Raw genomic sequence first — 54,364 nt, forward strand, 5'->3', positions numbered from 1 at the left:
CGGTCTGACCCCGGCACAAGTTGCGGGCCTAAACCTTTCTGCCAGAAGCAAACGCAAGCTTTTCCTCGTCGCTTGAAGCAATTGGCTGATTTCCCTTCTTAATCTTTCATGTTTACTTTACAAAGCCATGTTATTCGGCTTGCACAATACTCCCATTATAGCCGCGAAATCGATTTTGCACAAGAAAATCTTGCAAAACTTGCATATCGTACAGGGCACAAAGTCGCTTAAGTCTCTTTTTTATGGAATACTATAAAATTTCTCTCTCTTTTTCGTTCTATTCCCCACATTCTTCTTGCAGGTGCGGAGCTTACCGTTTTTCATGGCGGATCATGACGGAATATGGTATACTATTGTAAAAAACAGGGAGGAAAACCGGTGAAACTGATTTCTTGGAATGTCAACGGCCTGCGCGCTTGTCTGAATAAGGGGTTTCTTGATTTTTTTAACCGGGCCGACGCAGATGTTTTCTGTATTCAGGAAACAAAAATGCAGCCCGAACAGGCGGAACTGATTCTGACGGGATATCGCCAATACTGGAATTCGGCACAGAAAAAGGGATATTCCGGTACGGCGGTTTTTTCCCGGCTGGAACCGCTTTCTGTGCATTACGGAATCGGTGTGCCGGAGCATGACACCGAAGGCCGTTGCATTACGCTGGAATTTCCGGATTTTTATCTTGTTACGGTGTATACGCCGAATTCCCAGCGGGAACTGACCAGGCTTTTCTACCGCATGCAGTGGGAAGACGCGTTCTGTGACTATCTGACCTGTCTGAATGGGGAAAAGCCTGTGATTGTCTGCGGGGACATGAATGTGGCCCATGAGGAAATCGATCTCAAAAATCCGAAAAGCAATCAGCGAAACGCGGGTTTCACCGCGGAGGAACGGGAGAAGATGACCCGACTGCTCGGATGCGGATTTACGGACAGCTTCCGCTGGCTTTATCCGGACCGGGTCGCTTATTCCTGGTGGTCTTACATGTTTCACGCCAGAGAAAAAAACGCCGGCTGGCGTATTGACTATTTTCTGGTTTCCGACCTGCTGCGGGGCAGAATTGAAGACAGCGGAATTCTGACGGAAGTGATGGGAAGCGATCACTGCCCGGTTGAATTGATTCTCCGGGAAGGGACCAAATTGGACGAGGAAAGAGAGGATAACAAATGCAGCTGATTTTTTACGGAGCGGACAAAGAAGTGACGGGGAGCTGCCATTGCCTGGAGGCCTGCGGAAAACGGATTCTGATTGACTGCGGGCTTTTGCAGGGTGCGGACGGCGGCGACAATAGGGAGTTTCCCTTTTCCGCGCAGCAGATTGATTCTGTCATCGTGACACACGCGCATATCGACCACAGCGGACGTCTTCCGCTTTTGGTGAAAAACGGATACCGGGGCAAAATCCATGCGACGGGCGCCACCTGCGATTTGCTTTCCATTATGCTGCGGGACAGCGCTCACATTCAGGAAATGGATGCAATGAACGAAAACAGGAAGGGAAAGCGGGCCGGGAAAAATCCGGAGGAACCGCTTTACACGGTTGAGGATGCTCAGGACACGATCGAGCGCCTGGAACCCTGTGTTTACGGGGACATGGTGCAGGTCTGCGAGGGGGTCCGGTTCCGGATGGTGGACGCCGGACATCTGCTTGGCTCCGCCTCGGTGGAGCTGTGGGCGGAAGAAAACGGCGAAGTGAAAAAAATTGTGTTCTCCGGCGATATCGGCAATCTGAATCAGCCCATTATCCGCGACCCGCAGTATATTAAGGAAGCGGATTATGTGGTGATGGAATCCACGTACGGCAACCGGGAGCATGATCCGATCGCCAACTATATTCCGGACCTTGCAAAGGTATTTGACCAGACGCTGGCGGCGGGAGGCAATGTAGTCATCCCCAGTTTTGCGGTGGGCCGCACACAGGAGCTGCTCTATTTTATCCGGGAAATGAAAGCGAGAGGGCTGGTCAAAAGCGTGCCTGATTTTCCGGTTTATGTGGACAGCCCCCTTGCGGCCGAAGCGACGGAAATTTACAGCGGCGACCTGACCGGCTACGCGGATCAGGATACCGTCCGCGTTCTCCGTGAGGGCTTCCGACCTCTCCGTTTTTCCAATCTGCATCTCTGTGAAAGTGTGGAAGAATCCAGGAGCTTAAACATGGACGGGGTTCCCAAAGTGATTATTTCCTCAAGCGGAATGTGTGAAGCGGGCCGCATCCGCCATCATTTAAAGCACAATCTGTGGCGGAGCGAGTGCGCCGTCGTATTTGTCGGGTATCAGGCTAACGGCACGCTCGGCCGGATTCTGGTCGACGGGGCAAAACAGGTGAAGCTGTTCGGCGAGGAGATTGCCGTCAAGGCACAGATTCATAATTTTAAAGCTCTTTCCGGCCACGCGGACCACAACGGACTTCTGCGTTGGATCGGCGCGTTTACGCAGAAACCCAGACGCGTGTTCGTCGTGCACGGCGAGCAGGAGATCTGCCGCGAATTTACGGAAAACCTCAACGCCCTCGGCTACCAGGCCTATGCCCCGAATTTCCAGGCCGTTGCGGATCTTTTGAGCAATTCGATTGTGAATGAGGGCGTCGAACCCATGCATGCGAAGGCAAAGGCCAGAAGGGTTCAGGCCGCGTTCGCGCGTCTGGTGGAGGCTGGACGCCGTCTGACGCGCGTGATCCAGGAAAACGAGGGGGGCGCAAACAAGGACCTCGCAAAATTTGCGGATCAGATCAATTCGCTCTGTGACAAGTGGAGCCGCTGAAAGATAACGGAAAATGGCCCGCGCAGTGCGCGGGCCATTTTCTCTGCAGCCTATGTAGCCGGATTTTGAATCATTTGCATCTTAGAAGAAACGTCCTTCTGATTTTCCGCCGTGTTTCCGACATAAATATGGTACTGGTTTTTACCGTGGGCTTTTGAATAATACAGTGCGTGATCTGCTTTTTTGTATAGTTCCCGATATTCCGCTCCGTCTTCCGGATACAGGGATACGCCGACACTGCCGCTGACTCGGTACGAAGAGTCCTCAAGGCGGATTTCGCCGAACAGATTTTTGACCGCGTTCAGTTTTTCCGTTAGGGTGTCGGAGGAGGAATAGTCCTTCATAAACACAAAAAATTCATCGCCGCCGATTCTGCCCACGATATCGGAGCAGCGAAACAGCCCGGACAATTTCAGCGCAACCTGTGAAAGAGCCGTATCCCCCTGAATGTGCCCCAGCGTATCGTTGATCCGCTTGAAATTGTCAATGTCGATCATGATGGCGGCGTGGCGGCCGCTCTTTCCCGTCCCCGCCAGAAAATCCTCAATCAGAGTTTGGGTGAAGCTCTTGTTGTAAATGCCTGTCAAACCGTCTTTGCGCGATTGCTTTAAAATTTCCAGCTCCTGTTTTTTACGCTCGTCAATATTCTTGACGTAACCGATCACTTTCAGCCCGTCACCGGAATTCCCGCTCCGGATGACGGAAGAAGAAACCCATTTTAATGTGCCGGATGGCAGCCGCTGGCGGTATTCAAGGGTGATCTCGGGGATTTGCGAAGCACGGAAAGTTTCCAGCAGGTTTCGCCGGTCGAAGGTTTGAAAAAATTTCTCTTGATCTTCTTCATAAACGGCATGATCCGCAATGCTGTGAATCATATCGTCAAACATTTCGGTGTTTAAGAATGAAAAAGCTCTTTGATAACCCTCAAGCCCGTAAATCAGACGGTTATGGGTCAAGTCCGCCTCAAAGATGCGTTCGCAGGTTAATTCAAGCGCGGACCTGTATATCTTTTCATTTTCATACAGCTGAATTTGCAGTCTTCGGCTTTCTTTCAATTCTTCCGTTTGATTTTCAACGCAGGTCATCAGACGGTTGAAAGAAACGGACAACCGATGAAAATTATCGTTTTCATCATAACAGGAAAATCGGGCGCGAAAATCACCCCTCATCGCCCGGTTGATCGCATCCAGAAAATCAGAGGTTGGTTTGTCTACATAACGGTACCAGATCGCCAAAAGAAGGACGAGTGAAACCAATGAGGAGAGGATCACGGATTCCGCCGTAATTCTATGGAATCCGTCTGTCAGTAACGCGGTCAGAATTTCGGACAATGAAAAACCTAAAATCAAAAACCAGAACGATTTCCCTTTCACGGAATGACTCCTCCAATCCATCACCGCATGAGAATTTGCGGTGAAAAGTGCAACCGGCTGGCATGCCCTGTCGGGTTTAGCCCCTTGGCTTTGCGTCTCCGTCTTTCGGCGGATTTGCCATTTTACTTATTGGCAGGAACTATTGCATAAGAAAAGTATAAATCACAAAAAGAATCTATGCAATATGTTTTTATCCGGAAAAGATAATTCTGGAGAAATAAACAAATATTTATTTATTCTGTTGGTTAATATTTCCTTTCTGATTTGGAAGTTTTTCTCTTGCCACGGCCAGCATCAGCTTGATCCTGTTTTCCTGGTTGACTCTGGTCGCGCTGGGGTCGTAATCGATTGGAACGATGTTGGAGCGCTCGTCAACGGCTTTGATTTTGTGGATCATACCCTTGCCGCAGATATGGTTCGGCAGACAGCCGAACGGCTGCGCGCAGACGATGTTTTCATAGCCCTGTTCGGTCAGCTCCATCATTTCGGCCGTCAGCAGCCAGCCTTCTCCCATTTTATCACCGTAACCGATAATGTCCTTGACAAGGCTTTTGGTGTGAGTATAAGGAGTCGGCGCCAGAAACTTTGGTTCGGTTTTGACTGCGTCAATCAGAATGTCCTGCATTTTCGTCAGGTAGTTCATCAGTTTTTGCACCACAAATTTTTTCGCCGGTCTTCCCCCGTACAGGCGGATGTCCTCCAGACGGTTGTCCACCTTGAACAGCGCGAAGCCCATAATACCGGGAACGTTGATTTCACAGTCCTGCCCGCGCAGAAATTCCTCCAGATTGTTGTTCCCCAGCGCAGCGTATTTCACATAGATTTCGCCGACGATACCGACTTTGACCTTTGGCGTTTTCCGAACCGGAACGGCGGCGAAATCTTGAACGATCGCGTTCAGGTTTTTCCTTTGTTCTTTCAGAGACAGGCCGCGGCCCCGGTTAAACTGCTCCGAAAGGACCGCAATCCATTTTTCGACCTTCTGTCCGCTGTTACCCTTGTTGATTTCGTAAGCTTCCGTCTGATTGTGCAGCAGCATCAGCGCGTCGCCGTAAACGACGCCTGCGACAAATTTCCGCACCATGGAAAGCGTGATTTGAAAGCCCGGGTTCCGTTCCAGAAACGACAGATTAAGAGAAATCACGGGAACCTGTTCCAGGCCGGCTTTCTTCAGCGCCTTGCGCAGCAGATGGATGTAGTTGGAGGCGCGGCAACCGCCGCCGGTCTGGGTTATAATCAGCGCGGTCTTGTTTAGGTCGTATTTTCCGGAATGCAGCGCGTCAATAAATTGCCCGATGACAAGAAGAGCAGGGTAACAGGTGTCGTTATGAACGTATTTGAGCCCCTCCTGTACGATGTTGGGACCGGTTGTGCTCAGCAGTTCAAAATGATAGCCGCAGTTTTTCATAACATTGACAATCAGCCGGAAGTGAATCGGCGCCATCATCGGACACAGGATGGTGTAATCCTTTTTCATTTCCTTTGTAAACAGAAGACGCCCCTGCTTGTTGTATTTCAGCTTTGCCATAGTCGCACCCCTCACGGTTCCAGAGCGGCGAACAGGCTGCGCAGCCTGATTTTCACCGCGCCAAGGTTTGTGATCTCATCAATTTTGATCTGCGTGTAGATTTTATCGCCCTCTTCCAGAATCCTTCGGACTTCATCGGTTGTAATCGCGTCGACTCCGCAGCCGAACGAAACCAGCTGAACCAGATTCATATCCGGTCTGGAACAGACGTATTTTGCCGCGGCGTACAGTCTTGCGTGATATGTCCACTGGTTTAAAACATCCGTATGGACTTTGCCGACTCTTCGGCTGACGATGTCCTCCGTAATGACGGCGGCGCCCAGACTGACGATCAGCTTGTCGATGCCGTGGTTGATTTCCGGGTCCAAATGATAAGGCCGGCCGCTTAGAATAATGATCGGAAGCTTTTCCCGCTCCGCCTGCGCGATCATCTCGTCGCCCCTTTGCCGGACCTGTTCCATGTACCGGTCGTATTCGCCGTATGCCGCTTTCGCAGCGCGCTTCACTTCTCGCACGGTGATGTCAGGAAAGCTTTTTTGCAGAATGGCGTGCATTTTGACCGGGAAGTCGCGCTTGCGGTGAATGCCGACGTAATCGTGAATCAGGTTGCGGCCCTCGAGAGTGCTCATGTTGGCGGCGATCACTTCCGGATAATAGGCGACAACCGGGCAGTTGTAATGGTTGTCGGAGATTCCTTCGTCGAAGTTGTACGACATGCAGGGGTAAAAGATATTCTGAATCCCTTCGTCGATCAGCGCCTGCACATGGCCGTGCATCAGCTTCGCGGGGAAGCAGACGGTGTCGGACGGGATGGTGCTCTGCCCGTTCAGGTACAGTTCGCGGTCCGACATCGGGGAGACCACCACTTCAAACCCGAGGGAGGTAAAAAAGCTATGCCAGAACGGGAGCAGCTCGTACAGGTTGAGTCCCATGGGAATCCCGATTTTTCCTCTTGGCCCCGGTTCGGATTTGCGGTAGGAAGCCAGAAGATCCATTTTGTAGGCGACCATGTTCAGCTCGCTTTTCGAGTTGCGCTTGGTTACGGGCTTTTCGCAGCGGTTCCCGCCGATAAAGCGCCGGTTCCCGCCGAAAATATTGATGGTCAGCCTGCAGTGATTGCTGCACAAACCGCAGTTGGTTACTTTTACTTCGTGCTTGAAATTTTCGAGTTCTTCCGGCCCTATCAGCGTGGTTTGCGCCGCCGGTTTGCCCATGGCGTAAAGCGCCGCGCCGTAGGCGCCCATCAGACCGGAGATGTCGGGTCTGGTGACCTCCACGCCGAGCTCCTTTTCAAAAACGCGCAGTACCGCGTCGTTCAGAAAGGTTCCACCCTGAACGACGATATTTCTCCCGAGTTCTTCGGCGTTCGGTACGCGGATGACCTTGTAGATCGCGTTTTTCACCACGCTGACCGAAAGGCCGGCGGAAATATCCTCCGTGGTCGCGCCGTCCTTCTGCGCCTGCTTGACCTGGGAATTCATAAACACGGTGCAGCGGGAGCCCAGGTCCACGGGATGCTCCGCGAACAGCCCGAGCTTGGCGAATTCCGGAATTTCGTAGCCGAGCGTGTTGGCAAACGTCTGCAGAAACGAACCGCAGCCGGAAGAGCAGGCTTCGTTCAAAAAAATATTGTCCACGGCGCCATTGCGAATTTTAAAGCATTTCATGTCCTGCCCGCCGATGTCGATGACAAAATCGACGTTTGGGCGGAAGTGTTTGGCGGCGGTAAAATGCGCGACGGTTTCCACAATTCCGTAGTCGATTCCGAACGCGTTTTTCAGAAGCTCTTCTCCGTAGCCTGTGACCGCGCTCTTTGAAATACGGAGGCTTGGGTATTTTTGATCAATACCGAGCAGATATTCCCGGATGATGGGGACCGGGTTGCCGGAATTGCTCTTGTAGATGGAGTCCAAAATTTCCGCGTCCCTGCCGAGCAGTACCGCTTTGACGGTGGTGGAACCCGCGTCGACGCCCAGAAAGGCGTCACCGCTGTATTTACCGATGTCGCCGCGCGGAGCTTTGCACTGCGCATGCCTTTGGCAGAATTCTTCATATTCCGCCGCATTCCGAAACAGAGGAGGAATGGAGAGAAAGCTGCCGGTGGAACCGTATTTCCGGATGCTTTCCAGAGCTTCCACAAGCTTTGTCTCAACCGCTCCGCAGTAGGCCGCACCGATGGCGACATAATAGAGGGAGTTCTCCGGGCAGACGCCGGTTACCTTCAGCGCGCGGTCGAAGCTGTCGCGCAGCTGCGGCAGAAAAGTCAGCGGCCCGCCCAGATAAACCACCTTGCCGCGGATTGGCCGGCCCTGAGCAAGACCGGCAATCGTCTGGTTTGCGACGGCGGCGAAAATACTGGCGGAGATGTCCGTTGCCCTTGCGCCCTGGTTCAGCAGCGGCTGAACGTCCGACTTCGCAAAGACCCCGCAGCGTGAAGCGATGGTGTAAATTTTCTCATACCGGGCTGCGAGGCTGTCCATTTCCTCCAACGAAACATTCAAAAGGGTAGCCATCTGATCGATAAAGGCGCCGGTTCCGCCCGCACAGGAACCGTTCATGCGCACTTCCAGTCCGCCGGAAAGAAATAGAATTTTTGCGTCTTCTCCGCCGAGCTCTATAATCACGTCCGCGTCGGGGATCAGTTTTCCGACCGCGATGCGGGTCGCGTAAACCTCCTGAACAAAGGGAAGGCCGCAGGTCTGGGAGATTCCCATTCCGGCGGAGCCTGAAACAGTCAGCTTTGCCGTCTCGTCCAGACTGAATTCACGGCGGACTTTTTCCAGAAGTTCCGTCATTTTTTCAGTGATTTTGGAGTAATGCCGTTCATAGGAACGATACAAAATATTGCCTGTTTCATCCATGACGACGCATTTTATTGTGGTGGAGCCAACATCCAATCCAATTTTCATCGCAATGCCCTGCCATTTCTTCAGTCGTTTATATGTTAACAACTCATTCTAATTCAATCATAGCAAATCTGTCAAGGGATTCTTTTTTAAAATTGAAAGTCCGTCTTGTACTTTTGCCGCCGCGATGTTAAAATATTACTCGAAATCAATAGAGAAAGTACGGGGTGAACCTGATGCAGCTTTATGACATGATAGATCTGGACCAGCTTTCCGTAGAAGAAATCATGGATTTGATCGCGCTTTCCGACAGTATCCGCAAGAACCCCTGGGCCTATCGGGAGTCGTGCCGCGGCAAAATAATGGCGACGCTGTTCTACGAGCCTTCCACGCGCACAAAAATGTCGTTTCAGACGGCAATGTACCGTCTTGGCGGCGAAGTGATCGGTTTTGACAATCCGGAAAATACGTCGGTTTCCAAGGGGGAAAGCCTGAAGGATACCATCACGGTTGTCAGCGGGTATGCGGATGTGATTGTGATGCGGAATCCCCGGGAAGGTGCCGCGGCCGCGGCTTCGCTTTATTCAAAGTCTCCCATTATCAACGCGGGGGACGGCGGGCATCTGCATCCCACGCAGACGCTGACGGACCTTGTGACCTTATATAATGAAAAGGGAAGGCTGGATCATTTGAGGATCGGCCTGTGCGGGGACCTGAAAAACGGAAGGACCGTCCATTCGCTGATTCGGACGATGACCCGTTTTCCAGGTTCCTCTTTTGTTCTGATTTCCACCCCGGAGCTGGCGCTGCCGAAATATGTGCGGGACGTCATGGACGCCGCGGGCTGCTGCTACACCGAGGCGGCAAGCCTTGAGCGGGCTCTTCCGGAGCTTGATGTGCTGTACATGACCCGGATTCAGCAGGAGCGTTTTGCAAGTCTTGAGGAATACGAGCGGCAAAAGGGCGTCTTTGTTCTGGACGGCGTAAAACTCAGAAGCGCCGGACCGGATCTGAAAATACTGCATCCGCTGCCCCGCGTGGACGAAATCACGGTCGATGTGGACAACGACCCGCGCGCTTCTTATTTTGACCAGACGGTCTACGGCATGTATGCCAGAATGGCCCTGATTCTGACCATTCTGCAGAGCCGGGACAGGCCGAAAAAAAGAAAAATTCCGCGTTCCACGCATCCGCACCGCTGCTCCAACCCCAAATGTATCACACAGACGGAACATTATTTGCCGGGCCTGTTTACGGAGGCCGGGGACATGCTTCTGTGTTCTTACTGCGACGAAGGCACCCTGATCTAGAGGGTCCCCGGCCCTGCTTGCCATTTCCGGAAAACTGTGCTATGATGAAAAACAAGTGCTATTTAAAGTTTGGAGGACTTTTTTTATGTCGGGCCATTCAAAATGGAATAATATTAAGCGGAAAAAAGAAAAAACAGACGGAGCCAAGGCGAAGGTCTTTACAAAAATCGGGCGCGAACTGGCCGTGGCGGTGAAACAGGGCGGCGGACCGGACCCGAATGCAAATTCCCGCTTAAGGGACTGCATTGCAAAGGCAAAAGCTGCCAATGTTCCTAACGACAATATTGAGCGCATCATCAAGAAAGCTGCGGGCGAAGGGGACGAAAATAAATACGAGACCATCCAGTACGAGGGCTATGGCCCGAGCGGAATTGCCGTCATTGTGGAAACTCTGACGGATAACCGCAACCGCACCGCCGGCGATATCAGGCATTATTTTGACAAGTTCGGCGGAAACCTCGGCCAAAACGGCTGCGTTTCCTTCCTTTTTGAACGCAAGGGCGTTATTTTAATTGAAAAAGAAGGCCTTTCGGAAGACAAGGTGATGGAGGACGGACTGGAAGCAGGCGCGTCCGATTTCCAGTCGGATGACGACGTCTTTGAAATTGACACGGAGCCGGATGATTTCAGCGGCGTTCTGAACGATCTTGAAAAGAAAGGCTATGAATTCGTATCTGCCGAAGTCGAAATGGTCCCCAGTACGACTGTGAAACTGGAAGAATCAGATGCGGCTTTGAAAATGCAGCGTTTGCTCGACACTCTGGAAGACAACGACGACGTGCAGAACGTATGGCACAACTGGGATAATTCGGACCAGGATGAAGAAAACTAAACAAACTCGGCAAAGATCGTGATGAATGGTTCGGAGGCGGCAATATGACTGATCCGGCAAATCTGTGTATGAACTGCATGTCCGAAAAAACAGAAGAAGGGGCTTGTCCGCACTGCGGGTGCCGCGGGGATGAGCCTCAGATGAAGCATGCCCTTCCGCTGAAAACGATGCTGCAAAATCGGTATCTGGTCGGCGCGGTCCAAACAAGCAACGGAGAGGGAATCACTTACATCGGATATGACACCGTCCTGAACATTCCGATCGAGCTGCATGAATTTTTTCCTCAGACACTCAGCGAAAGAGCCGCCAACGGAGCGGATGTGCGGGTCATCGGCGGCAGTGAAATTATTTTCAACGAGTCCTTTGCTCATTTCTTAAGCTATTCAAGAGAAATTGCCCATATGCGGGAGCTTTCCGCAATTTTGCAGATTTATGATATCTTCGAAGAAAACCACACGGCGTATACCGTTTCGGAGTGGAACGACAGCATTACGCTGCGTTATTTTGTAGAAAGAAGCGGAGGAAGGCTCAGCTGGAATACCGCAAGGCAGCTTTTTATGCCTGTCCTTTCGGCGCTGAGCGTCCTTCACACCCATTCCATCGGGCATCTTGGAATTTCCCCGGATACGCTTTCCATCATGGAGGACGGCCGCATGAAGCTCGGCGGGTTTTCCATCGGGGCCGTCCGGCAGATGGACACCGACCTGCCGCCGGATATGATTCCCGGCTGCGCGGCAATCGAGCAGTATATCATGGACTATAAACCGGACGAGGCGACAGATGTATACGGCTTTGCCGCATCTCTGTTTTTTGCGCTGACCGGAACTCTTCCGCCCGACGCGTTAAAGAGAAGGAACGACTCTCGTCTTTATATTCCCACGGCTGTGCTTCATACTTTGCCGCCCCATTTGGTTACCGCGCTGGCCAATGCGCTTCAGGTATCCCCGGACCGCCGGACGCCGACCTTCGAACGCCTGCGGACAGAGCTTTCTCTTGCACCCGCGGTAACCGCCGCGCTGGAGGAAACCAGACGGATCGGCCAGGTTCAGACAAACGCCGAATCCCGTCAGCAGAAGAGCGAGAAAAAGAAGAAGCGTGAATTGCCGGGGTTTGTCTGGGTTCTTGCCTCATGCACCGTGATGCTGGTCGTTTTTACGGCAATCGGGGTCTTCTGGATCAGCCGGACTCCTGCCGACAGCCGTGATCTGGCGACCGGAACCACGGCGGAGACTTCGTCGGCTGCATCCTCGGAATCTTCGGGGCAGCAGTACTCCGCGAAAATGATGACGCAGGATTCTTCCGCTGAAGAACAGATCACCGTTCCGAATCTGGTGGGACAAAATTATGACCAGCTGGTTGCCGCCGTATCGTCCAACACTCAAACAGAGTACCAGGTTCTTCTTTCTTCCAGGCAGTTTTCCGATACGGTTCCGGAGGGATGCATTATCTCGCAGCAGCCGGCGGCAGACGGTAAGATGGCGAAGGGAACGGCCATTGTGGTGGTCGTCAGCGAAGGGACGGCTGTGAGGACTCTCCCTGAGATCGCGGGGGAGACTCTGCCGGATGCTTCTGAAGATGTGACTTCGGCGGGATTTGTTCCGACCAAAGCGGAAGCGTACAGCAGGACGGTCCCGTCCGGCCTTGTCATCGGTTATCAGGACGCAAAAGAAGGCAGTCAGATGGCATACGGGTCCAAAGTTGTTATTGTCGTCAGTAAAGGACCGAACCCCTCCAGTTCGTCAGGTGCCTCTTCCGGCGGCTAAAAATAAGGATGCACAAGGCCGGGGCAAAAGCCCCGGCCTTAAATTTGGTGAACCACTGACCATATAAAAGAAAAACTGTCCCGGCACCGGCTTCGCCGAATTCCAGGACAGCATTTTAACTTGTCCGGCTCAGTCGCTGCTGAACGGAAGCAGAGCAAGGTGACGCGCACGCTTGATTGCTACGGTCAGTTCGCGCTGGTGATGAGCGCAGGTGCCGGTAACTCTGCGGGGAAGAATTTTAGCCCGCTCAGAGACAAAGCGGCGAAGCTTTGCGACATCTTTATAATCAATGGTATCGACTTTATCCACGCAGAAGCTGCAGACCTTTTTACGGCCTTTGCGGCCGCCTCTGCGCTCCCTTACGGGTCTGTCCTGATTGTCAGCCATGAGAAACCTCCTTATTTATTTACACACTAAATGGTTGGTCAGAAGGGAAGATCGTCGTCGGACGGGATTTCCTCGAAATCATCTGTATCGCCGTTTGCATACGCGGGCGCCGGCTGCTCACTGCGATCATTCGTCGGATTCCCGGTCCGGGCGGAATAATTGCCGGAAGAAGTTGTTCCTTCACGCTTTGGTTCTGCAAAATGGACGTTGTCGGCAATAATTTCAACTGCCTTGCGCTTATTTCCGTCCTTGTCGGTGTAAGACCGGGTCTGAATGGAACCCTGAACGGCGGCCAGCTGGCCTTTGCGGAAATATTTGCAGACAAATTCAGCGGTGTTGCGCCATGCCACGACATCAATAAAGTCCGTCTGACGATCGGCGCCGGCTTTTACATAGGATCGATCCACGGCAATGGTAAAACTGGTTACGGAGATTCCGTTCGGCGTATGCCGAAGTTCGGGGTCCGCGACGAGTCTTCCCATTAAAACAGCGACATTCAGCATTTCAGGTCACGCTTCCTTTTTCTCTTCCGTCTTGTCCGTTTCCGGTTTCTTTTCCGGAGCTTCCTTCTTTACGGTCAGGGAACGGAGTACGCCGTCGGTAATGTTGTAAATACGGTCCAGTTCCGCAGTGAAGTCCGGAGAACTGGTAAAGGCGATCAGCGTGTAATAGCCCTCTTCTTCCTTGTGGATCGGGTAAGCCAGTCTGCGCTTGCCCCATTCGTCAACATTGTCGATGGTGCCGTTTTCCGCGATCAGATCCTTGAACTTCTGAACGGTGGAAGTAATCCCTTCTTCTCCCAGCTTAGTGGAAAGAATAAATACGGTTTCATAGGAAATTTTTACATCTGCCATTGTTAAAACACCTCCTTCTGGACTTATGGCCCCGGAACAGAGCCCGGAGCAAGGATAAAAGCCGCGAAAGCGGCTTATCAAGCTTTATTATATCAGCCGGCGCGGAATCCGTCAATAGAAAATTTGTCCCGCGCGCTACAGCGATTTGCAGATTTCTTTCAGATACTCACGGAATTCCGGCCCGATTTCCGGATGGTTCAGGCCCACCTCAACCTGAGCTTTCATGATTCCCAGTTTGTTGCCCATGTCATAGCGCGTTCCGGTGTAATCGACCGCGACCATGCCGTCACGCCGCGCGAGGGTGCGCATGGCGTCGGTCAGCTGAATCTCTCCGCCCGCGCCGGGGTCCGTATGGTCCAGAATGTCAAAAATTTCGGGGGTCAGAACGCAGCGGCCCAAGATGGAGTAGAGGGAAAGCACCTTGTCCGGCGTCGGTTTTTCAACCATGTCGGTGCAGGAAAACCAGTTGTCCTTCAATGGCTCAACCTTCAGCGAGCTATATTTCCCGATTGCTTCTTTTGAAACCTTTTTCACGCCCAGAACGCCTTTGCCGTATTCTTCATAGGCCCGGATCAGCTGGGCGCAGGCGGGGTCTTCTCCGATGATGACGTCGTCTCCGTAGAGAACGGCAAACGGCTCGTCTCCGACGAAGGATCGCGCACAGCCGACGGCGTGGCCCAGCCCCCGGGTTTCTTTTTGACGGACAAAGTAGAAATTGGCTTTGTGGGCGATACCGACGATCTCCTTTAGAATTTCTTCCTTATCCGCGCCGCTTTTGTTCAGTCTTGCCTCAAGCTCCGGCACGCGGTCAAAATGATCTTCGATCAGGCCCTTGCCCCGGTTTGTAATAATCAGAATATCCGTTATGCCGGAACGGACCGCCTCTTCCACAATATACTGTATGGCCGGCTTGTCCACAATCGGGAGCATTTCTTTCGGCATGGATTTGGTGGCGGGCAGGACTCTGGTTCCGAGCCCCGCCGCCGGAATAACGGCTTTTGTAACTTTCATATCTGAATTCTCCTAATAAAAGATGGATGGGATGTAAGAAAGAATTAAATAGCATATTCCAAGACAGATTGCGAAGGAGATGTTAACGCCGCCCTCTTCCTGCATCCGGACGGCGCTTTCCGAGGGACGGGCGGTTTCTTGCCGAATCGCGCCGATTTTGCCGATGCAGTGTTTTAAATACATACGGTTTCCGGAAAAACCGAAAATAAACATCAGGATCAACTGGGCGAAAAATACAAGAGCCGGCACCATCATCAAATAGAGCTGATAAGTGGGAAGTTGTGCGATTAATCCCATCAGCTTTTCAATCTGCTCGTTGCTTGGGGTCAGCGTGTCGCCGGCAATGCCGGTTTGAAGGAACAGGGACTGGTAAATCGGGTTTAGAAAATGCTCGGATACCCAGGCGGACGCTATGTACAGGCCGAACATAACCGCCGTAACGATGGAACCGACTTTGTACATTTTCCGGTAAAGCATCCATGCTCCGGGAAAAAGAAAGGCGCAGAAATTAAACCTGTTTTTCCCAAATTTTTTCAGGTTCATAAAAACAGGCAGGTAGTACTGCGAGTTGCTCTGGACAAAACGCGCGACGTCGCCAACCGGAATATCGTCAATCGGTTCGTTGGGATTCGGAATGTCGACGGAAGGGTAATACGGCGGCGGGCCACCGGGGAAGCCGGTCTGCCCGTAATTTCCATATGGCGGCGGTGGATTGTTTCCCTGCCCGCCAAACGGTGCGTTGTTCGGCGTCCGGTTGGGCGGGGGCGGTGTAACGCCCGGGTATTCCGGGCGGTCAGAGGACAGAGACTGGCCGCAGTGCTCACAGAACAGGGCCTGGTCGGAGTTAAAAGAACCGCAGCGCGGGCACCGCTTCGTCCTACCCTGAGTTCCGTCCTCATTATGCTGTCTGGGCGGCGCCCAGGCGTCCGGCGTGCCGTGCTTGTCTTCGTAGACACATTTTCCGGCTTTCGCGTAGCAGTCCCGATGATACGGCGCCCCGCATTGGGGGCAGACTACAATATCGTCCTCGGCCGTGAATGTCTTGCCGCAGACCGGACATTTCAAACCGACATAATTCGTCATACTGGAACCTCCTTCAATGTTTCCATTGTATAAAAAATTCGGGAAAACTTCAATGTTTTGCCTCATAAGTTTTCAACTAATTCATAAATTTGGATCATTCAGACAAAATCAGCGCCTGCTTGATCCTGATTTGGAAAAAGGACGCAGCGGGTTCACAAAGTATTTTTTGACTTTAACCTTAAAATAATCTATAATTAAACGGATAGATTTTATTCTGAAGGATGATAGGATGCTGCAATATGAAGAACTTCGGCTTTCGCTGCAGGGCCTGGAGCCGGAGCTGAAGGAACTGGCCGACGCGCTCGGCCTTGACGGCATGCGCAAGGAAATTGCCGAGCTGGACCAGAAGGCGACTGCGCCGGATTTTTGGGATAACATGGAAAAATCGCAGAAAATTCTTCAAAGGTCCAGCTCACTCAAAAATAAAATAGAATCTTATGAACGCCTGAAATCCGCTTATGAAGACCTGATGGCCTTGATTGAACTGGCGGATGAAGAAAGCGATCTTTCTCTGCTGCCGCAGGCACAGCAAGAGCTGAACGAGTTCCGCGAGGGGCTTGATTCCATGCGGCTGACAACGCTCTTGACCGGCGAGTACGACGCGAAAAACGCGATTCTGACGTTTCACGCGGGCGCGGGCGGCACGGAGGCTCAGGATTGGGCAGAGATGCTGTACCGCATGTACTGCCGCTGGGGCGAGCGCCACGGATTTACCGTGCAGACGCTCGATTATCTGGACGGCGAAGAAGCGGGCTTGAAAAGCGCCAGCATCCTCGTCAGCGGAGAAAACGCATACGGCTTTCTGCGGGGCGAGTCGGGTGTCCACCGACTGGTCCGCATCTCACCGTTCGACGCTTCCGGACGCAGGCATACTTCGTTTGCTTCGCTGGAGGTAATGCCGGAAATCGACGACACGATCGAAGTGGAAATCAACCCCGACGATATTAAAATCGACTATTACCGCGCGAGCGGCGCCGGCGGGCAGAAGGTCAACAAGACCTCCTCCGCCGTCCGGCTGACGCATATTCCAACGGGGATCGTCGTTGCCTGCCAGGTGGAACGCAGCCAGTACCAGAACCGCGACGTCGCCATGAGAATGCTCAAATCCAAGCTGATGGAAATCAAGGAGCGCGAGCACCTGGAACGCATTGACGATATCAAGGGCGTGCAGAAGGAAATCGCGTGGGGCTCCCAGATTCGCTCTTATGTGTTTATGCCCTACACAATGGCGAAAGATCATCGGACCGGCTTTGAATCAGGCAACATCGACGCCGTGATGGACGGCGATCTGGACGGGTTTATCAATGCCTATCTAAAATCCAGAAGCCAGGAGAAACTTGCCTCCGGCGAATGACCAAAATCGAAATGAGACCGCCGGGCGGTCTCATTTTTTTGTGTGCTGGTATAAAAGCTTCTGCATGCGGTTATCGTGGCCGAGGAACATCAGCCTGACGTAATTTCCCGCGATTCGCGAGGCGAACCGGTCGGAATAGCGGTCCTGAAGCTCCCGCATGGATAAGTTGGTGCTGATAATAGTGGGGCGGCGCAGCAGCAGCCGCGTGTTGACAATATTGTAGATGGCCGCAACGGAAAACGAGCTGCGGAATTCCGTCCCCAGGTCGTCGAGGATCAGCAGATCGCACGATTCCAGCAGACTTCCGGTGTCTCCGGTTTCTTCCCGGCCGAAGTGCTCGTTTTCCAGACGGGAAATCAGGTTGTTTACGGAGCAGTAAACAACGCCGTATCCTTTTCGCAGCACTTCGTTCGCAACGGCGAGCGACAGGTGGGTCTTGCCCAGCCCGGTTGCGCCCTGCATAATCAGGTTCTGGGAGGAAGCAATCGAAAAAGTTTCTGCGTATTTTCTGCAGTTTTGCAGAATCTCGCGCATCGCGCTTCTGGGGGACCGTCCGGAACCGTGCTCCGGCTGATCCGGATAGTAGTCCAGAGAAAATCCCTCGAAGGTGGAAAGGGAAAGGGGAGTCAGGGCGTTAAGCCTGTTGTAGGCTTCTTCTTTCAACAGAGTTTTCAGGCAGGAACACATCCGGCCGTCCACGTAACCCGTATCCCTGCACTTTTCGCAGTGATAAATCGGCTCCAGATCTTCCGCTTTCATGTTTACCGACCGGAGCAGATCGGAAATCCGGGACCGAAGCGAACGGTTTTCCTCATGAAGGCGTTCCAGCTGATCTTTCGCATTCTTGCCGCTCAAAACGGCCTTGGCGGCGAGGACCGCCGTTTTTGCAAGGCGGCGCTCCAGTTCTTCTGCCTCCGGGCAGACGCTGTAAAAAACGGCCCTGCGTTTCTCGGCCTGAGATTCGGCGGTCCGGCGGCGTTCCCGCAGAACCCGACCGGCGGCTTCGTATACTTCCCGATCATATCCCGTCAGAATCACTTCCTGTCAAAATTGTCAAATACGCCCGAACGTTCAAAGTCATCCAGATCCTGGGAGAGGGAGCTGCTCTTGCCGCCCTTTCGTGCAGCCGCCCGCTCCATTTTTTCGCGTTCCGCCTGCAGCACGGTGGAAATATTGGTCTTTTTCCAGCGTTCCAGAATCCGGTTCATATAGCTCGCGCTGAATTTTCCGGTCGCGTCCACGGCCCTGTCGTAGGCCTCACGGATCATGTCGGCGCTGAACTTCCACTGCGTAACCCAGAGGTCCGCAAACGCTTCTTCCTTTGTGGAAGGCGCGCGGTGGGGTATCCCGACGGCCTGCTCGACTTTCCGCCAGGCCTGGCGGCATTCGGTCAGCCGGCGGAGCTTTTCCTCCGCCTTTTCATGGGTGTTGATTTCTTCATCGGCCCAGTTCATCGCCATTTTTTCTATGTACCGCATGTTCGCTTTGCTGATGCTCGCGGTGTATTGCAGCAGCATGATAATCACATCGCTGGGCAGGCCGAACTCGTCGTGAATCATCAGAAGCGTCGCGGATTCCCCGCCGGAAATCAGACGCCCCAGAACCTGCTGGGCAGACTGCATCAGGCACGAAATCTCCGTGGACTCTTCGACCCGTTTTGCGACGAATTCGCTGTCCGGCTTCTGCGGGCGGGAAAGAACCCGGCGGGCGGTGCCCGGGGAATGGGGCTCGGCGGGCGGCTGCTCCGGCTTTTCCGGAGCCTTTGCGTCCGGCGGCTCGGTTTCGGGCTTCGTTTGCTGGTCCGCGGGGAAAAGGCCGGCCTCCTGCCAGTAGAGCAGCGCGTCGCCAACGTCCGCCCGGTCGATTCCCAAAGCCGCCGCGACGTCCCGCGCTTCAAACGGATCCCCCGCGTGGCGCAGAATCCATAGGAGGACCTTAAGCTGAACCGATCCGGCCAGCTTCAGATATTTATCAACGACGGAACAGGGGACTGCGAATACCGAATTCCATGCTCCCAAATTTACCGTATAACTCATTTCATCCCTACCTGATTTTTATTTCAACCGTAATTATAGCATAACCCCGCGAAATAGGGAACCTTGAATGTATGCGGATTTTTTTCTGTTTCCGGCTTGACAAATCAAAAGGTATTGGATATAATAGCACTTGCACTCAGGGTGTTGCGAACGTAGCTCATCTGGTAGAGCGCCACCTTGCCAAGGTGGAGGTAGCGAGTTCGAGCCTCGTCGTTCGCTCCAATTCTTTTTAGAGAAAAGCCGCCGCGGAACTTCCGCGGCGGCTTTTTTGGGGAACGGCTGCAATATTTTGGTTCGTTGTTCACAAATCCTGCGGGACATGGTATAATAATGATGTTTGCGAATTTGAAAGAAGAGGGAAATCGATGGATGTAAGAAACAATGTCAGAAACGTCGCGATTATTGCTCACGTCGACCACGGAAAGACGACGCTGGTGGACCAGCTGCTTAAGCAGAGCGGAGTTTTTCGTGCGAACGAAGTAGTCAGCGAGCGGGTTATGGATTCCAATGACCTGGAGCGTGAACGCGGCATTACGATACTTGCCAAAAATACAGCCGTGATGTACAACGACGTCAAGATCAATATTGTGGATACTCCCGGCCACGCCGATTTCGGTGGGGAGGTGGAGCGGATTCTGATGATGGTGGACGGCGTGCTTTTGCTGGTGGACGCGTTCGAGGGGTGCATGCCGCAGACCCGCTTTGTGCTGAAGAAAGCGCTGGGACTTGGCAAAAAGCCGCTGGTTGTTCTCAATAAAATCGACCGCCCCGGCGCAAGGCCGGAAGAAGTGGTCGACGAAGTACTCGACCTGTTTATTGAACTCGGCGCGAATGAAGATCAGCTGGAATTTCCCGTAGTATACGCCTCCGCCCGCGACGGTTACTCCTCGGAGGATCCGAATGTCCGCGAGGGGGACATGAAGCCCCTGTTCGACGCCATCCTGAAAAACATTCCCGCGCCGTCGGGAGATGCGGAAGGCCCGATGCAGGTCCTGTTTTCCAATATCGACTACGACGATTACGTCGGTCGGATCGGCATCGGCCGCGTGGAGCGCGGACATCTGCACATGGGCGACAGCGCCGTCCTCTGCCACCGCGACGGGACAACCGCCAATGTAAAAATTACAAAGCTGTATCAGTTTGAGGGCCTCAAACGCCGTGAGGTGGAAGAAGCGCAGCTGGGCGACCTCGTTGCCGTTTCGGGCATCACGGGACTGAACATCGGGGAGACCATCTGCTCGCCCGACCGGGTCGAGCCGCTTCCGTTTGTCAAAATCGACGAACCGACCGTTTCCATGATGTTTATGGTCAACAACAGCCCGTTTGCGGGAAGAGAAGGCAAATACGTCACTTCGCGAAACCTGCGCGACCGGCTGTTCAAGGAAGTGGAGACGAACGTCGCGATGCGCGTCGAGGAGACGGATTCTCCCGATACGTTCAAGGTTTCCGGCCGCGGAGAACTGCACCTGTCTATTTTGATTGAGGAAATGCGACGCCAGAATTTTGAGTTTCAGGTGACGGGGCCGCAGGTGATTTATAAGGAGATCAACGGCAAGAGGTGCGAACCGATTGAACTTCTGATGATCGAGGTTCCGGATAATTATGTCGGCGCGGTTATGGAAAAGCTCGGCACGCGCAAAGCGGAGCTTGTCAACATGAGCGCCCGCGGGAACGGCACGACCCATCTGGAATTCAAGATTCCGGCGCGCGGCCTGATGGGTTACCGGCAGGAGTTTTTGACGGATACAAACGGCAACGGGATCATGAACAGCGTATTTGACAGCTATGAGCCGTATAAAGGCGAAATCATCCAGCGCGCGCAGGGCTCGCTGATTGTCCATGAGACAGGAGAATCCACAGGGTACGGCCTTTTCGCCGCGCAGGACCGCGGCAGGCTCTTTATCGGGCCCGGCGTGGAGGTTTACGAGGGGATGATCGTCGGGGTCAGCCCGAAGTCGGACGACATCGTCGTCAATATCTGCAAGAAGAAACACGCGACCAACACCCGCGCTTCTGGTTCCGACGAAGCGCTGAAACTGACGCCGCCCAGCACCATGAGCCTGGAACAGTGTATTGAATTCATCTGCGCCGACGAACTGGTCGAAGTAACGCCGAGCAGCATCCGGATGCGTAAAATGATTCTGAGCAAGGAACTACGGATGAAACAGGCCGCCAGGAAAAAATAATGAAATTCGTCATTTTGGACCTGGAGTGGAACGGTGCTTACAGCAGGCGGCTCAAGGGCTTTATGAATGAGATTATCGAGTGCGGCGCGGTAAAGGTGGATGAGGGATTTCATATCCTAGACACGTTCGAAATGTTTATTCGGCCTCAGGTCGGAAAAAAGATCAGCGGAAAAATCAGCGATCTGACCAGCATCACAAACGAGGATTTGGCCGACGGTCCGCAGTTTCTGCAGGTTGTCAGCCGCTTCCGGCGCTGGACGGGCGACGCCGTTGTGATGACGTGGGGGACTTCCGACATTCTGGCGCTGATTGAAAATTACCGCTATTTCTGCGGCAGCAGGCGGATTCCGTTCCTGAAACGGTATGTCGATCTGCAGGCTTACTGCGAACGCTGCCTTTCCTATGACCGGACCAAACAGATGGGCCTTTCAACGGCCGCGCAGCTGTTGGAAATCGACGACAGCGATTTGGACCATCACAGGGCCCTGGCTGACAGTATGCTGTCGCTGCGCTGCTTTCAGAGACTTTATAACCCCGAAAAGCTGAAGCCCTTCCTGCAGGATGCCGAAAGCGAGGAATTCTATAACCGCATGGAATTTCGGACGGTGACGGTCTGCGACCTGAACCATCCGCAGATTAAAGCGTCGGACTTGGCCTTTTGCTGCGATTTGTGCGGCAGGCGCGCCCGGCGGTCCGGCAAATGGCAGCTTCGCAATAAAAGCTTCCGCGCCCCGTTTATCTGCAAGCACTGCGGGCACCGGTTTTACGGCAGGGTCCAGTTTAAATTGAAATATGAAGGCATGATTGTAAAAAAAGCGGTTCTGCCGTTTCAGGAAGAAACGAAAAATCCCGTAGAGGCGCGGAACCCGGAGACGCCAAAAGAGAGCGAATAAGCTCTCTTTTTTTGTCTAAAAAACCGCTAAACAGGTTTCTCGTTGTACTCGTCGGCGTTGTGTGTTACAATCGGAGTCACAGAAAAAATCGGAGGCTTTTTATGATATTACAGGGAAAGCAGGTAAAACTGAATCGAAGAAACGGGGTTGAATTCCTGACGTTTCGGGCACTGGAAGCTCTGCCATTTGTGGCGCACGCGTTTTCCACGCGGATCGGTGGAGTCAGCCGGAATGAATTTTCTTCTCTCAATCTGGCGTTCGGCAGGGGAGACCCCGACGAAAACGTGACGGAGAACTACCGGCGCATCTGCGCGGCGGCAGGCTTTGACGAGGACTCGCTGGTTTCGTCCTCACAGGTGCACAAAACCGTGATCCGCCGGGTCGGACGTGAAAACTGCGGGGAAGGGTTTAATAAACCGAAGCCCGCGGGCGTGGACGGCCTGATTACGAACGAAGCCGGAGTAACGCTGGTCACGCACTACGCGGACTGTGTGCCCCTTTTCTTTGCGGACCCCGTTCATAAAGCGGTCGGCCTTTCACACGCCGGCTGGCGCGGCACAGCCGCACGCATCGGCGCGGAAACGGTCCGGGCGCTGTCCCGGGAATTCGGCAGCATTGCGCGGGACCTGGTCTGTGTTATCGGGCCGTCGATCGGCCCCTGCTGCTTCGAAGTTGACTCCCCGGTCTATGAGGTCTTTTCGCGGATGACGGATCTTTCACCGGATGAATGGATTCATAAGGACGGCGGCGGAAAATATCATATCGATCTGTGGGAGGCAAATCGGCGTGCTCTGGTGCGTGCCGGCGTGCCGGAACAGAATATCGCTGTTTCCGGTCTGTGCACACAGTGTCATTCCGACCTCCTGTTTTCCCATCGGGCGACCAAAGGAAAACGCGGCGGCCTTTCCGCGTTTCTCGCCTTGAGAGGGGAGGGCGACAATGCGGATTGAGCACTGTGCGCTCTGCCCGCGGCGCTGCGGCGCGCTGCGCGAAGCGCGGGAGGGGAATGGATTCTGCCGCATGGGGGCGGACCCGGTGGTGGCCCGCGCCGCGCTTCATTTCTGGGAGGAACCATGCCTGAGCGGAACGCGCGGCTCCGGCGCCGTGTTTTTTACGGGCTGTTCGCTTCAATGCGTTTTCTGCCAGAATTACCAGATCAGCACGGAGCGGCGGACGGGCAGAATACTGACCCCGCAGGAGCTGTCGGACGTGTTTCATCGTCTGGTGTCGCAGGGCGCCCACAATATCAATCTTGTCACGGCAACGCACTTTGTGCCGGCTGTGGTTCAGGCGCTGGCTTTGTGGAAGCCGCCGGTTCCGGTTGTCTACAACTGCGGCGGATATGAGACAAGTGAAACGCTTCGGATGTTGGAGGGTTTGGTGGATATCTATCTGCCCGACCTGAAATATGCCGACGGGGAACTGGCCGGACGCCTTTCCGGGGCGGAAGATTATGTGTGGGTTTCGCGCGCCGCCGTACTGGAAATGGAGCGGCAGACCGGTCCGGCTGTTTACGATGAAAACGGGATGATGCGGAAAGGGACGCTGGTGCGCCACCTGATGCTGCCGGGCCACACACGGGACTCCATCGCCGTGCTGGATTGGCTCGCGGCGAATCTACCGGGGGTCCCCGTCAGCCTGATGGCCCAGTATGTGCCCTGCGGCAAAGCGGAGCGGATTCCGGAACTGAACCGGCGGATCACGCGGAGGGAATACGAAAAGGTTCAGGATCACCTTTTCTCGCTGAACTTGGACGGTTATGTTCAAGAGCAAAAGTCGGCGAGAAAAGATTTTATTCCATCGTTTCAGCTGGAAGGATTGGAATGCCTTGACAGGTGTTAAATGTTGATGTAAACTATAACATATAGTAATCAATACTATATGTGACGGGATGCGATATAACATGGAAAAGAACGCGGGACAAACGAGATGTAAATTGAGCAGAGAAGAACTTCAGCTGCCGAGCTATACCGCTCTGGAAGAGGTTCTCAACGCGGTCACGCACGGCCTTGGGGTATTGTTTGCCATAGCCGGGCTGATTTTGCTGTTGGCCAAATGCAGACAGGACGCGGTTACCCTGATCAGCGTTTCCATATTCGGCGGCACCATGATTCTGCTGTATCTGGTATCGACCCTGTATCACGGCATGGGCATATGCCGGGGGAAAAAAGTCCTGCGGATTCTGGACCACTGTACTATTTTTTTACTGATCGCGGGTACCTACACGCCCGTTTCCCTGCTTTGTTTCGGCGGTGCGACCGGCTGGGTCCTGTTCGATATCGTCTGGGGTGTTTCTGTGGTGGGAATTGTTTTGAATGCAATCAGCGTTCAGCGGTTCCGGGTCTTTTCCATGTGCTGCTATCTTGGCCTGGGGTGGGTGGTCATTTTCTTTTTTAAGCCTTTGATTGCCGTCCTTGATGCCGGCTCGGTAAGGAACCTGATCGTCGGCGGAGTCTTTTACACGGTCGGCGCCGTTCTTTACGGAATCGGAAAAAAGAGAAAGTACATCCACTCCGTCTGGCATCTGTTTGTCCTTGCGGGAAGCGTTTTTCATTATTTTGTTGTTTACCGCATCGCTTTGCCGAGGTAAGGGCTTAATAGTGAAATTTGTGATATCCGCCTGCCTGCCTCCATATATTAAACGGAGGCGGGTTTTTATGTTTTTGTCGGTGAAAATTCACAGGTACTTTCTTTTTATCGCGATTGCAGTACTGCTTGTATCAGGTTTCTGCGGCGGAGCCGTTGCGGCGGTTCAGCAAGCGGGAGCTGACCGCGGCATACCGCTTCCCATCATTATGTACCACAGTATTTTGCGCGAGTCGCGCAGGCAGGGGAACTATACCGTATCTCCCGATACCCTGGAGAGCGACCTTGCATGGCTGAAAAAGAACGGTTATCAAACGGTTGTGGTTCAGGATCTTCTGGACTATGTGAAGCGGCAGGTTCCTTTACCGGAGAAACCCGTCATGATAACCTTTGACGACGGGTTCTACAATAATTATTACTATGCCTATCCAATTGCGAAAAAATATCAGGCAAAGATCATAATATCGCCGGTCGGTTATTACACGGATTTGTATACCGGCGGCGATGCGGACCATGCGAACTACTCTTATCTGACCTGGGGGGAAATTGACGAAATGATGCGTTCCGGCCTGGTCGAATTTCAGAATCACTCCTATAACCTGCATTCGACCCAAAAGAGGTACGGAGCCTTGAAATTAAAAAAGGAGAGCGCTTCGGACTATCAGTCTGTACTAAAGCAGGACCTGGAAAAAATGCAGCGGGAAATGAAAGAAAACACCGGCTATACGCCTGCCGCTTTTGTTTATCCGTTCGGGGCCGTCAGTAAGGAGTCGATTCCGGTTTTACATGAAATCGGATTCCAGGCAAGCATGAACTGCATGAAAAAAATGAATTATATCACGCGAGACCCGGACTGCCTTTTCGGGCTTGGGCGGTATATCAGGCCGACCGGAATTTCCAGTGATTCTTTCTTTCGTAAAATAGGATTGAAGTAACCCGTCAATTACGAAGCAGAATCCGTTCGATGAAATGGTAGACGACCGCCATGGCGCTGGCGGAGAATAAGAACATGGGCACCAGAATCAGCAGCATCGGAACTGTAGGGGCGGTTACTTCAAATACGGCAGGGAAGAAGACCAACGCCAGAATGAAAGCGGCGGTCATGGAAGCAAAGAGAAGCGCTCTGGCCGTATTAAACGGAAGGCAGACTTTAAACAGGATTAAAAGCCCGGTGTAACCGGTAATCAGAACGGCGAGCGTGGACTGTTCCGCCGCGGAAAACCCGAGGTACGAAGAGAGGGAGACAAGAAGCAGGATATTAAGTGTCATCGTTACCGCACCGGGCAGAGATTGTTTCATTACATTCCCGATAAAACTTCCGTGCAGGCGGTCCCGGTTCGGCTCCAGCGCGAGGAGGAAAGACGGCGTTCCGATTGAAACGGCATTGATCAGCGTAAACTGAATCGGCTGAAACGGATAAGCGGATGCCAGAAACAGGAAGAATACCGCGATGGCGGCGGAAAAGATGGCTTTGACAAGAAACAGGGACGCCGATCGTTGCAGGTTGTTGATGCAGCGGCGGCCTTCCGCGACGATGCGGGGCATGGAGGAGAAATCGGAATCCATCAGGACAATCTGGGAAACGGTGCGCGCGGCGTCGCTTCCGGACGCCATTGCGACGCTGCAGTCGCTCTCTTTCAGGGCGGGGACGTCGTTCACACCGTCTCCCGTCATGGCTACGGTATGCTCTTTTTCTTTCAATGCCTGGATTAAGGTCAGTTTCTGCTGCGGGGTCACCCTTCCGAAAACCGTGAAACGCTCGGCGGCTTCCTTTAATTCCTCCTCGCTTTTCAGCTGGGATGCGTCCACGCAGCGATCGGAGCTTTTCAGTCCGGCTTTTCCGGCGATGCTTGCCGCCGTTCTGACGTCGTCCCCCGAAATCACTTTCAGCTCGACGCCCTGGTCCGCAAAATAGGAGAGAGCTTCCCGCACGCCCGGCCGGATTCTGTCGCTGAGCAGAACGAGAAGCATCGGCGTGAGACCTTCCGGCAGGTCATGATCGCCAAGAGGATTGCCGGAATGAGCCAGCAGAAGGACACGCTTGCCGCGGTTCGCGTATTTTTCCACCTGGGGCCTGATTGTTTCAAACTGATCTTTCAAGATAAATTGCCCCGCGCCGAGAACAAAGCTTCCTTTTTCCTGAAAACACGCGCCGCTCCATTTCCGAGCGGAGGAAAACGCGATTTTGCCGGTGCAGGTCCAGCCCGGGGGCTGCGGCATAATTTCCCGAATGGCGGTCATGGTCGGCGAGTTGTCGTCCATGGCGTTTGCAAGCGACGAAAGCGCTTCCTCGGCCTGTTCCTTTGTGATGTCGCTTAGCGGTACGACGGCCTCAGCCTGAAGGGTCCCCTGTGTCAGCGTACCGGTTTTGTCCAGACAGAGGGTATCCACGTGAGCGAGTGTTTCAATCGAGTACAGCTCCTGAACCAGCGCCTTATGCCGCGACAGCCTGAGCACCCCGACGGCCAGCACGACGCTGGTCAGCAGCACCAGCCCCTCCGGAATCATTCCGATCAGGGCGGCAACCGTTCCGACCACGGCGGGTCGGAGCGCCTGACCGGAAACGGCCATCTGCTTGTAGAACATCAGAACGCCGATCGGAAGAATGGCAAAACCCGTGATTTTGATGATGCGGTTGGTCCATGTCATAATTTCCGAATTCGGCTTTTTCAAATAGCGAACGCTTCCCGCAATCTGAGAAGCGTAATTTTCTTTTCCAATATGCTCCACCTGCGCCCTGCAGCTGCCGCCGACCAGAAAGCTACCGCTCAGCAGGCTGTCGCCGTTTTTCTTTGACACAGGATCGGACTCGCCGGTAATCAGTGATTCGTCGGCTTCACAGTCACCGTTCAGAATAATGCAGTCCGCGCAGACCTGGTTGCCTGTTGAAAGAAGCAGGACGTCGTCAAGAACAAGTTCAGAAACCGGAATTTCGTTTTCTTTGCCGTCGCGGATTACATGAGCCTTCGGCGCGGTAATGAGCGACAGACGGTCAATCATTTTTTTTGCTCTGATTTCCTGTATGGTGCCGATCAGTGTATTGCAGACAATTACACCGAGAAAAAGCAGATTCTTATAAGACCCGACCATGATAATCAGCGATGCGAGCGCAAGATTCAAAATGTTAAAGGGTGTGATCAGATTGCTGCGAATAATCTGACCCACACTGCGGGTCCCGGATTCTTCTTCGCCGTTTGCAAGTCCGTGAGTCCGCTGAGATTCGACCTGATCGGAATTCAGCCCGGATGAATAGTCGGGGTGAAACCGTTTACAATAAGAATTGTTGTTTTCCATCATCATGATTTCATTTTCCCACTTTTTTATGTTTTGTTTTCTACTATCGTATCATAAAAATGGCAGTTTCATGGAATGTTTCCAATAAATTGTTAAAAACTTAAAAAACAGTTCATCTTTTTCGTTATAATTAACAAATAGATGTGATTCATACGGAGCGTTTCGATTCATTATTTATCTTGTTTCGCATCGACGATGTGATATAATTGACAATTGTGGTCTTGAGGAAGCGGAAACTTTAAAAGAAGGAGATGACCGCTATTATTCAAGCTGTGAAAGAAAGCATCAGGTTTGACTTTTTTCAGCGGGTTCAACTGATCTGTGCGGATTTTGACCGGTCTTTGGTATTATTGCTGGCTGCCTCGATTTTTGCCCCGTTTTATTTCAGTATGATTATCGTAGTCGGCATTGCTCTGATGACGATGGTCAACTGTAAAAAAAGGGTTCGCGCATTTGAAGCGCCTTATACGAAATTTTTATTTCTATTTTTAATTATTACATTTTTTGTTGCGGCAATCTATGATAATTATATCGGAATGGCGTACTCCATCCTGATTTATGCGGTTGTAAGCTGCGCACTGTATATACGCAGTATCATGACGCGCTCGATTTTCAATCAGGCGATGGATCTGATTTGTGTCGGGAGTATCATCAGTCTGTTTGTGGCTTTATATCAGAAAGCGTCTTCATTTGCAAGTGCTCCGGATTACAGGCCGGTATCTGTATTTACGAATACAAATTATTACGGTATGATTATTGAATTTGTTGTGCTTATTGCTCTTTACCGTATTTATACAAATTCTGAATTAAGTGCTTTCTATTTTGCTGTGATTGGGCTCAATTTTATCGGCTTGTATCTTACCGCGAGTTTTTCTTCTTTTACCGCGATGTTTTCGGCAGTTACTTTAATGCTGCTTTTGAAAAAGAAAAACAAAGTTGCCATGATATTTATTTTATCGGTTGGAATACTGGTCGCGCTGCTAACAGTCTTTCCGCAGTTGATACCCAGAGGAGCGGAGGCAATCGACCATACGTTTTCCCAACGGCTATCCATTTGGACGGCCTCTGTAAAGGGGATTGAGCAGCACCCGTTTTTCGGGCGCGGCGCCATGGCCTATCAAATGATTTATCAGCAGTTTTCCGGGTACAAAACTTACCATTGTCATAATATTATTCTTGACATTCTGCTTAATTTTGGAGTGACCGGATTAGCTGCCATTGGAATTTACGTCGGGGTGCAGGCAAAGCTTTTGCTTCTGCGCTTCCGCAATCATATATTTATGGATATGAATATTCTGATGACGGCCGCTGCCGCCGCTGTTTTTGTACACGGACTGACGGATGTCACGATTTTGTGGATTCAAACGGGCGCTCTCTTTGCACTGATCTATTCTTCCACCGGAATCGGATCGGATTATATCGATAAAAACGTACGGGTTCCAAGCTTGCTTCCCGATTATTCCGGAGATCCGGTTGCGGCTTTATACCTGAAAAATTAACCGTCGCTCCTGCCTTCGATTGGCGGGAGCTTTTTTGGCGATGCATTGGGCGGAATTGCATCGAAAGCCCCAGAAAAAAGTGAAATTAACAGTTGCAATATTAACCACAACGTGATATAATATTAACCGTCGTCAAAATTGATTAAATGGTTCTAGTACATGAGCTCGTAGCTCAGCTGGGAGCGCGGAGTGTTCGGTTTTCGTTAAAGAACCTGCCCAAAAAGATTTTTGCCAGCAAATTTACAATTTCATAGATATGGGCCTGTAGCTCAGCTGGGAGAGCACGCGGAACGGTATTAGCAACGGTACGTAACTCACTTGGCAGTCACGCGGGTCACATCACAAAATTGAATATTACATGGGCCTGTAGCTCAGCTGGGAGAGCGTTCGGTTCGCATCCGAGAGGTCGACGGTTCGATCCCGTTCAGGTCCACCATGTATGAGGAAATCTGTAAAAGGATTTCCTCATTTTTTTGCCCTCAAGCCGTGCGTACAAGTGCCGTATCTTCGGTCTCTATGCTTTCGGTGGATTTCACGCCGCAGAAGCTTTGGAATTCGTCAAAGGAGACATTGAAGTCAACTTCGATATTGTAGTCCCTGCCGACGCGGACAGCCTTGATAAACTGTGACACAATCATTTTCTTTGCCGCGAAAGAGCTTTTGTCGTACAGGTCCGCCCAACTCAGCAGCCGGTCATACTCGCGCTTTCGGTTTTCCGAGGTTTCGAGCAAGGTCTTCAATTCCAGGTCTGCTGCATCTAAGGTGGACTGTGATTCTTTGATTTGTGCTTCGGTTTCTGCGACCATCGTGTTCAGAAGATCGACGCTCATCCTGCTCTCACCGCGAATAATTTTGAGAGTTTCGCTTTTGTAATCGCCAAGCTCTTTCTGTTTGCTCAGTAGATGCGTTTTTGCAATTTCGTATTTTGACTTTGCCAATTCGATATCCTTCTCATGTTGACCGGAGAGAATTTCCGATTCCGATGCCGCCGTGATTTCAGAGAATTTCATGTGGATGAGATGATCGACAATCGCATCGACTTTCTTTACGGAATAGCCGGACTGTCCTTCACACTCCCCAGGATGACGGACTTTGTAGTGACACTGATACCGCATCCTGATTTCTTTCTGGACGGTGCCATCCGGCATCTTTTTCTTTCTTCCGCTGGTCGTCAGCGTCAGCCGGTTGCCACAGTGGGAACAGAAGATATTTCCCACCAGCAGGGATTTCCCTTTGCAGTTGAGCGGGACCGAACTATGAGGCTGGGTCCGCTGCCGCATGATATCCTGCGCGTGGGCAAACACATCGTCGTCGATAATCCGCAGCCCGTCGATATATTCTGATTGGCTGTCGCCGTTCTTGAGAATGCCCGTGTACATGACATTTTTGATGATGCGGTTCAGGCTCGTGTTGGGAAAACCTTTTCCGTCTCTGCTTTTGATGCCATTGTCATGCAAAAATCGACACAAGCGCTGTGCGCCGAATCCTTCGTCAACATACTTGTGAAAAATCAGGCGAACGATTTCGGCTTCGTTTTCATCGATGGCCAGATCAAAAACCTCGCGATTGCGCTTGTTGACACGGCCTCGCTTTATAAGTCGGTATCCGAACGGAATGGAACCGCCAGTGTATAATCCTTCCTCGGTAAGTTGTCCCAGCCTTGTTTTGACACGAACGGAAGTCTTCAGACTTTCGCCGGAGGCTTGCCAGTAGCGGATGTAGTTCATCAGCTTGTCCACATGGGAGTCAAACCGCTGCTGACCTTCCATCGCGCTCCAGACCTCAATGCCGTTCTTTACAAACCATTCGACCACAAAGGGCGTCTCGTCGTCGCGCCGTCCAAGACGGTCAAACATGAACACCAGCAGAATGTCAAACTTTTTGGCGACTGCGTCCTGCTGGATATGCTGAATGGCGTCGCGGTCTTTTGCGGATACCTTGAATCCGGATACGCCTTTCTCGGAAAACTCTTTGATAATTTTCCAACCCTGCGCGTCCGCGAATTCGCGGCAGCGCTGTTTCTGCATGGGAATGTCGTCCTTTTCCACCTGACCGAGAGTCGATACGCGGTAAAGACAATACACGCGTTTTTGAGAACCGTCAGAATCTATAATTTTATCCATATACATAACCTCGATTCAAATATCTGAAAGATGATGCATACGGACAAAACGCAGCCGTGGAAGTGTCCGTTGAAGTTGGAAAATATCTTGATCGGGCCGATCACAAAACCGAGAACCTGTTTCATGAGCAGCGCCGTCATTGGGACGGACGCGAGTTTGACGAGTACATTATTGCTCATGAGTGTAGCAGGAGCTACTACGAAATGCCGGAGGATTGGCTCTGTCGAAAAGAAACCCTCCGGGAGATTACGGCAGCGTTGGAAAGCTGCACGGAAAAACAGCGTTATCGCTTTCTACTTTACGCATTAGAAGGGCTCAGATGTTCCCAGATTGGTAACATCTGCGGCTGTTCCAAGTCCGCTATTATGAGAAGCATTGAAGCGGTTAGAAGGAAGGTGAAATGTATTTTGCAGACAGAGTGATCGGGAACGTATTTTCAGGCTAACCCGGTGAAGGGTTTTATGCCCTATCACATAAGCAAGAGGGACAGGCAGTTGAATCTGTCTGTCCCTCTTGCTGTCTGGAGGTTTTCATAATGCCCACCATCAATCTACGCAATATTATCCGTTTCTCAATGAAGATTGTTTTGTCGAGGTCAGCGATGAAATTGCCGAAGCATTTTTGTTGGCGAAGCGACAGGAAGACAACTATCACCACCGGGCATGGTATCACAAAGCCTACTACTCTCTGGATTGCAACGACGGCATCGAAAACAGCATTCTCACACGGAGCCGTCGCCTGAAGAACTTCTTATTCAAAAAGTTTCAATGCAACAACTTTATGAAGCTCTTGACCATCTGCCACCCATTCAGGCAAGGCGCGTTTATACGCATTACATTCTCGGGATGAAGAAGGTGGATATTGCCCGTGCCGAGGGCGTAAAAAGCAGCGGCGTTTGCGATTCCGTAAGAAAAGGTGTGAAAAATCTCCGGCATTACTTTGAAAAGAAAAAATGGATGGAGTGAATAACATTGAATACAATGCAATCATCACAAGAGCCGGAAACCATACGGGAGGAAACTCGTCAGCTTGAAAACCGGCAGAAAATTTTGCTGAATCGGAAAGCCGACGCGGAAAGAAAAGCACGGATGCATCGCCTGATCGAGCGCGGGGCCATTCTGGAAAGCGTGTTTCCCGAAATCGTCCCCATGACGGGCGAACAGGTCAAAGCATTTTTGAAGCAAATGCGCTAAACTGCCGTCCCGTTCCATTAGTGTAATTATACTAATGGCGCACTTATACACCCTGACGGGTGCCGTGCGCTCTGCGAGGCCGTTGCGCCCTGACGGGCGCGATGGAGGGCTACACCCTCCAAACCTCTTATTTGCCTCACGGAAAAGTCCTATTCTCTGCGGAGAATACGCCTTTCCGTGGGGCGTTTTTTATACCTATCACCATTGAAAGGATTTTTGCTTATGGCAATCTTATCATTGCAGTATCAAAATTATCAAGCGGAGCCAAGGCCGAAGCGCCGTTGCTGCCGCCGCTTACCGTAGCGGGCAAAAGCTCACAAACGAATGGGACGGTATTACCCACGACTTTACGAAAAAAAGTGGCGTGGTTTATTCGGAAATTCTTCTTCCAGTCCATGCCCCACCGGAGTTCTCCGACCGTTCCACTCTCTGGAACAGCGTGGAGAAAATCGAGAAAAGCTGTAACGCTCAACTCGCTCGTGAAATCGAAATTGCGCTTCCGGCAGAGCTTGACCGAAAAGATCAGAGTACGCTTGTCCGCACCTATGTTCTGAACACGTTTGTAGCCTCCGGCATGTGCGCGGATTTTTCCATTCATGATAAGGGTGGCGGAAATCCTCACACGCATATCATGCTCACCATCCGACCGCTGAAAGAAAACGGAGAATGGGGCGCGAAGTGCCGGAAGGAGTATGAACTCGACGGGTGTGGTCAGCGTATCCGGCTCCCCGGCGGCGAGTTCAAAAGCCACCGGGTCGATACAACAGACTGGAATGATCCAGGTAAAGCCGAGGTATGGCGGGCAGCGTGGGCCGACGCCTGCAACCGAGCGCTGGAGCAGATCGGCCGACCAGAGCGGATCGATAACCGCAGCTATACCCGGCAGGGCGTACAGAAAGTTCCAACCGTTCACATGGGCGTCGCCGCCACGCAGATGGAACGCCGGGGCATCCCCACTGAGAAAGGTACTATCAACCGGGAAATCTCCGCGCAGAACCGGCTTCTCAAAGAGATCAAGGCCCGCATCACTCGGATTTACAACTGGACGAAACAACAGACAACTCAGCCGGAGCAAAAGCAAAGCATTTGGGAACAGCTTCAACAGGCGCAGGCCGCAACTAAACCGACAACTAGATACGGAAAGGTAAAGGCGCTGAAGGAGAGCGCCGCCCTGTTCAGCTTTTTGCAGGAAAACGACATTTCCTCCATGCAGGAGCTTCATGCAAAAGTCACCGCCATGCAGACGGAATATTACGGATTGCGCGGCAAGATTGCCGCCACTGCCCGCCAGATTGACGAATTGAATAAGCGGCTTTCCATGTGGAGGCAGTATACCGACAACAAGGTTTTCCGTCAGCGGCTTGCTACCCTAAAGCCGAAAGCGCAGGAAAAGTTTCAGGACGCGCACAGTGTTGAGCTTGCATTGTATGACGCCGCCGTGCGTTATCTGGATGAGCTGAAAGCGTCCAGCGAAAAGATTACCCCGAGACATTGGCAGGCCGAAGCGGAACGCCTCACCGCCAAAAACAGCACCCTGTATCAGCAGATGAAATCCATGCGCACGGATATTCAGGCCGTGGAAAAAATCCGCAAGACCGCCGACGAGCTTGCCCGCGCGGAAAGGACCAGAGATCGGGGGCAGGAATACGACCGATAGCGCGAGGGGATGACAAACCGTCATCCCCTCGCGTTTATAATGGTTGATCATTCTCCAAACAAATCACTGTGTGAGCCTGTGCGGGACAACGTTAAAACCAGAACGTCATTCTCAATTCGATACACAAGCAGCCAGTCGCTTTGAATATGACATTCCCGGTAACCCACATAATTTCCGGTCAAAAGGTGGTCGCGGTTTTTCTCGGGTAAAGGCTGACATTTAGAAAGCTAACGGATAATATTGTCCAGCAAATCTATTTTCAGCCCGCGCTTCACCGCTAACTTGTAGTCCTTTTTGAACTGAGACGTCCAAACGATGTCCAGTTTCATCTTTTCAACTCCCTCAACGCTTCCTCCACATCACTGTAGCGTTTGGCGTTGGGGTCTTTGGCAAGCCGCTCCCCTTCCTGCATGGCAGCGAGGGTAACGGCGTTCGGCGTATTTAGCGTCACGTCGAACGGAAAACCGCCAGACCGAAGAGACTGCCTCAAAAAGACGTTGATAGCCGTCGTGAGATTCATACCGAGTTCGCCGTAAAGCGCCTCGCACTGTTTTTTAATATCGCTGTCCATGCGGACGCTGAAATTCGTCGTATTGGCCATAGAAATCAGCTCCTTTGTAATCCATTGTGCTTATATTATATGCTTAATGCATTGCAATATCAACCTAAAAGCTTAAACTTTTTGAAAATCGGCGGCCGCTACCGATACGGTACAGATCGTCGCAATCCCACTTCTGCCAATTTTGGAGGCGGCGTTTCTCTCGATTATCGCCTGCCTGATTGCAACCTGTGTTCCTCTGAAAAAAATTTCAAAAATGAACATTGTGGAGTCATAGAAACGACTGAATGACAATACCATGCTTATGCCATCTGGTAGTTATCCAACTTCATAAGCAACCTTGCATATTTCTTTCAGAAGAAATATAATGAGACTATGGAGGCGTTGCGCATGGATTATATCACGACAAAAGAAGCAGCAAATAATTGGGGAATCACAGACAGAATGGTCGTATACCATTGTTCTGCCGGTCGGATTAAGGGAGCTAAAAAAATGGGAAATACATGGCTTGTTCCTGTTGACGCTGAGAAATCGGCTGACGGATGATATAGGAGCAGTAAAGTAAAGAATGGTGAAAATAAATGAAACGGATATTTCTGATTGAGGACGATAAGGAAATCGCCAAGAATCTTGTACTTTTGCTTCGCTCGGAGGGATTTACAGTTACCCACGCCCCTACGCGAAGTGACGCCCTTTCCGCGCTTGCCGGGAACAAATTTGATCTGGCGCTGATTGATATTTCATTACCTGACGGAAATGGCTTTACGGTTTGCACGGAAATCAAAGAAGCACAGGATATTCCCGTGATCTTTCTGACGGCTTCCGGTGATGAAGCGAGTGTTGTTACCGGGTTGAACATGGGTGCTGATGATTATATCACCAAGCCTTTTCGTCCGCGTGAACTGATCGCACGAATCGGAACCGCTCTTCGAAAAAGTGGACGCTCTCCGTCAGCTTTTGAATTCTGTGGGCTTCATGTCGATCTGGCAAGCGGCGTGGTGGAAAAGGACGGACGCGAGGTTCTTCTTTCAGCCTTGGAATACCGCTTGCTGCTGGTGTTTCTGAACAATCCCAAAAGTATTATCACAAGAAACAGGTTACTTGACGAATTGTGGGATGCTGCGGGGGAGTTTGTCAACGACAATACATTGACCGTGTACATTAAACGCCTGCGGGAGAAGATAGAGAACGATCCCGCAAGCCCGCAAATCATTCTGACTGTTCGCGGGACGGGATATCGATTGGGGGATGGGTATGCTTCGGAATAGAGAGTTTCGGCTGTTTGCCATTTTGTTCTTCATAATAGCCGCTACCGCTGTGACGCTGGGATTTACCATCAACGCGGCGGCTGGAATCCTTGCCATCGCTTCTGCCGCCGCCTTTTGAACAGCGTTTTTCGCGTTTACCAAAGCCCGATATAAGAGCCTTGCACAGATTGCGGATCAAATCGATCTTGTGCTTCATAACGCCGACCGTCTGTATATCAGCGAATCGGACGAGGGCGAACTTTCCATTCTGCAAAGCGAAATCAAAAAAATGACGCTGCGTATTCGGGAACAAAACGACGCGATGAAAAAAGAAAAAGAACATCTTGCCGATTCGCTGGCGGACATCGCTCATCAGCTTCGCACTCCGCTCACATCTGTAAACCTTATCCTGTCCTTGTTAGAGAACAATCCTGATGAAAGTGAACGGAAAACATTGATACGGGAAACAAAGGAATTGTTTGCACAGATGGATTGGCTGCTTGCTTCATTGTTGAAATTATCCCGCCTGGACGCGGGCATAGTAGCGTTCCAGAACGAATGGATCGATGTGGACGCTTTGGTAACCGCCGCGCTTCACCCGTTTTTGATTTCGATGGAGCTACACCATATTGCTTTGCAGACGGACGTGCCGAAAGGGACTGTCATTCAGGGCGACTCCGGATGGCTTTCGGAAGCAATTCAAAACATCCTCAAAAACTGCATGGAAAGCGCGGGCGATAACGGGAAAATTGAGATCTCTTGTGATGACAATCCATTGTTTACCCAAATTGCCATCCACGACAGCGGCGCGGGCTTCACAAAAGAAGATTTACCTAACCTGTTTGACCGGTTTTATCGCGGGAAAAATGCAGGCGCGACAGGATACGGGATTGGACTTGCTCTCTGTAAAATGATTATTACCCGGCAGGGCGGGACGATTACCGCCAAAAATCATCCGCAAGGCGGCGCGCTCTTTGCCATTCGTTTTCCAAAGTGACGAATCTCTCACCGGAAAGTCACCGAGATGTAAGTTAAAGGTTCTATGATAGGGGTAAACAATACGAAAGGAACCTCACAGAATGGAGTTTTTGAAAATTGACGACCTATGCAAGGTCTACGGCAAGGACGAAAATCAAGTTACCGCGCTTGACCATGTTTCGCTTACAATCGAAAAGGGAGATTTTACCGCAATTATCGGTTCTTCCGGTTCCGGCAAATCCACTTTGCTGCACGCCATCGCGGGTGTGGACGTGCCGACCAGCGGGAAGGTGTACCTGGAAGGGCAGGATGTTTATGCCAAAGCAACGAAAAACTTGCCATTTTTCGCAGACGGCAGGTTGGACTGATTTACCAGTTTCACAACCTTATTTCCACGCTGAATGTGGTTGAAAACATCACCCTGCCGATTCTGATGGACAAGCGCAAAGTCAACGAGGAACGGCTGAATGACCTGCTCAATCTGCTTGGGCTGCAAGACCGCAAAACGCATCTTCCCAATCAGCTTTCAGGCGGTCAGCAACAACGGTGGCCATCGGGCGCGCTTTGATGAACGCTCCGGCAGTTATGCTGGCCGATGAACCAACCGGCAGTCTTGATAGCCAGAATGGGCATGAAATTATCAAACTGCTGAAAGAAAGCAATAGAAAATATGGACAGACTCTGCTTCTCGTCACACACGATGAAAATATCGCCTTGCAGGCAGACCGCATTATTACCATCGCAGATGGCAAAGTAGTGCGGGACGACAGACAGGCGGCACGATAATGAATATCTTTAATAAAGTCGCCCTGCAAGGACTGAAAAAGAACCGCACACGAACACTTGTAACAATCGTCGGCGTTGTTCTGTCAGCCGCTATGATTACGGCAGTCGCCACCTTTGGTACTTCTCTGTTAAATTATCTGATAAACGGCTCAATTGCGAAATACGGTGACTGGCATGTTGAATTTGAGGATGTGAATTCTTCTTTCGCAGCAAAGCAGGCAAGTAACGACAAAGTTGCAAGCACCGCGACGTTCGAGAATATCGGCTACGCAAAACTTGACGGAGCAAAAAGCTCAGAAAAGCCCTATCTTTTTATTGCCGGTTTCAATAACGAAACCTTTGACACCCTGCCCATCACCCTGATTTCCGGCAGGCTACCGAAAAACAGCAGCGAAGTTCTTGTCCCGTCCCACATTGCAGCCAAGGCCGGCGTTAAGATTTCGGTGGGCGATACCCTTACCCTTGCGGTCGGGAACCGCGAGGCAGGTGGTAAAGCACTCACCCAGCACGATTCCTATCGCACCGGGGAGGAAACGCTGGTACCTGTGACGAAGAAAACCTACACGGTTGTGGGTATCTGCGACCGACCGGGATTTGAAGAACCATCCGCTCCGGGATATACCCTGATAACAAAAGCAGACACAACAGATAAGGCAGACAGCTTCAGCCTGTTTGTCACGCTTAAAAATCCGCGCAATGTCAAGACTTACGTTAATAGTGTAGCCGAAAGCCAAACTTACGTCCTTAACGATGATGTGCTGCGCTTCATGGGTGTTTCAGATAATAAACTGTTCAATACCCTGCTGTATTCGGTCGGTGGTATTTTGGTCGCCATCATTATGATAGGCTCAATTTTTCTGATTTACAACTCCTTCAATATCTCGCTGAACGAACGCACACACCAGTTTGGCATTCTTATGTCGGTAGGGGCCGCTGCCAAACAACTGCGGAATTCGGTGCTGTTTGAGGGCCTTTGCATTAGTGTGGTTGGAATACCGATTGGTGTTCTGGTCGGCATAGGCAGTATTAAACTGATACTTCCTATTGTTGCAAATAATTTCAGTACGATTATCAGCAGCACGGTGCCCTTGACCCTGTCGGTATCTGCCCCCGCACTGGTTGTGGCGGCGGTGGTAAGCTTGATCACAATTTTGATCTCAGCCTATATTCCAGCCAAGAAGGCTGTTGCCACTCCCGTGATGGAATGTATTCGCCAAACTAACGAGATCAAAACCGAATCGAAGGCTGTCAAAACGTCAAAAACTGTACAGTGTATTTACGGTCTGGAGGGAACGCTCGCATTAAAGAATTTCAGGAGAAACAAAAAGCGCTATCGCAGCGTTGTGTTATCTCTTACTTTAAGCGTCGTGCTGTTTGTGTCGGGAAGTGCTTTTGGAACCACGTTGAAACAGCTTGCAAAAGAATACACCGTGGAAATGGACGGCGATATCTCGTTTGCTACACAAAATATGCAGGAAAAAGAACTGTCGCAGCTATATGACAAACTGAAAACCGCTGACGGCGTTTATAAAAGCACCTATCAGGCGGATCTGACCTATTCCTGCACGACAAGCGATCTTCCAAGTGATTTTGTGAGCACTTACCGGGAGTCTGTAGGCGATAAAAGCACAGAGAAAACTTTGAAATTGCCGTTGGATGTTCAGTTTGTTGAGGATAACATCTATTACGATTTTATCAAAAGTCTTGGTCTGCCCACAGCGGAATATACCGGACAGGACGCAAAGGTCCTTATTGTAGGAATGAATACAATCGAGCATACGACTTATTTCACAAACCAATCTATGGATTTTACGCTTGCTTCGGCCTCCGAAGAACAGGCGAAAACGATCAGCACCACCTTTGTAGATAGCTATCCGTTAGACCTCCTGCCCAGGGATTCGACACCCACTTATTATTTTGTAGTGGTTGCCCCATGGCAGATGAAACCGCAATTTGACACACTGGAATGCGCCTGAAAAGTTTGGCCTGACCTTCTGGTCAGAAAATCCAGCGCAGTCAATGACGCAAATACAGTCGATAATCGATGAAGCGGGCGTTACCTCCGACTATACCTTGCTCAATCTGTCCACGTCCGTTGACTTAATGGTTTGAGTCTTGTTTTACCTCTCCGGTTCGTCCTTCGATTGCTTTTTCCGCAGCGCCTTTTCGAGGATGGCATTTACATTGTTTTCGTTTGCAACATCCGGATGATTTTGCTCAAATTCCAGCAGAATATCTTTAGACTGTTTTTCCAATCCTCTGTATCGTTCATATAGAGCTGGTTTATCCGGCTGCTCCAAAACGAATGTAACCAAATTTTTCAGTTCGGCGGGAATTCCATCCCATGAACCATAGAGATCACGGACCGCTTTGTCAATCTGAGCGAAAGTTAGAGGCTTTCCTTTGGCGTTATGCTCGCTGACAATTCCCACCACATCGGAGATGTCGTTTTTATACCTTCTGCCGGATTTTAGTTTCATGGCGATCAGATATTCTGCGGAAACCGTCCTCACGGTGAGAACGCCGGAAAAAGTTTTATAGTAAACGGAAAATTCAATCAGCTTCGGCGTGTAGGATTTTGTCCTTACAAAATCGGTATTCAGCCAGCCATTCGGAAGCTCATACTTGTCTCCCACATGATTGATGGCGTCTTTGATGGCGGAAGATGCCGAAATAATGGCGTCCATATCATAGGTCATATTTCGGAAGCCATAATTAGCCAAGATGGACGCGCCGCAATCAGAATCACTTCGGCAGGCATGTTTTTACCGCCGAGTTTTCTGTACTCCTTTGCCAGCTCTCTTAAATAGAAATCCAGATTTTCCCGTGTAAAATGTGTGTCAGATGACATTCCGAATCTCACCTTCTACGATATTGAAGCGTATAAATTCCGGTATTGCGTCGCGGATGCTCTCGGCCTTCCACTTGTTGCTCCTTGTGATGTCGTCGGCCATGACCACACTCAACGGAAACAGCGGCTCAGCTAGTCTGTGTGCGCGGATGTCATTATATTCCTGGCAAAGAGGAAGGTCGTTTTCACGGCTCAGATAATCTACCATAGCCAGCAGATAGAGGCTTTCGGGATACCACTTTTGATCGTAATATTTCCTGATCAGCCCGGATTTCAACGTATGGATGATAAAATCGAGATCGCCCGTGTCCTTGACCTGATGGCAGATATTGCTTTTGAAAACATCGAATGTGTCCCGGTATTCCATTTCTGCGCCCCCTTTTCTCATAAGCTGTTCCATTGTGACGCCGAGTGACTGCGAGAGTTTGTAAAGTGTTTCTGCGGAACAATTTCCGATTCTCGTCTTTCCACTGCAAATATCGTTAACCGTCGTGTATGGAACGCCGCTCATTTTAGCCAGCTTATATTTTGTCATGCCGCGCTGCGATAAAATTTCATTGACGCTCAAGGTAATCACCTCAACCTTATTATATCGGTATGCCGACATAATGTCAATCGGATGATGCCCCGATTCAAATAGTTTATGCGGACTCGGAGACCACAAGATTGGCGGTGGTCGTCTTTTTTCTGATACCTCCTTTTACTATGGCAATCAGGTTCCATGTTTTCATCTATCAGGATTCTCACAAGAATGTTTATATGATGGACAGTCAAAATCGACTGACCACGTTTTGGGAAGGCAGTTCAAAAGCGAATAACAAAATATCCTCTTCAGACTCGCAAAAAATTGATCCGGTTGATCTGCTTCAAAACGCTATAAAGAATACGGTTCCTAATAGCGATAACTTTATAGTCGATAAAAATTCGTTTACCCGTGGATGCTATCATATTCTCATGTTAAGAAAAGTTGATCAGGACGTTTCTGATAGTATTACGGCGTGAATCAATTCGGATGGATGCATTGCTAGTATCAATGTGGACTATTGTAACGTTGATGCAAATCATCCAATTACTCAAGTGCATAAACAGCAATTAGACGCTCAGGTATTGTTTTGATTGGCTAAAAATTTAATTTTTCCGTCCAGCAGGGCAATCACAAGGGTTAAGAGCACAACTATAAGCAATATCAGTATAGAGAGTACAATCCTTTCTACGCTTTTTTAGAGCGGCTGGAGGGATTGGGGCGATGAACAGCATACCTCTTTAATAATTATTTCATATATATCATATGCCTATCGCTTTGAAAATTTGTTGCTTATATTGATAATAAGTATCTAATTGTTCCTGCTTTGATGCAAATAAATCGAACCCGGATAATTGACTAAAGGGGATATTATCTTTCTCAATATTAATCAGTTCTGTCTGCTTAGTGTCTGATATTCGATATATCCCAAATGCAGTTTGACTCACCGGATAATATTGTGAATCTAAAAATGTACCAGATTTTCTCGCTTTATTAAGTGGCAATTTTTTTATTAAAAGGATATAATCTTCGCCTTTCTGTAGAGGAATATAAAAGCCCTTACTTGTAAGGAGAAAATAATTCGGCGTGATTTTGTAGTTTTCAATTACATTAATTGTTTCAACAATCGTAAGGGTTTTCCCTTTCAGTTCACTATTCCCTTTATAAACGTCAGATACAAGAACCGGTGTATAAAAAGCCTCATCCGTAATTTGTCGATTACCCGAAAATTGACATTTTATAATCGCGTCGGCCTGCTGAATTAGATCGTCCGGGGAATGGAATTTTTTTGAATCAAAAACATTCTGTAATTCGTCATTTGATTGATAATTATAACTCTGAATTCGTTCCATCAAATCATTCCGATAGGACATTCTTGTTGTCATAGCTGTCAAGAGACAAAAAATGACAAGTACCACTGGAATGATATAATATCCCTTCTTCATTTTATTGAGCACCCTCCGTTTCTTTTAAAATTCCGTCATTCATTTTGAAAAATTTGCTGCATAATAGAGAGAGGTCATCCTTATTATGGCTGGCAATCACTACTGTAGCGCCCCTGTCGATTTCTTCTCGCACTACTGTTCGTACCAATTCAACTCCATCTTCATCAAGGGCGTTGGTGGGTTCATCCAAAAGGATCAGATCCGGTCTTTCCATGATCGCTTGTGCGATGCCGAGCCGCTGTTTCATCCCGAGCGAATATTTCCTGTAAGTACGCTTATCATCAGGGTCAAGTCCAACCCTTTTTATAGAATGTTTAATTTCCGCATCAGAGATTAGACCCTTAATTGATGCCAAAGTTTTTAGATTCTCGAAACCGGTATAGTAAGGCCAAAAACCGACTGATTCAATGATTAAGCCAAGACTTTCAGGAAAAGAAATTTCTTTTCCGATTTCTTTATCAAACACTTTAATTATTCCTTCTGTTGGATGAATCAGCCCGGCAATCGACCGCAGAAGCATCGATTTCCCTGAGCCGTTATGCCCATATAGTCCGTACCCCTCTCCTTGTTCCAAAGAAAGGTTGATATGCGATAAAATAGTTTTTCCTTTAATGACCTTTGACATATTACTGATTTCAACTGCGTTCATCAGCTTCCACTCCTTTAATCTTATTCCTTTATAAGTTCAATCATATCTTTCCTGATAAAGCGATATCTATAAATATGATAACTAACGACAATGAAACCAAATAGGATGAGTAAAGAATTTAGCAGAAAAAAGCCCGATAACGGACTTGAAAAAAAACTTTCCGCTTCACTTATATTGATACGATCTGCGTGCCAAAGATACATTTGATTAGCGGGTAAAATAAAATATAAAATTATATTTAAACTAAAAATTTGTTGCAGAAGAGAAACCGCAATCAGAGGGATCGCATAAAGGATAACAATCAATATAAATGCTAACGCGCTTCCGTTCTTCATAGATAAGATATTCTGGAGAAACACGAATTCAAATATAGTTAGTACGTTAAGAAAATATAGAGGTAAAATCATTTTAAAAAAGGAATCTAATTCTAATGGAAGCCCTGCAAATTTTCCAATGATCAATGTGAGTAAAAAGAGCCAAATGTACAAAGTAGCAATATAAATGAATAACCTTATAGTTATTTGAAAAAGCCATTTTTGTTTTTTTGAAGTTCTGATAAATACATAAACATAATTGATGATACATTCCGAACGCATAATTTCTGAAAACATATAAATGATAAATAGATTAGGTACTAAAAACTTTATAACTTCTACAATATCAAAGGATTTTGAGAGATAAAAGCCACCAAAATTCAGCAAGTAGTAAGTTTCTAAGTTTAAATTTTGCGTTCTACATAAGAAAATATTTGGCAAATATAATATTAGAAAAACAAAGCTAATAAGAATATACCGATATAAAAGATGATTTAATCGTCTTAGCTTCATTTTAGATCCGCCTTCCAATAATTATCCCTCCGTTTCAGAAGGGCCATACCTAAAACAGCGAATAATATAATGAGAGCTGCTATCATAATGAAAAGAGGCCAATAAATGGGCAAGTCTTCGGGGCGAAAAGAGATTGCACAAAGCATGTTGATTTTAGGCAGTCCCGTATTTACAGCAATATAATCATAAACAAATATGAAATAGGCACAAGCAAATCCTAATATGGATTTGTTAAAGATGTCAGTAAAAAATGTATACAGCAAGGCAAATAAACAAAACGCCAATATTTGCAGAAGATAGCTTTTTAAAAAAAAGTTTATGTTATCAATATAGCGACTTATCTGATGAAAATATCCTGCACGCAACAGTATTAGCAAATACAGATAAGACACAAATAGGACACTCTCCAGAAGAGTAATCCTTAAGCGTGTATGCCAATATTTTTTTAATCTTCCGTATCTATAGAAAACATTGATATTTTGGAAGTAATTAAAATTTGGCTGTAAATATACAGAATATAAAGGAAGTACAATAAATAACGTTGCGAACCAGAAAAAGAATCCAGCATAATTTGCCAAATAGAAGCGAGGATTTTCTCCCCATGCAGTTAAAGCGAGAATATTAGGGTTAAAATAAGCGATGACACTATAAAGAAGCAACAATATTGCTATTATTTTTGTTTCCTTTGCGTGAAATCGCATTTTTAGATCACTTTAAAGTTCATCCTTTGCCAAATGAATTTTGCTCCAAACCGCAAGAAAATTAATCAAAATCAGGCCGCCTCCAAAGATGAGTATATATTCTAATTTTATACCTTCTGTATTTGTTGGCGGAACGACTAATAAATTGGGACTCATTGCACTAAGAGCAAAGATATTCAAAAACAGCGTTAAAACAAGATAAATAATGCCCGGAAGAGTTATTACTAAAAACCGATTGACTTTTAAATGCAATGACATAGAATAAGATAATAAACCAATTAATCCTCCAAAGATTCCACCAATAATATTATATATGAGATAATAAAGATATGGATAATTATAGCAAAGTATTCGAAAGAAATTTACATTTCTAAACAGCAAATCCGGTTCCAATGGATAATAGGGAGTGATTTTGATTGATTGAAGGGGAACTGCTATCATCATTGCAAGCTCGCTTAATAGTTCCGGGATTAGAACAATCAAAAAACCACCGACAAACGTTACAATCGCTTGAGATTTATAATAATGGTCTCGTCCACTTCGTTCAATAATCAACATATTGATTCCAGCCTGTTTATCATCGAAGGCACAGAATGAATATGCCATAGATGCTAAAAAAGGAAAGAAAAATATAAAATACACCTGAGTCCAGTCAGAGAGAGTAACATCAGTAATATGATTAACTGCACCAAAATAGCACCACGCTGGGGCCAAAGTTGCAATGTCTCTCCCCTGAAGCAAAATAGCATCAATGCAAGCAGGAACTAAGAAAATCAGAAGTGAAATGAGAAAAGAAAAGAAAAACTCTCTACTTTTTAACATCGACTTAAGATTCAAAGCTAATAATTTACGAAACACTTCCTCCACTCGCTTTCATAATTATCAATATTAAAAGGTATCCGACTGGGTATTATTTACCCAGTCAGATAGAACGGTTAACTCTTAATGGAAGTCAACTGTACCTCTTGCAGAAACGTTATAAGCACTAATATTCTGATTCCTGCCAACGAGCATTAATGTGATGCCATTAGTGGCCGATGGATCATTTAAAATGAGATCCTGTGCCTGGGAAGCGTAAATGGCCTTCGACTGGCTCACATCATGCCAACCGCCGTTATAATACGCGCGGGCAAAAAACTCCCCTTCGCTGGCATATGAATCATAATTGTCTATGGATACTGCTACAGTATTATTTGCTGCATAGGTTGTCGATTTTGTACCGCTTTTAACATCGGTCCAACTTTTGAAAGCTGGGAAAGTTGTAGACCAACTTACGGCAGCAGCGAAAGCAGGAACAGCGCAAGTTACCATCAAAGCTACCACGCAGCAGAGCGCAACCAGCTTCTTCGATTTAGATTTCAGCATTTTAAACCTCCTTGGTCGTGGTTGACAAGCGAACGGACGGGAAAATCACTTGGGGAATTTCTCACCCCCTTACCGGCCCACAGGTCTCACCGCTTTCAAAGTAAATTTATTTCAATGCGCGCTATTGAAAACTAAAAAACTAATAAATCGCTCTGACAAGAACACTGTGAAAGTGAAATCAAAAATTGGAATCAGTTATCCGACATGAAGATAGCTTGTCTCGTTATAATGGGTTTCGATGGAAGGAATAAACAGCCAGTCGAGTTCCCCATAATGTGTTGCCACAAACCGGTAATCATATCCCGGCGTGACTGTCGTACTGTATTCATAGCTGTAGCTGGAACTGTCGTTTTTGTATGTACTCCAGACTTTTACATTGGTCCACTGGCCGTTCTGCCATCTTTGCAGGCTAATGTCTTGAAACCCAATTTTATTTAGAACCTGGGTCCCGTTCGTAGTCCCATCGAGAATCAGTGTATTCCCGCTCCCCCGATAAAGATCAAGGCCAATGGTGGCTATTAAGCCGGTGGCGTTTGGGGACATTCCCCCTCCGTTTACCGTGTTGTATTGCCCCACGGCATGATTTGGATCGGCAGAGCGAACGCCGGAAGTGGGCGTCCCTTCACTACCTTTGCTTGCGGCATAGGCCGGACTCACCGAAAGAACAGAAAAAGCAAGCAGCAGGGACAGAAATAATGCGGACATTTTTTTCAACATCTTGATTTCCTCCTTCAGAATTTTAATAATCAAACGACTTCAATACTTTTTCGGTTTCATCATAAGGAAGGCTCGAGTTGACGTTATAAACGTAATTCCCATCATTAAATACCGAGACATAGGTGTCTGATTTTTTCATCAGATAAACATCTATTCCATGTATGTCTAATTTATCGTAATCCGAAGTTTCCGGAGCTTTCACGATTGATATATTATTCCTGTCGTAATAGTAATCGACGTTTATTGTGATCAAATCGGAGTTGTTTCCCAAATCAATAGAAAGATTCTTTTTGATTTTGAAGTTTTGCTGCCCAAAGTTCAAAATTTTAAAATCCTGCGGCAATGATTTTGGCAACAGAGGGGACAGGTCAAACTCCTTGCATTTTTTTACTAACTCCTGATATAATGCATCATTTTCACTTACCGTTTCTTGTCCAGAAGCTGTCCTGCCGTTACTCTGTGTGAAATCAAAGCTGATATAATTTCTTCCGAACTTCACAACGCTGTCGAGCAGGCTGTTTCCGGTCGCGTGGGCAACAATCGCATTGGCGGAAAACAAAAAGACGAGGGTAAGACACGCCGCCAAGACCGGTTTCATAAATCTATTTTGCATAACTCTCTTTAGCTTTGGCTGAGCTGCTTTTGCCCTTTCTTCAGCCATTTTTCGGGCCTTTTTTAATCCTGCCTCCGCATCGACATGATCATCATACTCTCCGCCTTCCAGCAAAAAGAGCGTCCTGATGTTTTCATCAATCAGATCACAGTCCATTTCATCATCCGGCTTGTGCAGTTCCGCGTATATTTGGGCGCGCAGTTCATTTATCTTTTCTTTGCCGTCTAGTTTTTCTTCCGACAAGATTTTTTTAATGATCCTTATATCCTCATTGTCGCACCTCATAAAAACCCTCCTACTTTGTAGTCACGAAAAATGGGAAAGGATGCGCATAAAATTTTATAAAAAATAGAAATTTGTATCAATAACTAAATTTTAAATTGAAAACTGTGCACTAACACCATCAAAATTCACTGCTGCAACTTTTGGACACATTTAAGGATGTGTTGTTTTAACCGGTACAGTTTTGCTTTCATTGCCGTAGAGGAAACTTGATAGAGTTCCATCAATTCTTTTATGGACATATTCTCTTTATAATACTGATGATATAAAGTCTGTTCCTTATGGCTTAATCCGGACAGAATTCGATTCACTTCTTTGCCAATGTCAACGCTTTCCTCCAAAAAGCGATCAAAGTCCTGTTCATACGCAAATCTGATGTCCTCCATATCCTCAGCATCATCTTCCAGATTAGGTAAGGGAAAAATCTCTTGCTTTTCCTGTTGGAATTTCTGGTTGAACCTATGCAAATAATTGTCAGCCGTTCGAAACAGCCATGCTCTGGGATCACGAATTTCCATCTGGGAGGCTTTTTCGAAATAAACCGCAAAGACCTCTTGCGTACATTCTTCGGCGGATGCTGCATCGATCAGATTCTTACGACAGTAATTTGCAATCTGATTATATAATTTTTTCAAATCTTCACTTTCGTTGTTTTTTCTGCTGGCTTTCGGGAATCGGAACATGCTTTCCCCCGCTTTCATATCATTTGGTCACTATCAAGCAATGTCCATTTCGGCATCCGTATTTATCCAAAACAGAACATAATTTACATGATATAGTGGATTTCGACGAAAGTCAAACCTCTAAAGACATAAAGATAAGTCTGACGGCAGCCTGCATAATTTGCTCTGCTATATCCGTCAATTTCACATTTTCCTTCAGGAAAACGGCGAAGCTGCACCTGACTGTATAGAGCTTCTGTCGTACCCGATTCCACGTAAAGCTCGCATCAAAGGATATATTACCGATGACGCGCTTGTGCGGATTATGGCGCAAATCAATACAAAAACGGTTATGGGAAAGCGTGACGCTGCCATCATAAGTCTGGGTGCTACGACAGGGCTGAGAGCGGTGGACAGTTTGCGGCGGCATCTGGCTAAAAATCTGATTGTCTCCGGTGTCCCGGTAACGACGATTGCTCAGATTCTTGGGCATCAAAGCATGGAATCCGTAAAACAATACTTGTCGTTGGACGGCCAGAATCTAAAGGAGCGCGCGCTGGATTTCAGCGCCATCCCCTTGGCTCGCGAGGGGGTGGTCATGTGAGCAATACTTTTTCTGGTTGCTTTGCCGACAGGCTTGAGGATATGCTTGAGTTCAAAGCGGCTCTTGGATATTCACACAATACATATTTGGGACAGGCTATGAGCTTTGACAAATATTGTTCGCAGCATTTCCCATCCGATACTATTCTTACAAAGGATTTGGCAATGCAATGGGTAAATGCCCGCAATGCCTCCGGCTTCCACGGGAGAGCCTGTTTCATACGAGGTTTTGCCGGATACCTTACATCCATCGGAGAAGAAGCATATGTGCTTCCAAACAAATATGCCGGAGGAAAGGCGTCGTTTTTGCCATATATATTTACAGACAAGGAGCTTGCCGAAGTATTCTATGAAATTGACTGCACGAAAATCCGGGACTCGTTCCAGTCATATCTTCTGTCCGTGATCTTTCGCTTAATCTATACTTGCGGGCTGCGCCCCAATGAAGGACGCGAGCTGCGCAGAAGCTCCATCAATCTGCAAACCGGAGAAATACTGATTACGGAAACGAAGAAAAACAAAGACCGCATCGTGGTCATGTCCGACGATATGCGCCGGCTGGCAACCGACTATGCGAAACTCCGGAACGCCGCGTTTCCAGACAGCGAATATTTTTTCCCGAACAAAACCGGACGACCGTATTCTGCGTCATGGCTTCAAGGCAAGTTCAAAGATTTTTTTGCTGCCGCTAACAACGACGTTGACCGGATACGCTGCTGCCCGTGAGAGTTTATGATCTTCGTCATCGTTTCGCTTCCGCCGCGCTGCACCGCTGGCTGGATGAGGGTAAGGATCTCTACTCTCGTCTACCGTATCTCCGTACCTATATGGGACACAAGGAGCTCGCCGCCACAGCCTACTATATTCATCTGCTGCCTGAAAACCTTGTAAAATTCGCAGGAATTGACTGGGACGCACTGGGCAGGATGATACCGGAGGTGGAATTGTGGGACGAGTAAAGGATGAAACGCTGTTCAGGCTGGTTGGCGTACAGAACAGCGATGGAACAGCTTTTCGATTATATTACAAAGAAAAACGGTATCCCGATAGCGTCGCTTACATTTGAAATGCTGGATGCCGAAGCGGTGTCTTCGTTCCTTGATTGGCTGACAGCAGAAAAGAAATGCTGTGCCAATACAAGAAACCATAGATTGGCATGTATCCGAGCCTTCTTTGCCTATGCTTCTGCCTGTGCGCCGGAGAATGTCACTTATTCGGCGGCGCTCACAAAGATTCCAATTCAAAAGCAGGACAAGTATGCGGGCGTGGACTATATGGATGAGGTTGCGGTTGAGGCTTTGCTGAAACAGCTGGACACACAAACACGAAAGGGCCTTCGCGACCAGTTCTTTATGATTTTAATGTACGATACCGCCGCCAGAATTCAGGAGATGCTTGATCTGCGCATCTGCGATATCCGACCCGGCGCTACTCCCACGGCGACATTGCTCGGTAAGGGTTCCAAGGTTCGCACTGTGCCTTTGATGCCGGAAACTATGCAGCATTTTAATAATTATATTTGTATTTCACCCGGGAGAAAGTATCTATTCTCAAGAAACGCTTTTCTTTGTGGAGCGCAGAGGGCAAAGGCTGCCGATGTCCGACGATACGGTCAGGTACTTTCTCAGGCAATATGCTGTAGAAGCAAAAAGCGACTGTCCATCCATACCGGATAATGTCCATCCGCATTTGTTCAGGCACAGCAGGGCAATGCATTTATACCGGCGCGGAATGGATTTGACGCTTATCTCCCAGTGGCTTGGCCACGCCAATCTTGAGACCTCTTTGATTTACGCGCACGCCGATACGGAGCAGAAACGACAGGCATTGAAAAATCCATGGGAGGAAAGGTTACCGGCGGCGTTGAAGTTCCGAAGTATACGGTGAATGACGAAGAAATTCTGAAGCGCCTTTACGGTCTGCGCTAAAAAAAGTTATCCCGCAATTTTGCAAGCATCTTTCCAAACGGACAGGCAGAAAACACAGTCTGATGGGAAAAAGTTATCCCGAAAGATTTGTCCGAAAATGCTCACCGGTGTGCGCTTTTCAGCCACTTTCGGGATAATTATATTTGCGGGATAACTACAATGAGTTTGACCCCTGAAACAGCGTGGGAAATCCATGCTGCCCAGCGGCTCATTGAAAAGATCATGAATCATGAATATGCAAGTCGCAGAAAAGGACAGATGGACTAATAAAAAATACAATGGTCAGTCGCGCCGAAAACAATTCTCAAATCTTCTTTGCTCCAGAGGTAATTTATTCTGTAATATAAGACGCAAACCTTCATAGATGATAAGGTTGCATTCAAGGGAGAACAGTATTAGCATAAAAGGCGGTCTCGACTCAAATAAAAAAAGCTATTTCTTACCTTATTAAAAATTTTTTTTGAAAAATCCTGACTTTTTAGCGAGTTGAACTGTTTAATATAAGTGAAGGGTAAAAGGAAGTGAGGCAGTGGAAGACGAGGCATTGATTCAGCGCATAAAATCTGGTGATACAACTGCGCTGGAACAACTGATTCAAAAGTATTATGAGTATGTCTACTCCTACTGCTATCGGAAGATTGGCAATCAGGACGACGCTCAGGATATCACGCAGGAGGTGTTTTTGCATTTCTGCCGCAATTTTGACAACTATGTTCAAAGAAGCAAAGTAAAAACGTATCTTTACACGATTGCACACAATCTGTGCATCAACGCAATGCAAGTGAAAAAACCTATTTCTTTAGAAGATGTAGAAATGGAAAACTATACATACAAGAACACGATGGGAAATCAAATTGAAACGACCGATCCTGTTAAGTTAGCCCTGAATGAATTGCCAGACGAACAAAAAGAGGTTATTCTGCTGCGCTTTTATCATGATTTTAAGTAGGTAAACTTATAAATGGCTTGAATACTCATATGAAACAAAATGGTTTTCGAATACACTCTACTGCTATTGTAACAGCCGTTTTTAAGGATTTTATAAGGAAACGGGTGCTTACTCAAAAATTCACCCTGGCCAGCAGCTCGGTTAGCGCCACACCAACCGTTGCACGATAGAATAGGATAAAAAACAGGGAGTGGGATACCGTAAACAAAACACAGTTTTTCAGGCTGCCCTTTACGCCAAAATGCTTCCACGGCTTTTTGGTAAACTGTACGGGGTGCTTTACATCCCAGCTGTTGAAACGGGTATACCTGCCAAGGTGTGCGGGCCCCTTTCACGGATTTCTTCACATGATCCTTGGCGTCCTTATTATCATGTGCGCCCTTTCCTTATCTCAAGCCCGGCAGCGCGGGATTTTGTCTCTTGCTTTGTCCGGTATGAGAAACGAACCCATACGGGTTCCAAAAAAGATGGTGTAAAGAAGAAGGAAATCCGCACGGTGGCAGTTCCAATCACAGATTTCAATCTGGTTTGCGCGAAGCTTGAAAAACTGCTCGGAAGATCCGTTTCTGATCAGGAGAAGTTCAATTCAGAGAAAATTTATCAGAAGATGTTGGGCACCACAGCGATAGATACTTCCGATGCTTCTGTTTCTCAGTCTCCTTCCATGAAGGGAATGATTTCTCCGATCGGAAGCAGCTGGCGGTCGATTGTCACCTCTGAATTCGGCGGCCGTATCGATCCCATTAACGGATCATACAGTTACCACAAAGGACTTGACCTCGGGGTGCCAACCGGTACCCCTGTGCGTGCGGCAAAGGATGGAACCGTGCTGAAAACCGCGTATAAACGCCGGAGGTTATGGCTATTATGTGATGATCGACCACGGCGGTGGAATTGTTACATTATACGGCCACTGTTCCAGAATACTCACTTCGGCGGGACGTCCCGTCAAAGCTGATGACATCATCGCGTTATCCGGAAGCACCGGACGCAGTACGGGAAGGCATCTGCATTTTGAGGTACGGGTCAGTGGCAAGGCGGTCAATCCGAGAGGATTTCTTCCATAAAATCACTCCGCGGTGTTCCGGCAGAGAAAAAACAAAGTTTGATTGAAAGAAAAATGTGGTATAATATAAAAAACCACACGGAAAGGAGCGGTGCTTTTGGAACAGTATGATCAGACAGTCCGCCTTTGGAAATCCTTCTCCATTACCTCCGCGGCTGAGTTGGATCAGCATCTGGACAGCTTCCGGATTTTGTTTGCGTTTCACTCCGGGAAGATCGAAAATGAAGAAATCACCTATCATGACACGCGGGAAATCTTTGAAAACGGAAAAGTGTCCAACTATACCGGAAGCCCCCGCACGCTGTTTGAACAGCAGAATCAGAAGCTCTGTTATGAGTTTCTAAAAGATAAAATTGTGAAAAAAGAACCGCTGAGCTTAGAATTAATTCTAGAAATCCACCGGATTCTCACGGGCGGAACCTACGACGAGCACCGCTATGTAAAGAATGGCGAGTGTCCCGGCAGCTTTAAAAAGCACGATTACGTTACCGGCGTCCATGAAGTCGGTTCAGCGGCTGAGAATGTTGAGAGCGATGTGCGGGAACTGCTTGAGGAAGTTGAGGCGTATGATGGGCAGGATATCCTCAAAGCGGCCGCCTACCTTCACGCAAAATTTGAATTTATCCATCCTTTCGCGGACGGAAACGGGCGCGTGGGCAGGACTCTCCTGAATTATTATCTGATGACTCATGATCACCCGCCGATGATTGTTTACAATGAAGACAAAAGCCTGTACTATGAATGCCTGCAGAAATACGACGAGGACGAAGAACTGAAACCGCTGTTTGAATTTCTGAAATACGAAACCGATAAGACTTGGGAAAAAGCCTTAAAGCTCAGTAATGGACTGAAAACTGAGCGCAAAGGCCTTGCTGATTTCACACAGAATCTATAAACCAAATAAGCAGTATGCCAAAGGGGGTGTTGAAAAGTGATCTAAATACGAAGCTTTTGTTGAAAACTTTGCGAGACAAATCGTCGAAATAGGAATAGCAATGCTAAGCTCCGCCGTAAAGCGAAGCTGAAAAATCAATCATTTTCTGTTTTTC

53 protein-coding genes, 2 tRNA genes, 5 pseudogenes and 1 riboswitch are annotated in these 54,364 nt (G+C 49.0%); of the genes and pseudogenes, 34 read left to right on the top strand and 26 right to left on the bottom strand.

Translation table 11 applies throughout. The annotated features are described in order from the left end of the window. Positions 1–378: 378 nt before the first annotated feature. Complete coding sequence (locus tag CAFE_RS04625; RefSeq protein WP_066643717.1) at positions 379–1,173, top strand: exodeoxyribonuclease III; 795 nt, start codon at positions 379–381, stop codon at positions 1,171–1,173. Beyond that, entirely contained in the window at positions 1,164–2,756 is a 1,593-nt protein-coding gene (locus tag CAFE_RS04630; protein ID WP_066643596.1) for an MBL fold metallo-hydrolase RNA specificity domain-containing protein, read from the top strand. Before CAFE_RS04625 ends, CAFE_RS04630 begins: the two co-directional genes overlap by 10 nt. Before the next feature lie 50 nt (positions 2,757–2,806). On the opposite strand, the gene CAFE_RS20455 is transcribed toward CAFE_RS04630, so the two are convergent. From CAFE_RS20455 to CAFE_RS04645, 3 genes are all read right to left on the bottom strand, one after another. Continuing rightward, positions 2,807–4,129 (bottom strand): sensor domain-containing diguanylate cyclase, encoded by a 1,323-nt coding sequence (locus CAFE_RS20455; RefSeq protein ID WP_166525065.1) that lies wholly within the window; start codon positions 4,127–4,129, stop codon positions 2,807–2,809. Between the two features lie 45 nt (positions 4,130–4,174). Continuing rightward, a riboswitch (cyclic di-GMP riboswitch) is annotated at positions 4,175–4,258 on the bottom strand. Positions 4,259–4,358: 100 nt separating this feature from the next. Next, the gene (locus tag CAFE_RS04640) at positions 4,359–5,657 is read right to left on the bottom strand and encodes a 2-hydroxyacyl-CoA dehydratase (RefSeq protein WP_156989951.1); all 1,299 of its coding nucleotides are present in this window, start codon (positions 5,655–5,657) and stop codon (positions 4,359–4,361) included. A gap of 11 nt (positions 5,658–5,668) precedes the next feature. Then, positions 5,669–8,566, bottom strand: a complete 2,898-nt coding sequence (locus CAFE_RS04645) for an acyl-CoA dehydratase activase (RefSeq protein WP_156989952.1) — start codon at positions 8,564–8,566, stop codon at positions 5,669–5,671. 173 nt (positions 8,567–8,739) lie between these two features. On the opposite strand from CAFE_RS04645, the gene pyrB reads away from it, so the two are divergent. The 3 genes from pyrB to CAFE_RS04660 all read left to right on the top strand — a co-directional run bounded on the left by pyrB (position 8,740) and on the right by CAFE_RS04660 (position 12,408). After that, a complete protein-coding gene (gene pyrB, locus CAFE_RS04650) occupies positions 8,740–9,813 on the top strand; it encodes an aspartate carbamoyltransferase (RefSeq protein WP_156989953.1) in 1,074 nt (357 codons plus the stop codon). A gap of 85 nt (positions 9,814–9,898) precedes the next feature. After that, on the top strand, positions 9,899–10,645 hold the full coding sequence (locus tag CAFE_RS04655) for a YebC/PmpR family DNA-binding transcriptional regulator (RefSeq protein WP_066643587.1): 747 nt from the start codon (positions 9,899–9,901) through the stop codon (positions 10,643–10,645). A 44-nt stretch (positions 10,646–10,689) separates the two neighbouring features. Beyond that, complete coding sequence (locus CAFE_RS04660) at positions 10,690–12,408, top strand: PASTA domain-containing protein (RefSeq protein WP_066643584.1); 1,719 nt, start codon at positions 10,690–10,692, stop codon at positions 12,406–12,408. 129 nt (positions 12,409–12,537) lie between these two features. On the opposite strand, the gene rpsR is transcribed toward CAFE_RS04660, so the two are convergent. From rpsR to CAFE_RS04685, 5 genes are all read right to left on the bottom strand, one after another. Next, complete coding sequence (rpsR, locus tag CAFE_RS04665; protein ID WP_066643583.1) at positions 12,538–12,795, bottom strand: 30S ribosomal protein S18; 258 nt, start codon at positions 12,793–12,795, stop codon at positions 12,538–12,540. Positions 12,796–12,833: 38 nt separating this feature from the next. Then, on the bottom strand, positions 12,834–13,298 hold the full coding sequence (locus tag CAFE_RS04670; protein ID WP_066643581.1) for a single-stranded DNA-binding protein: 465 nt from the start codon (positions 13,296–13,298) through the stop codon (positions 12,834–12,836). Between the two features lie 6 nt (positions 13,299–13,304). Then, the gene (gene rpsF / locus CAFE_RS04675) at positions 13,305–13,649 is read right to left on the bottom strand and encodes a 30S ribosomal protein S6 (protein WP_066643579.1); all 345 of its coding nucleotides are present in this window, start codon (positions 13,647–13,649) and stop codon (positions 13,305–13,307) included. Between the two features lie 135 nt (positions 13,650–13,784). Further along, positions 13,785–14,660: a UTP--glucose-1-phosphate uridylyltransferase GalU gene (gene galU, locus CAFE_RS04680; RefSeq protein ID WP_066643577.1), complete on the bottom strand. Its 876-nt coding sequence runs from the start codon at positions 14,658–14,660 to the stop codon at positions 13,785–13,787. A gap of 12 nt (positions 14,661–14,672) precedes the next feature. After that, a complete protein-coding gene (locus CAFE_RS04685; protein ID WP_066643574.1) occupies positions 14,673–15,743 on the bottom strand; it encodes an RING finger protein in 1,071 nt (356 codons plus the stop codon). 229 nt (positions 15,744–15,972) lie between these two features. Here CAFE_RS04685 and prfB point away from each other — a divergent pair, with 229 nt between their 5' ends. Then, positions 15,973–17,097: a peptide chain release factor 2 gene (gene prfB, locus CAFE_RS04690; RefSeq protein ID WP_066643572.1), complete on the top strand. Its 1,125-nt coding sequence runs from the start codon at positions 15,973–15,975 to the stop codon at positions 17,095–17,097. Between the two features lie 30 nt (positions 17,098–17,127). On the opposite strand, the gene CAFE_RS04695 is transcribed toward prfB, so the two are convergent. Both CAFE_RS04695 and CAFE_RS04700 read right to left on the bottom strand, forming a co-directional pair. Continuing rightward, positions 17,128–18,135, bottom strand: coding sequence for an ATP-binding protein (locus CAFE_RS04695; protein WP_228725030.1), 1,008 nt, complete (start codon positions 18,133–18,135; stop codon positions 17,128–17,130). Next, positions 18,132–19,133: a DnaD domain protein gene (locus tag CAFE_RS04700; RefSeq protein ID WP_066643570.1), complete on the bottom strand. Its 1,002-nt coding sequence runs from the start codon at positions 19,131–19,133 to the stop codon at positions 18,132–18,134. Before CAFE_RS04700 ends, CAFE_RS04695 begins: the two co-directional genes overlap by 4 nt. Before the next feature lie 146 nt (positions 19,134–19,279). Here CAFE_RS04700 and CAFE_RS04705 point away from each other — a divergent pair. The 7 genes from CAFE_RS04705 to CAFE_RS04735 all read left to right on the top strand — a co-directional run bounded on the left by CAFE_RS04705 (position 19,280) and on the right by CAFE_RS04735 (position 25,733). Then, positions 19,280–19,355 (top strand) — tRNA-Gly (locus CAFE_RS04705). Positions 19,356–19,498: 143 nt separating this feature from the next. Beyond that, positions 19,499–21,319 carry a translational GTPase TypA gene (gene typA, locus CAFE_RS04710; RefSeq protein WP_066643568.1) on the top strand — a complete coding sequence of 607 codons (1,821 nt, stop codon included), beginning with the start codon at positions 19,499–19,501 and terminating at the stop codon, positions 21,317–21,319. Next, positions 21,319–22,212, top strand: a complete 894-nt coding sequence (locus tag CAFE_RS04715; protein WP_156989954.1) for a 3'-5' exonuclease — start codon at positions 21,319–21,321, stop codon at positions 22,210–22,212. Before typA ends, CAFE_RS04715 begins: the two co-directional genes overlap by 1 nt. Positions 22,213–22,313: 101 nt before the next feature. After that, positions 22,314–23,162 (top strand): peptidoglycan editing factor PgeF, encoded by an 849-nt coding sequence (gene pgeF / locus CAFE_RS04720; RefSeq protein ID WP_156989955.1) that lies wholly within the window; start codon positions 22,314–22,316, stop codon positions 23,160–23,162. Continuing rightward, positions 23,152–24,054 carry a radical SAM protein gene (locus tag CAFE_RS04725; RefSeq protein ID WP_156989956.1) on the top strand — a complete coding sequence of 301 codons (903 nt, stop codon included), beginning with the start codon at positions 23,152–23,154 and terminating at the stop codon, positions 24,052–24,054. The genes pgeF and CAFE_RS04725 overlap by 11 nt, the downstream gene beginning before the upstream one ends. 94 nt (positions 24,055–24,148) lie before the next feature. Beyond that, a complete protein-coding gene (gene trhA / locus CAFE_RS04730; RefSeq protein ID WP_233452705.1) occupies positions 24,149–24,802 on the top strand; it encodes a PAQR family membrane homeostasis protein TrhA in 654 nt (217 codons plus the stop codon). Between the two features lie 67 nt (positions 24,803–24,869). After that, positions 24,870–25,733: a polysaccharide deacetylase family protein gene (locus tag CAFE_RS04735; protein WP_156989958.1), complete on the top strand. Its 864-nt coding sequence runs from the start codon at positions 24,870–24,872 to the stop codon at positions 25,731–25,733. Positions 25,734–25,737: 4 nt separating this feature from the next. On the opposite strand, the gene CAFE_RS04740 is transcribed toward CAFE_RS04735, so the two are convergent. Further along, complete coding sequence (locus CAFE_RS04740; protein ID WP_139104006.1) at positions 25,738–28,098, bottom strand: HAD-IC family P-type ATPase; 2,361 nt, start codon at positions 28,096–28,098, stop codon at positions 25,738–25,740. A gap of 245 nt (positions 28,099–28,343) precedes the next feature. On the opposite strand from CAFE_RS04740, the gene CAFE_RS04745 reads away from it, so the two are divergent. Both CAFE_RS04745 and CAFE_RS04750 read left to right on the top strand, forming a co-directional pair. Then, positions 28,344–29,591 (top strand): O-antigen ligase family protein, encoded by a 1,248-nt coding sequence (locus CAFE_RS04745; RefSeq protein ID WP_156989959.1) that lies wholly within the window; start codon positions 28,344–28,346, stop codon positions 29,589–29,591. A 360-nt stretch (positions 29,592–29,951) separates the two neighbouring features. Then, positions 29,952–30,027: transfer RNA gene (locus CAFE_RS04750), tRNA-Ala, on the top strand. Positions 30,028–30,070: 43 nt separating this feature from the next. Here the strand turns inward: CAFE_RS04750 and CAFE_RS04755 are convergent. Then, positions 30,071–31,714, bottom strand: a complete 1,644-nt coding sequence (locus CAFE_RS04755; RefSeq protein WP_166525066.1) for a recombinase family protein — start codon at positions 31,712–31,714, stop codon at positions 30,071–30,073. A 23-nt stretch (positions 31,715–31,737) separates the two neighbouring features. Here CAFE_RS04755 and CAFE_RS19950 point away from each other — a divergent pair, with 23 nt between their 5' ends. The 4 genes and pseudogenes from CAFE_RS19950 to mobQ form a co-directional block, all read left to right on the top strand. Next, positions 31,738–32,136, top strand: a complete 399-nt coding sequence (locus CAFE_RS19950; protein ID WP_156989961.1) for a sigma-70 family RNA polymerase sigma factor — start codon at positions 31,738–31,740, stop codon at positions 32,134–32,136. Positions 32,137–32,249: 113 nt separating this feature from the next. Beyond that, positions 32,250–32,679: pseudogene (locus CAFE_RS04765) on the top strand (RNA polymerase sigma factor). A gap of 15 nt (positions 32,680–32,694) precedes the next feature. Next, positions 32,695–32,907: a DUF3847 domain-containing protein gene (locus CAFE_RS04770; RefSeq protein WP_156989982.1), complete on the top strand. Its 213-nt coding sequence runs from the start codon at positions 32,695–32,697 to the stop codon at positions 32,905–32,907. A 241-nt stretch (positions 32,908–33,148) separates the two neighbouring features. Further along, positions 33,149–34,564, top strand: a pseudogene (gene mobQ / locus CAFE_RS04775) (MobQ family relaxase); the annotation flags it as partial. Positions 34,565–34,611: 47 nt separating this feature from the next. Here the strand turns inward: mobQ and CAFE_RS04780 are convergent. Both CAFE_RS04780 and CAFE_RS04785 read right to left on the bottom strand, forming a co-directional pair. After that, a pseudogene (locus CAFE_RS04780) lies at positions 34,612–34,893 on the bottom strand (type II toxin-antitoxin system YafQ family toxin). Next, a complete protein-coding gene (locus CAFE_RS04785) occupies positions 34,890–35,165 on the bottom strand; it encodes a type II toxin-antitoxin system RelB/DinJ family antitoxin (RefSeq protein WP_156989962.1) in 276 nt (91 codons plus the stop codon). Before CAFE_RS04785 ends, CAFE_RS04780 begins: the two are co-directional and overlap by 4 nt. Before the next feature lie 348 nt (positions 35,166–35,513). Here CAFE_RS04785 and CAFE_RS04790 point away from each other — a divergent pair, with 348 nt between their 5' ends. The 5 genes and pseudogenes from CAFE_RS04790 (at position 35,514) to CAFE_RS04810 (ending at position 40,110) form a co-directional block, all read left to right on the top strand. Then, on the top strand, positions 35,514–35,669 hold the full coding sequence (locus tag CAFE_RS04790; protein ID WP_156989963.1) for a helix-turn-helix domain-containing protein: 156 nt from the start codon (positions 35,514–35,516) through the stop codon (positions 35,667–35,669). A gap of 35 nt (positions 35,670–35,704) precedes the next feature. Then, on the top strand, positions 35,705–36,391 hold the full coding sequence (locus CAFE_RS04795) for a response regulator transcription factor (RefSeq protein WP_156989964.1): 687 nt from the start codon (positions 35,705–35,707) through the stop codon (positions 36,389–36,391). Further along, positions 36,378–37,367, top strand: a pseudogene (locus CAFE_RS04800) (sensor histidine kinase). The gene CAFE_RS04795 and the pseudogene CAFE_RS04800 overlap by 14 nt, the downstream one beginning before the upstream one ends. Positions 37,368–37,449: 82 nt before the next feature. After that, positions 37,450–38,134: pseudogene (locus tag CAFE_RS04805) on the top strand (ABC transporter ATP-binding protein). Continuing rightward, positions 38,134–40,110: an ABC transporter permease gene (locus CAFE_RS04810; RefSeq protein WP_330593856.1), complete on the top strand. Its 1,977-nt coding sequence runs from the start codon at positions 38,134–38,136 to the stop codon at positions 40,108–40,110. The pseudogene CAFE_RS04805 and the gene CAFE_RS04810 overlap by 1 nt, the downstream one beginning before the upstream one ends. 144 nt (positions 40,111–40,254) lie before the next feature. Here the strand turns inward: CAFE_RS04810 and CAFE_RS04815 are convergent, their stop codons facing one another. The 3 genes from CAFE_RS04815 to CAFE_RS04820 are packed head-to-tail and all read right to left on the bottom strand — an operon-like array spanning position 40,255 to position 41,553. After that, positions 40,255–40,857, bottom strand: a complete 603-nt coding sequence (locus CAFE_RS04815) for a hypothetical protein (RefSeq protein ID WP_233452707.1) — start codon at positions 40,855–40,857, stop codon at positions 40,255–40,257. After that, a complete protein-coding gene (locus CAFE_RS19960; RefSeq protein WP_233452708.1) occupies positions 40,830–40,985 on the bottom strand; it encodes a hypothetical protein in 156 nt (51 codons plus the stop codon). Before CAFE_RS19960 ends, CAFE_RS04815 begins: the two co-directional genes overlap by 28 nt. After that, positions 40,975–41,553, bottom strand: a complete 579-nt coding sequence (locus tag CAFE_RS04820) for a helix-turn-helix transcriptional regulator (RefSeq protein ID WP_156989965.1) — start codon at positions 41,551–41,553, stop codon at positions 40,975–40,977. The genes CAFE_RS19960 and CAFE_RS04820 overlap by 11 nt, the downstream gene beginning before the upstream one ends. A 98-nt stretch (positions 41,554–41,651) precedes the next feature. On the opposite strand from CAFE_RS04820, the gene CAFE_RS04825 reads away from it, so the two are divergent. Further along, positions 41,652–41,987: a hypothetical protein gene (locus CAFE_RS04825; protein ID WP_156989966.1), complete on the top strand. Its 336-nt coding sequence runs from the start codon at positions 41,652–41,654 to the stop codon at positions 41,985–41,987. A gap of 282 nt (positions 41,988–42,269) precedes the next feature. Here the strand turns inward: CAFE_RS04825 and CAFE_RS04830 are convergent, their stop codons facing one another. From CAFE_RS04830 to CAFE_RS04870, 9 genes are all read right to left on the bottom strand, one after another. Further along, a complete protein-coding gene (locus CAFE_RS04830; protein WP_156989967.1) occupies positions 42,270–42,953 on the bottom strand; it encodes a hypothetical protein in 684 nt (227 codons plus the stop codon). Between the two features lies 1 nt (position 42,954). Then, positions 42,955–43,602: an ATP-binding cassette domain-containing protein gene (locus CAFE_RS04835; RefSeq protein ID WP_156989968.1), complete on the bottom strand. Its 648-nt coding sequence runs from the start codon at positions 43,600–43,602 to the stop codon at positions 42,955–42,957. Between the two features lie 20 nt (positions 43,603–43,622). Beyond that, positions 43,623–44,447 carry a hypothetical protein gene (locus CAFE_RS04840; protein ID WP_166525067.1) on the bottom strand — a complete coding sequence of 275 codons (825 nt, stop codon included), beginning with the start codon at positions 44,445–44,447 and terminating at the stop codon, positions 43,623–43,625. After that, on the bottom strand, positions 44,426–45,130 hold the full coding sequence (locus CAFE_RS04845; protein WP_156989970.1) for a hypothetical protein: 705 nt from the start codon (positions 45,128–45,130) through the stop codon (positions 44,426–44,428). The genes CAFE_RS04840 and CAFE_RS04845 overlap by 22 nt, the downstream gene beginning before the upstream one ends. Positions 45,131–45,142: 12 nt before the next feature. After that, positions 45,143–45,988 carry a hypothetical protein gene (locus CAFE_RS04850; RefSeq protein ID WP_156989971.1) on the bottom strand — a complete coding sequence of 282 codons (846 nt, stop codon included), beginning with the start codon at positions 45,986–45,988 and terminating at the stop codon, positions 45,143–45,145. A gap of 84 nt (positions 45,989–46,072) precedes the next feature. Further along, on the bottom strand, positions 46,073–46,495 hold the full coding sequence (locus CAFE_RS04855) for a hypothetical protein (RefSeq protein ID WP_156989972.1): 423 nt from the start codon (positions 46,493–46,495) through the stop codon (positions 46,073–46,075). Between the two features lie 195 nt (positions 46,496–46,690). Next, complete coding sequence (locus CAFE_RS04860; protein WP_156989973.1) at positions 46,691–47,212, bottom strand: hypothetical protein; 522 nt, start codon at positions 47,210–47,212, stop codon at positions 46,691–46,693. A gap of 22 nt (positions 47,213–47,234) precedes the next feature. Beyond that, on the bottom strand, positions 47,235–48,110 hold the full coding sequence (locus tag CAFE_RS04865; RefSeq protein ID WP_156989974.1) for a DUF4367 domain-containing protein: 876 nt from the start codon (positions 48,108–48,110) through the stop codon (positions 47,235–47,237). Positions 48,111–48,235: 125 nt separating this feature from the next. Beyond that, a complete protein-coding gene (locus CAFE_RS04870) occupies positions 48,236–48,808 on the bottom strand; it encodes an RNA polymerase sigma factor (RefSeq protein ID WP_156989975.1) in 573 nt (190 codons plus the stop codon). 286 nt (positions 48,809–49,094) lie between these two features. Here CAFE_RS04870 and CAFE_RS19965 point away from each other — a divergent pair, with 286 nt between their 5' ends. The 9 genes from CAFE_RS19965 to CAFE_RS04910 all read left to right on the top strand — a co-directional run bounded on the left by CAFE_RS19965 (position 49,095) and on the right by CAFE_RS04910 (position 54,210). Then, positions 49,095–49,373, top strand: a complete 279-nt coding sequence (locus tag CAFE_RS19965) for a tyrosine-type recombinase/integrase (RefSeq protein ID WP_233452709.1) — start codon at positions 49,095–49,097, stop codon at positions 49,371–49,373. Continuing rightward, complete coding sequence (locus tag CAFE_RS19970) at positions 49,370–50,098, top strand: tyrosine-type recombinase/integrase (protein WP_330593857.1); 729 nt, start codon at positions 49,370–49,372, stop codon at positions 50,096–50,098. The genes CAFE_RS19965 and CAFE_RS19970 overlap by 4 nt, the downstream gene beginning before the upstream one ends. Further along, positions 50,095–50,331: a site-specific integrase gene (locus tag CAFE_RS19975; RefSeq protein WP_233452710.1), complete on the top strand. Its 237-nt coding sequence runs from the start codon at positions 50,095–50,097 to the stop codon at positions 50,329–50,331. The genes CAFE_RS19970 and CAFE_RS19975 overlap by 4 nt, the downstream gene beginning before the upstream one ends. A 3-nt stretch (positions 50,332–50,334) precedes the next feature. Further along, complete coding sequence (locus CAFE_RS04885; RefSeq protein WP_156989977.1) at positions 50,335–51,048, top strand: tyrosine-type recombinase/integrase; 714 nt, start codon at positions 50,335–50,337, stop codon at positions 51,046–51,048. Beyond that, complete coding sequence (locus tag CAFE_RS20620; RefSeq protein WP_156989978.1) at positions 50,969–51,259, top strand: tyrosine-type recombinase/integrase; 291 nt, start codon at positions 50,969–50,971, stop codon at positions 51,257–51,259. Before CAFE_RS04885 ends, CAFE_RS20620 begins: the two co-directional genes overlap by 80 nt. 570 nt (positions 51,260–51,829) lie before the next feature. After that, on the top strand, positions 51,830–52,249 hold the full coding sequence (locus CAFE_RS04895) for an RNA polymerase sigma factor (protein WP_156989979.1): 420 nt from the start codon (positions 51,830–51,832) through the stop codon (positions 52,247–52,249). 190 nt (positions 52,250–52,439) lie between these two features. Next, positions 52,440–53,207, top strand: coding sequence for a M23 family metallopeptidase (locus CAFE_RS19980; RefSeq protein WP_156989980.1), 768 nt, complete (start codon positions 52,440–52,442; stop codon positions 53,205–53,207). Beyond that, a complete protein-coding gene (locus CAFE_RS20625) occupies positions 53,122–53,316 on the top strand; it encodes a M23 family metallopeptidase (RefSeq protein ID WP_413814421.1) in 195 nt (64 codons plus the stop codon). Before CAFE_RS19980 ends, CAFE_RS20625 begins: the two co-directional genes overlap by 86 nt. Positions 53,317–53,412: 96 nt before the next feature. Continuing rightward, complete coding sequence (locus tag CAFE_RS04910) at positions 53,413–54,210, top strand: Fic family protein (protein WP_156989981.1); 798 nt, start codon at positions 53,413–53,415, stop codon at positions 54,208–54,210. The last annotated feature ends 154 nt before the right edge of the window (positions 54,211–54,364 follow it).

The sequence above is a fragment of the Caproicibacter fermentans genome (assembly GCF_009746625.1).
Taxonomy (GTDB): domain Bacteria; phylum Bacillota; class Clostridia; order Oscillospirales; family Acutalibacteraceae; genus Caproicibacter; species Caproicibacter fermentans.

Bases quoted from the DNA above. Each gene is read 5' to 3' on its own strand.
- CAFE_RS04670 (WP_066643581.1), bottom strand. From the start codon at position 13,298: ATGCTGAATGTCGCTGTTTTAATGGGAAGACTCGTCGCGGACCCCGAA.
- CAFE_RS19960 (WP_233452708.1), bottom strand. From the start codon at position 40,985: ATGTCATCTGACACACATTTTACACGGGAAAATCTGGATTTCTATTTA.
- CAFE_RS04785 (WP_156989962.1), bottom strand. From the start codon at position 35,165: ATGGCCAATACGACGAATTTCAGCGTCCGCATGGACAGCGATATTAAA.
- CAFE_RS04885 (WP_156989977.1), top strand. From the start codon at position 50,335: ATGAAACGCTGTTCAGGCTGGTTGGCGTACAGAACAGCGATGGAACAG.
- CAFE_RS04795 (WP_156989964.1), top strand. From the start codon at position 35,705: ATGAAACGGATATTTCTGATTGAGGACGATAAGGAAATCGCCAAGAAT.
- pgeF (WP_156989955.1), top strand. From the start codon at position 22,314: ATGATATTACAGGGAAAGCAGGTAAAACTGAATCGAAGAAACGGGGTT.
- CAFE_RS04835 (WP_156989968.1), bottom strand. From the start codon at position 43,602: ATGAACGCAGTTGAAATCAGTAATATGTCAAAGGTCATTAAAGGAAAA.
- CAFE_RS04655 (WP_066643587.1), top strand. From the start codon at position 9,899: ATGTCGGGCCATTCAAAATGGAATAATATTAAGCGGAAAAAAGAAAAA.
- CAFE_RS04865 (WP_156989974.1), bottom strand. From the start codon at position 48,110: ATGAGGTGCGACAATGAGGATATAAGGATCATTAAAAAAATCTTGTCG.
- prfB (WP_066643572.1), top strand. From the start codon at position 15,973: ATGCTGCAATATGAAGAACTTCGGCTTTCGCTGCAGGGCCTGGAGCCG.
- CAFE_RS04860 (WP_156989973.1), bottom strand. From the start codon at position 47,212: ATGTTGAAAAAAATGTCCGCATTATTTCTGTCCCTGCTGCTTGCTTTT.
- CAFE_RS19965 (WP_233452709.1), top strand. From the start codon at position 49,095: ATGGCGCAAATCAATACAAAAACGGTTATGGGAAAGCGTGACGCTGCC.
- CAFE_RS04640 (WP_156989951.1), bottom strand. From the start codon at position 5,657: ATGGCAAAGCTGAAATACAACAAGCAGGGGCGTCTTCTGTTTACAAAG.
- typA (WP_066643568.1), top strand. From the start codon at position 19,499: ATGGATGTAAGAAACAATGTCAGAAACGTCGCGATTATTGCTCACGTC.
- CAFE_RS04630 (WP_066643596.1), top strand. From the start codon at position 1,164: ATGCAGCTGATTTTTTACGGAGCGGACAAAGAAGTGACGGGGAGCTGC.
- CAFE_RS20625 (WP_413814421.1), top strand. From the start codon at position 53,122: ATGATCGACCACGGCGGTGGAATTGTTACATTATACGGCCACTGTTCC.
- CAFE_RS04830 (WP_156989967.1), bottom strand. From the start codon at position 42,953: ATGAAGAAGGGATATTATATCATTCCAGTGGTACTTGTCATTTTTTGT.
- CAFE_RS04770 (WP_156989982.1), top strand. From the start codon at position 32,695: ATGCAATCATCACAAGAGCCGGAAACCATACGGGAGGAAACTCGTCAG.
- pyrB (WP_156989953.1), top strand. From the start codon at position 8,740: ATGCAGCTTTATGACATGATAGATCTGGACCAGCTTTCCGTAGAAGAA.
- CAFE_RS04845 (WP_156989970.1), bottom strand. From the start codon at position 45,130: ATGCGATTTCACGCAAAGGAAACAAAAATAATAGCAATATTGTTGCTT.
- CAFE_RS04685 (WP_066643574.1), bottom strand. From the start codon at position 15,743: ATGACGAATTATGTCGGTTTGAAATGTCCGGTCTGCGGCAAGACATTC.
- CAFE_RS04790 (WP_156989963.1), top strand. From the start codon at position 35,514: ATGGATTATATCACGACAAAAGAAGCAGCAAATAATTGGGGAATCACA.
- CAFE_RS04715 (WP_156989954.1), top strand. From the start codon at position 21,319: ATGAAATTCGTCATTTTGGACCTGGAGTGGAACGGTGCTTACAGCAGG.
- rpsR (WP_066643583.1), bottom strand. From the start codon at position 12,795: ATGGCTGACAATCAGGACAGACCCGTAAGGGAGCGCAGAGGCGGCCGC.
- CAFE_RS04645 (WP_156989952.1), bottom strand. From the start codon at position 8,566: ATGAAAATTGGATTGGATGTTGGCTCCACCACAATAAAATGCGTCGTC.
- CAFE_RS04660 (WP_066643584.1), top strand. From the start codon at position 10,690: ATGACTGATCCGGCAAATCTGTGTATGAACTGCATGTCCGAAAAAACA.
- galU (WP_066643577.1), bottom strand. From the start codon at position 14,660: ATGAAAGTTACAAAAGCCGTTATTCCGGCGGCGGGGCTCGGAACCAGA.
- CAFE_RS20620 (WP_156989978.1), top strand. From the start codon at position 50,969: ATGTCCGACGATACGGTCAGGTACTTTCTCAGGCAATATGCTGTAGAA.
- CAFE_RS04740 (WP_139104006.1), bottom strand. From the start codon at position 28,098: ATGATGATGGAAAACAACAATTCTTATTGTAAACGGTTTCACCCCGAC.
- CAFE_RS04755 (WP_166525066.1), bottom strand. From the start codon at position 31,714: ATGGATAAAATTATAGATTCTGACGGTTCTCAAAAACGCGTGTATTGT.
- CAFE_RS04855 (WP_156989972.1), bottom strand. From the start codon at position 46,495: ATGCTGAAATCTAAATCGAAGAAGCTGGTTGCGCTCTGCTGCGTGGTA.
- CAFE_RS04700 (WP_066643570.1), bottom strand. From the start codon at position 19,133: ATGAGTTATACGGTAAATTTGGGAGCATGGAATTCGGTATTCGCAGTC.
- CAFE_RS04725 (WP_156989956.1), top strand. From the start codon at position 23,152: ATGCGGATTGAGCACTGTGCGCTCTGCCCGCGGCGCTGCGGCGCGCTG.
- CAFE_RS04870 (WP_156989975.1), bottom strand. From the start codon at position 48,808: ATGAAAGCGGGGGAAAGCATGTTCCGATTCCCGAAAGCCAGCAGAAAA.
- CAFE_RS04810 (WP_330593856.1), top strand. From the start codon at position 38,134: ATGAATATCTTTAATAAAGTCGCCCTGCAAGGACTGAAAAAGAACCGC.
- rpsF (WP_066643579.1), bottom strand. From the start codon at position 13,649: ATGGCAGATGTAAAAATTTCCTATGAAACCGTATTTATTCTTTCCACT.
- CAFE_RS04745 (WP_156989959.1), top strand. From the start codon at position 28,344: ATGACCGCTATTATTCAAGCTGTGAAAGAAAGCATCAGGTTTGACTTT.
- CAFE_RS04735 (WP_156989958.1), top strand. From the start codon at position 24,870: ATGTTTTTGTCGGTGAAAATTCACAGGTACTTTCTTTTTATCGCGATT.